The sequence below is a fragment of the Microterricola viridarii genome, from assembly GCF_900104895.1.
Classification (GTDB): domain Bacteria; phylum Actinomycetota; class Actinomycetes; order Actinomycetales; family Microbacteriaceae; genus Microterricola; species Microterricola viridarii.
Window position 1 is genome coordinate 1,761,356 of the sequence record NZ_LT629742.1, and the last position, 57,671, is coordinate 1,819,026.

A 57,671-nucleotide genomic window follows, 5' to 3' on the forward strand; every position below is an offset into this window, starting at 1 on the left:
GGCCTTGCGCACGGCGACCTGGTCGAACGGGGCGACCTTGTCGTTGAAGGCGAGCAGCTCCTTGGTGGTGGAGTTGCCGTCGTTCACGACGAAGTCGGGGTTGTCGGTGAACTGGCTGAGCTGGTCGGGGCTCTGCACGCTCGTGATGACGTCGATCTGGTTGGTGACCAGCGCGTTGCTGAGTGCCGTGGCATCCGTGAAGTAGTTGAAGACGACTTCCTTGTTGGATGCCTGCTCGCCCCAGTAGTCGCTCCAGCGGTCGAGGCTGAGCGAGCTGCCGCGCTTCCAGTCGCCGACCGTGTACGGGCCGGTGCCGTCCTCTGCGGTCTTCAGGTCGGTGGCGGCGTCGTTGACAACCCAGATGTAGCTGAGGTTGTAGATGAAGGAGATCGACGGCTCGGAGAGCGTGATCGTGACGGTCGCGTCATCCGGGGTCTGGATGTCGGCGATGGTCTTGAAGCTGCTCTTGCGCGCCGACTGCGAGTCCTCGGCGGTGACGCGCTCGATGCTCGACTTGACGTCGGCGGAGGTGAGCGGGTCGCCGGAGTGGAAGGTGACGCCGTCCTGCAAAGTGAACGTGTAGGTCAGGCCGTCGTCGCTCACCGTGTTGCTGGCGGCGAGCACGGGCTCGACCTCGCCGGCGTCGGTGAGGCGGAACAGGCCCTCGTAGACGTTGCCGGTCAGCGCCTCGGTGACGCCCTGGCCGCCGCCGCCGACGTTGCTGAGGTTCTGCGGCTCGTAGAGCGAGCCGACCTCGATGGTGGCGTCGGTGGCGGTCGCCGCGCCGGTGTCGCTGGTGCCGCCGCCCGCTGCGCAGCCCGACAGGGCCAGCGCTGCGGCGACGGACAGGGCAATGGCGCCCGTGGATCTCTTCACGTGTTACTCCTGGGGGATTGTGGTGCTGTGCGATGTGGTGCGGTGTGCGGGGGTGCTGTGTGCGGGGGTGCGCTTAGAGGGTGTAGATGTCGAAGCCGCCGGTGAACCGGGCCACGCGCTCGCCGGCCGTGACGGGCAGGGCGAACCGGTTCTGGGCCGGCGGCAGCGGACAGTTGTACTGCGCCGAGAAGCCGCAGGGCGGCACGAAGGCGCGGTTGAAGTCGAGGGTGACCGGCCCGGGCGTCCCACTGCGCCCATCGAAGCTGCCGCCGCCGTCCGTGCGCTGCACGAACAGGAAGCGGCCGGAGCCGTAGGTGCCGGTGTCGCCGTCGATGCCGTTCGTGGCATCGCCGAAGACGAGCAGCAGTGTGCCGCCGTCGTCGAAGGCGCTCATCGTGTACTCGGTGTCGCCGAGCGTGAAACGGATGTCGCCGGGCACGACGAGGTCGCGTGAGCCGCCATTGTCGCGGATGTGCTCGAACGGGATCGTGCGGCCCTCGGCGACCGGGGTGAACTCGGCCTGGATCAGCCAGGCGGGGTCGTAGTCGAAGACGGGAACGGTGTCGAAAGCGCGGATCGCGGGGGACGCCGCGTCCCAGAGGCGCACACCGTGCTCCGGTGCGCCCGTGTCGAGGTTCTTCCTGGCCAGCACGGTCGCGGTGACGGTCGGCGCCTGGCCGACGAGGGCCTCGCCGGCGCTCAGTTCGGTGCCGTCCGGCAGCCAGCGGGTCTCCACCAGCGCGAGGTTGCCCTGCGGGGCGACGAGGGCCGCGAGGCGCCCCTCGTGCCACTCGGAGTGCTCGGCGACCAGGGTGGCGAGGAGCTCGCTGCTGAGGTCGCTGCCGAGGGTGCTGCCGAGGTCTGTGGCGGTGGCGGTGCTGGCTGTCATGGTCTCGATTCTGAGCTGGTGCGGCATGGTGTGCGAATTCTGTTACCGCATGGGTCAAACGGCTGCGGGGCGCAAACAATTCCGGGATGGATGAACTTTCATCCGATTCGGGGAGGGCTCTCGTGCGGCATCCGCGATCATGATCGCCTGAGCAGCGCAGCAGGATACATATTACATGGCATTTTGGATTGCATAAGCACGCGGCATGTATGGCGATGGCCTCCGGAGCGCCGGCCCGGGCGCTACTCGGTGTCGAGCACCTTCTGCCAGGAGCCGATGTAGCCGAGCAGCTCGAAGCCGAGATCGGCGTTGATGCGCAGCATGTGCTCGTTCTCGTCGGCGTTCCAGGTGAAGACCCGCCGCCTGGCCGGAGCGACCTCGGCCAGGCTGAGCAGGTTCGCCGCCTTGAGCAGCATGCCGAGGCCATTCCCGCGGTGCTCCGCCAGCACGAGGGTGTCCGACTGGTGGGCGAGCGTCGGGTGCTCGGCCGGCAGTTCCAGCTCCGTGTATGCCGCGATGACGCCGGTGTTGCGGTCGAGGGCGGCGGCGCGCAGCAGGCCCATCCCGGCGATCGCCGCCTCGCTCTCGTACTCGCGCACTCGCTCGGCGTTCCACAGCTCCGGCTCCACCAGCAGGTCGGCCGCCGGGGCGTCGAGCGCCATCCGGCCGAGCGCGTCGGCGAAGGAGTCGATGTACTCCTCGGGCGTCTCGTCGCCCCAGCTGAGCAGCTCGTAGTCCTCGCCCGTGCGCTGGGCGGCCTCGGCGAGCGCCCGCTGCAGCGCGGGCAGGCCGTTCTCGCCGTGCGCCCGCTCGTACACGCTCACCCGCTCCATCTGGGCCAGGGCGTAGCCGTTTCGCATCGCGAAGCGTGCTCGCGGGTCGGTCTCCGGGATCACCGCGGCGCCCACGGATGCGGCGAGGCGTCGGGCGCTCGGGGCGGCGGCCGCAATGGTCTGCGCCGAGTGGTCGGTGTAGCTGGAGAGGGTGCTGCGGCCGGCATCCAGTGCCAGCTCCTCGACCAGGGCGAGCATCCGGTCGCCGAGCCCCTGCCCGCGCACCGACGGCGCGGTGGCCACCCAGACGAAGGCCGTGCGGTCGTTGGCGTCGAGCTCGTAGCGCACCCGCCCGCAGCCGACCACCTCGCCATCCCGCCACGCGGCCAGCAGGGTGCGGTGGGTGAACGAGCTGTGGCTGTACTCGGCGAGCGAGGACGCCGGCCCGAGCCACGCGTCGCGGTGCCCCCACGCCTCCTCTTCGATGATCCCGGTGAACTCGATGACCTGCTCGAACGGGCGGGCGTCCGGCGTGCCGAGGCGCGCGGGAATGGGCACCAGGCGGATCTCGATCGGTGTCTTGCCGGGTTCCGCGCCGCCGGGGGGTGCGGTGGCTGGCTCGCCCTGCGCATTCATGGTGCTCTCCGTCCGTCCCGCGTGCGCGGTGTGCACCCGCCACTGCCGATTCTGCAACGGCCGGGCCGATTCGGCTAGGGATCAACCAGAGAAGGAGAACTGAGCACCCCGGAACCGTCGCTGGCGGGCGGTCGGCACCGCGCAGCGGCCGGCGCTGCGTAGGCTGGCGCGATGACCTCACCACCACGGCCCGACCCCCGCCGCTGGCTGCTGCTCGGCGGGCTCGTGCTCGCGACGCTCGGGGCCGGGCTGGCGGTGCGGTACGGTCTCGACGGCCTTGCCGGTGACCTGCTCGGCGGTGCGCTCTACGCGGTGCTGGTGTTCCAGCTCGTGACGGCCGCCTGCTGGCTGATCCGGCCCCGAGCCGTGTCGCGCTGGTGGCGCATCGCGCTGCTGAGCGCCGCGCTCTGCTGGGGGGTCGAGGTGCTGCAACTGACCGGGCTGCCCGAACAGTGGGCCGCGGCGTTCCCGCCCGCCCGCCTCGTCTTCGGCACCACCTTCTCTGCCCCGGACCTGCTGGCCTACGTGATCGGTTCGGCGCTCGCCGCGGTCATGGCGGGTCGGGTTGTCCGCCCGCGCCAGTTCGTCGGGGTCCGCGCCACCTGAGCGGGCGCGGACCCCGACGAACTGGCGCAGGCGCGCGCGCACCCGACTCCACGCCCGGCGCACCCGGCTCCACGCCCGGCACGCCCGGCGCAGATCAGGCGCCCACCGGGTGATTCTGCGGGATTCTGCGCCGAAATGCCGGTACCGTAGACCCAGCATCCGCGCGGGATGCGCACCTCCGGCGGCGGATCCGCCGGGCACAGAGAAGACGAGGCACGCGTGTACCTGAAGAGCCTGACCCTCAAGGGGTTCAAGTCCTTCGCGCAGCCGACCGTGTTCGCCTTCGAGCCCGGCGTCACCTGCGTGGTCGGCCCGAACGGCTCCGGCAAGTCGAACGTCGTTGACGCCCTCGCCTGGGTGATGGGGGAGCAGGGGGCGAAGACGCTCCGCGGGGGCAAGATGGAGGACGTCATCTTCGCCGGCACCTCCTCTCGCGGGCCACTCGGCCGCGCCGAGGTCACGCTCACCATCGACAACTCCGACGGCGCGCTGCCGATCGAGTACTCCGAGGTCACCATCAGCCGCACCCTGTTCCGAAACGGGGCCAGCGAGTACGCCATCAATGGCCGCGGATGCCGGCTGCTCGACGTGCAGGAGCTGCTCAGCGATTCCGGCCTCGGCCGTGAGATGCACGTCATCGTCGGCCAGGGCCAGCTCGACTCCGTGCTGCGGGCCAGCCCAGAAGACCGCCGCGGCTTCATCGAGGAGGCGGCCGGCATCCTCAAGCACCGCCGCCGCAAAGAGAAGACGCTGCGCAAGCTCGACGCCATGCAGGCCAACCTCACCCGGCTGAGCGACCTCGCCGGCGAGATCCGGCGACAGCTGAAGCCGCTCGGCAAGCAGGCCGAGATCGCCCGGGAGGCGCAGTCGATCGCCGCCGTCGTGCGCGACGCCCGCGCCCGGCTGCTCGCCGACGAGGTCGTCGGCCTGCGCCGGGCCCTCGGCGACTACACGCGCACCGAGCACGAGCGGCACAGCGAGCGGATCGTGTTGCAGGAGCAGCTCGAGCAGAAGCAGCAGCGCGTGCAGCGCCTCGAGCAGGCGCAGCTCGGCGACGCCGTCGACGTGGCCCGCCGCACCAGCTTCGGCCTGGAATCGGTGCAGGAGCGCCTGCGCGGGCTGTTCACCCTCGCCAACCAGCGCATCGCGCTGCTCGGCAGCGAACCCGGAACGGACGAGCGCGGTTCCGGCATCAGCCAGGAGATGCTGCGGGAGGCCGAGGAGGAGGTCGAGCTGCTGCGCGGCAACGTCGCCGTCGCCGAGTCCGCCCTGCTGGCGGCCCAGGCCGCCACGGCCGCCGGTCGCACCCGGCTCGACGCCCTCGACGAGGAGATCGCCGCGCAGAGCGCCCTCGTCTCGCGGCACGACCTCGAGATCACCAAGCTCACCGGCACCGCGGATGCCGCAGCCTCCCGCCTCGCGGCCGTGCGCGGCGAGGTGCTCCGCCAGCAGAACGCGTCAGAGGCCGCCGCCGAGCGCCGGGCCAAGGCGGAGCGCGACCTCGCCGAGCTGGAGGCCGCCGCCGAACAGGACGAGGCCAGCGAGACCGACCTCGACGAGGCCTATGAGCTCGCCCAGGCCGAGGTGACCCGCGCCGAGGCGGAGATCGAGCGACTCCGCGACGAGCTGCACGGCGCCGAGCGCGAGAAGGACGCCCTCGCCGCCAAGGTCAGCGCCCTCTCCCGGGCCCTCGAGCACAGCGACGGCTCGGCCGACCTGATGGCGGCCGGCCTCGGTGGCGTGCGCGGCATCGTCGCCGAGAACGTGCACGTCGTGCCCGGATTCGAGGCCGCCATCGCCGCCGCCCTCGGCACCCTCGCCGACGCGATCCTGGTCGAGAGCAGCGCCGCCGCGCATGCCGCCGTCGACCACGCCGCGGCCCACGGGCTCGGCCGGGTCGAACTCGTGATCGCCGAACCGGATGCCGGCCAGGGGAGCGCGGGCGAAGGCCCGAGCTGGCCCAGTCTGCCCGGCATCACCGCCCCGGCCTCCGTCGTCACCGCCCCGCCCGGTGTGCAGGGCGTCCTCGCGCACGTCGTGATCGCCGACGACCTGGCCACCGCCCGTGCCGCGGCGCCGCAGCTGGCCGCCGCCTCCACCGGCGCCCCCGTCACCGTCGTCACCCGCGCCGGCGAGGTGCTCACCGAGTATGTGCTCCGCGGCGGATCCGGCGGGGAGCAGGGCCGCATCGAGCTCATCGCCGAGCGGGATGCCGCGGCGGAGCGGCTCGGCGAGCTGGGCTCGCTCATCGAGCGCGCCCGCTACACCCTCACCGAGCAGCGGGCAGCCCACCAGACCGCGAAGTCGCAGGCCCAGGCCGCCCTCGCCGCGCTGCGCGAGTTCGACTCCGCCCTCGCCGCGCAGACCGAGCGGCTGAACCGCGCCCGCGTGCAGGCGGAGGCGTCCGTCGCCGAGTTCGACCGGCTCGGCAAGGCGCTCGAGCTGGCCGCCGGCCGGGTCGGCGAGGCGGAGGCCGCAGCCGCGAAGGCCAAGGCCGAGCTGGACACCGCCCGTTCCCGGCCCCGACCGCTGTTGGACGCGAGCGCCCGCGCCGCGCTCCACACCGAGCTGGAACAGGCCAGGGAGGCCGAGATCGAGTCCAGGCTCGGCCTGGAGACGGCGCGCGAGCGGGTTCGAGCCGAGCAGGCCCGCGGCGAGGCCCTGGCCAGGCGGCGCGAGCAGGAGCGAGCGGCCGCAGAGGAGGCGGCGCGCCTGGCCGTCATCCGCCGCCGCCAGGTGGACGCGGCCAGCGCCGTCGTCACCGCCCTGCCCGTCATCCTCGCCTCCGTCGACGCCTCCGTCGCCGAGGCCCGGCTCGAGCTGACCACGGCCGAGTCCAAGCGGGCCACCGAGAACGAGGAGCTCGCGACGCTCCGGCGCGAGGAGCTGGCCCTCCGCGAACGGCTCAGCGTCATCACCGAGAACGTACACGGGCTCGAGCTGGCCATCTACGAGAAGAAGCTGCACCTCTCCAGCCTGCTGGAGCGCGCCTCCTCCGAGCTGGGGCTGGACGAGGAGGTGCTCGTCGACGAGTACGGGCCGGAGGTCGAGATCCCCGCCGAGACCGAGGATGGCGAACCCGGCCGCTTCGACCGGGCCGTGCAGCAGCGCCGGCTGGAGAAGGCCGAGCGCACCTTCGCGCAGCTCGGCCGGGTCAACCCACTCGCCCTCGAGGAGTTCGCCGCGCTCGAGCAGCGGCACCTCTTCCTCAGCGAGCAGCTCACCGACCTCACCAAGACCCGCGCCGACCTGCTGAGCATCATCGAGGAGATCGACGAGAAGATGCAGACCATCTTCGCCGCCGCCTTCGAGGACACCAAGGAGGCGTTCGGCCAGGTGTTCCCCGTGCTGTTCCCGGGCGGAACGGGCAGCATCTCGCTGACCAACCCGGACGACATGCTCACCACCGGCATCGAGGTCTCCGTCAAGCCGGCCGGCAAGAAGATCGAGCGGCTCTCCCTGCTCTCCGGTGGGGAGCGCTCGCTGGCCGCAGTCGCGCTGCTCATCGCGATCTTCAAGGCGCGGCCCAGCCCGTTCTACATCATGGACGAGGTGGAGGCGGCGCTCGACGACGCGAACCTCGGCCGCCTGCTGACGATCTTCCAGGACCTGCGCGAGACCAGCCAGCTCATCGTCATCACGCACCAGAAGCGCACCATGGAGATCGCCGACGCCCTCTACGGCGTCTCGATGCGGCAGGACGGCGTCTCCGCCGTCGTCGGCCAGCGCATCGGCACCGAGCCGGAGGAACGCGCCAGCTAGTCGTCGTCGGGCGGGGTGGTGCGCACCGGGTCTCGATACGGCCCTGGCGGGCCCACTCGACCAGCGGGGTGTCCGTTGGTCGAGTAGCGAGGAACGAGCGTATCGAGACCTCGCACCCGGCACGGTTTCGCGTTGGATGCCGGGTCTCGATACGGCCCTGGCGGGCCTACTCGACCGGCGGGTGCTCGCGACCGAGGCCACGCTCCGTCCCGTGTGCACCCGTTGGTCGAGTAGCGAGGAACGAGCGTATCGAGACCTCGCACTCGGCACGGTTTGCGGCGGGGTGCCGCCGAGCCGGAGGAACGCGCCAGCTAGCCGGCCGTCGTCGCCAACCGCACGGTGTTGCCCCACGGGTCCTGAGCGCTGAGCGCGCCGTCCTTCCGCTGGAACGGCACGCCGGCGCCGTCCAGGCGGGCCGCCGCGGCATCCAGCTCGGCGCCGTCGGCGAGGATGACGGTGAACTCCCGCAGCCCGAGGCTGGCCCCGCGCACTCCGGCCCCCGCGCTGTTCCAGGTGTTCGCGGCGAGGTGGTGGTGGTAGCCGCCGGCCGACATGAACAGGGCGCCGTCCGTCTCGCTCGTCACGTCGAAGCCCAGCACGTCGACGTAGAAGGCGCGCGCGGCGCCCAGCTCGCCGACCCGGAGGTGCACGTGCCCCATCGTCGGCTCGGCCGTGGAGAGGGCGGGGTCGAGGTTGTCGGCGATGAACTTGTTCGGGTCCAGGGCGGCGGAGCCCATCGTGACGCGGCCGTCGACCCACTCCCACTCCGCGCGCGGGCGGTCCATGTACAGCTCGACGCCGTTGCCGTCCGGGTCGCCGATGTAGAACGCCAGGCTCACCGCGTGGTCGGCGCTGCCCTGGTAGCTGGAGGGAGCCTGCTGCGCCACGCCGGCCAGCGCGCCGGCGAGGGACGCCGCATCCGGGTACAGGATCGCCGAGTGGTACAGGCCGGCGCCCGTCGGGGTGTCCGCGGGGGAGACCGGGTCGTTGACCAGTCGGATCAGCTCCTCGCCCGGCCGGCCGAGCGAGACTTCCCCCTCGCTCTCGGCGAGGACGGTGAGCCCGACGGCGTCCTCGTAGAACGCCCGCATCTCGGCCAGCCTGGCCGTGTTCAACAGCACGGCACCCATCCGGGTGTCCTCGTGCAGGATGCCGGAGCTCACCGGCCCGGACGGCTCCGCGCCGGCCGGCGCCGCGGGTTGCTGCCCCAGTGCGATCGCGGCCACCCCTCCGCCGAGGGCGAGCACGATGGCTCCCACGATGGCGATGAGCAGCGGGCGGGGCAGGCGGGCGCGGCGAAGCGGCGCGGAGGGGGCGGGCATACCCGGTCGCAACGACGCCCGCCCGCCGAATATTCCGCCGCGCGCACGCCCGGGTGTCGACGGCGGCACGGGGCGGAGCCCGCCACGCCTTAAGCTGGGCGTATGGCTGAACGCACCCCCTGGTCTCTCTCTGGCGCGCTCCGCGGCATGTTCGCGAAGAAGACGATCGACGACGACACCTGGGAAGACCTCGAGGATGCGCTGATCAAGGCCGACTTCGGCCCAGACGTGACGGACGCCCTCGTCACCGAGTTGCGCGGCAACGTCGCCAAGTACCGCACCACCGACCCGGCCGACCTGCAGCGCATGCTGCGGGAGACCATCGAGGAGCGCCTGGCGAAGCTGGACTCCACCCTCAAGCTCACCGAGCGGCCCGCCGTCGTGCTCGTCGTCGGCGTGAACGGCGTCGGCAAGACCACCACCATCGGCAAGTTCGCCAAGTTCCTGCGCAACTACGACCGCACCGTGCTGGTCGGCGCCGCGGACACCTTCCGCGCCGCCGCCGTCGAGCAGCTGGCCACCTGGGCTGACCGCGCCGGCGTCGGCATCGTGCGCCCGCAGATGCAGGGCCAGGACCCGGCCGCCGTCGCCTTCCAGACCATCGAGCGCGCCAAGGCCGAGGGCACGGAGATCGTCATCATCGACACCGCCGGCCGGCTGCAGACCAAGGGCGGCCTGATGGACGAGCTCGGCAAGATCCGCCGCGTCGTCGAGAAGCAGGCCCCCATCTCGGAGGTGCTGCTGGTGCTCGACGCCACCACCGGCCAGAACGGCCTCGCCCAGGCGGAGGCGTTCATCGAGCACGCCGGCGTGACCGGCCTCGTGCTGACCAAGCTCGACGGCTCCGCCAAGGGCGGCTTCGTCCTCGCGGTGCAGGAGAAGACCGGCATCCCGATCAAGCTCGTCGGCCAGGGCGAGGGAATCAACGACCTGACCGGCTTCACCCCGCACGTCTTCGCCCAGAAGCTCGTCGGCTAGCGCCGGCACCAAGGAGAAACACACGCATGGCCATCGAACACGACTACTTCGGCTACCTCGGCAGCGAGAACGACGACGAGCTGTACTGGTCCGAGACCGTCGAGGTGGGCGAGCGGGATGTCGACGTCTCGCTGAGCTCGCCGGAACAGGATGACGTCGCCGAGGAATCGCTCGACATCGCCGCCGGCCTGATCGGTCAGCTCGAGAGCCTCGACTCCGACGCCCGCGAGGCCTTCGTCGGCGAGCTGTCCACCGACACCTCCAACACCATCGCCTACTTCTACCAGAGCGTCGCCGAGCTCGGCGACGAGATCCTCGACGACGCCATGAGCCGCGAGTCCGGCGACCGGCAGATCGACTTCCTGCGCTCGATGGCGCTCGTGCGGGTCAGCATCCTGCCGCACCACACCGGCGACGACGAGCCGTTCGCCCTGTTCGAGTACTCCATCGCCCCGGGGGAGAGCGACGCCGTGCTCATCGCCCGCTTCAACATCAACGCCGACGTCATCGGCACCGAGACGGCCAGCTGAGCCGGTGGGCACCGCCTTCCAGCCCCTGCCAGACCCGCGCCCCGGCGACGCCGCCTGGCCGGAGATGAGCTGGCCCGTCCCGGCCGGCACGGTGCTCCGCGGCCGTGTCGTGGAGCTGGCCACCGGCGACCCGGAGCGGGATGATGCGCCCGGCCTGTTCGCCGCACTCGACCACGACGCCGTCTGGGCGCACGTCGCCGGCCGGCCGCGCTCGGAGGAGGACGCGCTGGCGCGCGCCCGCGCCGCCAGCCGGCCCACCCGCCAGCCGTGGACGATGCGCACGCTCCGCGCGCACCGGGGACTCCCGGCCGGCAGCGTCATCGGATCGACCAGCTTCATCGACGTGCAGCAGGAGAACGCGAGCCTGGAGATCGGCTCGACCACGTACACGCCGACCGTCTGGGCCGGCCCGGTCAATCCGGAGACCAAACTGCTGCTGCTCGGCTACGCCTTCGACGTCCTCGGGGCCGGCCGGGTGCAGCTGAAGACTGACATCCGCAACACCCGCTCGCAGCGCGCCATCGAGCGCCTGGGCGCCCGCTACGAAGGGGTTCTCCGCCGGCACATGCGGCGGGATGACGGCACAGTGCGCGACACGGTGATGTTCTCGATCATCGCGGAGGACTGGCCTGCGGTGCGCGAAGCACTCACGAAACGGGTCGCTGCCGCCGTGGCGGCAGAAGAGGGCTCCGCGCTCAACTAAACTGTCAGCACCATGGCTACATTTGGAACGCTCTCCGACCGGCTTGCCGAGACCTTTAAGAACCTGCGCACGAAGGGCAAGCTCTCCGCTGCCGACGTCGACGGCACGGTGCGCGAGATTCGCCGCGCCCTGCTCGACGCCGACGTCGCGCTCGAGGTTGTCAAGGACTTCACCGCCACCGTGCGCGAGCGCGCCCTCGGCGACGAGGTCAACAAGGCGCTGAACCCGGCCCAGCAGGTCGTGCAGATCGTCAACGAGGAGCTCATCCGCATCCTCGGCGGATCGCAGCGCCGCCTCGAGTTCGCCAAGAAGCCGCCGACAGTCATCATGCTGGCCGGTCTCCAGGGTGCCGGTAAGACCACCCTCGCCGGCAAGCTGGCCAAGTGGCTGGCCAAGGACGGGCACACCCCGCTGCTGGTCGCGAGCGACCTCCAGCGCCCCAACGCCGTCACCCAGCTGCAGGTCGTCGGCGAGCAGGCCGGCGTTCCGGTCTTCGCTCCCGAGCCCGGCAACGGTGTCGGCAACCCGGTCAAGGTCGCCAAGGACGGCGTCGCCTGGGCCAAGCAGAAGCAGCACGACGTCGTCATCGTCGACACCGCCGGCCGCCTCGGCGTCGACGCCGAGCTGATGAAGCAGGCCTCCGACATCCGCAAGGCCATCGACCCCGACGAGGTGCTCTTCGTCATCGACGCCATGATCGGTCAGGATGCCGTCGCAACCGCCAAGGCGTTCCAGGATGGCGTCGACTTCACCGGCGTCGTGCTCTCCAAGCTCGACGGTGACGCCCGCGGTGGCGCGGCCCTCTCCGTGGCCTCGATCACCGGCCGCCCGATCATCTTCGCCTCCACCGGTGAGGGCCTGGACGACTTCGAGCCGTTCCACCCCGACCGCATGGCCAGCCGCATCCTCGACCTCGGTGACATCCTCACCCTGATCGAGCAGGCGCAGTCGGCCTTCGATGAGGAGGAGGCCCGCGCGGTCGCCGAGAAGTTCGCGACCGACAGCTTCACGCTCGACGACTTCCTCAAGCAGATGCAGCAGCTGCGCAACATGGGCTCCATCAAGAAGATGATGGGCATGCTGCCGGGCGCCGGCGCCATGAAGCAGCAGCTGGAGAACTTCGACGAGCGCGAGATCGTGCGCACCGAGGCCATCATCCAGTCGATGACCAAGGCCGAGCGCGTCAACCCCAAGCTGCTCAACGGCTCGCGCCGCCTCCGCATCGCCAAGGGCTCCGGCATGAGCGTCACCGACGTGAACCAGCTGGTCAGCCGCTTCGAGCAGGCGGCCAAGATGATGAAGACCGTCGCCAAGGGTGGCATGCCGCAGGTTCCCGGCATGGGCCCGATCCCCGGCGGCGGCTTCGGTCGCGGCAAGGCGCAGCAGGCCAAGAAGAAGGGCTCCAAGTCCGGCAACCCGGCCAAGCGGGCCGCGGAGAACGCGGCCATCGCGACCGGCGTGAAGCCCGGCGTCGCGGCCCCGAGCGGCTCCGGCTTCGGCCTCGGCGGTGCCCCGGCGCCCAGCGAGGAAGACCTCGCAAACTTCCAGAAGCTGCTGGGCAAGGGCTAGGAGTGCAGGCGGCTGCGGCGCCCGCACGGCGGGTTCGACTCGGCGTGCAGCTGGCGCCGCAGCACGCCCAGTACGGCACGATCCGGGACACCTTGGCCGCGATCGAGGATCTCGGCGTCGACATCGCCTTCAACTGGGACCACTTCTTCCCGCTCTCCGGCGACAGGAACGGCGCGCACTTCGAGTCGTGGACGATGCTGGCCGCCTGGGCCGAGCAGACCAGCCGGATCCAGTTCGGGGCGCTGGTCAACTGCAACAGCTACCGCAACGCCGACCTGCAGGCCGACATGGCGCGCACGGTCGACCACATCAGCGCCAGGGGCGGCGACAGCGGCCGCTTCATCTTCGGAACCGGCTCCGGTTGGTTCGAGCGCGACTACGAGGAGTACGGCTACGAGTTCGGCACCGCTGGCAGCCGGTTGAACGCCCTCTCCGGCGCACTGCCGCGCATCCGCGCCCGGTGGGGCCGGCTGAACCCGCCGCCCACCCGCGACATCCCGGTGCTGATCGGCGGCGCAGGCGAGCAGAAGACGCTGCGCATCGTCGCAGAGCACGCCGACATCTGGCACTCCTTCAGTGCCCCGGCCGTGCTTGAGCACAAGCTCGGCGTGCTGGGGGACTGGTGCGGCCAGGTCGGCCGCGACCGGTCCGAGATCGAGGTCTCCGTCGAGGTCAAGGCGCGGAGCCACTCGGATGCCGACGAGCTGCACGCCCTCGGCGCGACGCTGTTCACCCTGGGCATCAGCGGGCCGGACTACGACCTCGCCCCGGTGCGCGACTGGCTCGCTTGGCGCGACGAGAAGAACTCCGCGCTCTGACGCGCGCCCTCCGACGAACGCCCTCTGACACACGCCCGCTGTCGAACCCGCTCTGGCTGAATGCCGCCTCCGCGACTTAGACTCCGAGCACGGCAACGTTGCACAGGGACGGGGACACAGTGGACGAGGTACCGGGGCGCGCCCCACAGGATCCGACACCTTCCGGGCAGCCAGCGGCGGCATCCGCCCCGCCACCCCCGCCATCGCCCCCTGGACCGGCCCCGGCCGCATCAGGCGGCACGCCGTTCTTCTCCCGGCCGGGCGCCCTGCTCGGCGGCGCCCTGGTGCTCGGGCTCCTCGGGGGACTCCTCGGCGGCTACCTCGGCCAGCTGGGCGGGTCCGCAACGGAGCCGGCCGGCGTGCAGACGTCTGAGCCCTCCGGGGCGCCCGTCGCATCCGGGGGCGCGGACGCCCAGGGCTTCTGCGACGCCGAGGCGGTGGCGAACGCCGTGCTGCCCTCCGTCGTCACGATCAACGTGGTCAGCGAGACCGGCGGCGGCGTCGGCACCGGCTCGATCATCCGCGATGACGGCCACATCCTGACCAACAACCACGTCGTCGCCGACGCCGTCAGCGGCGCGCGGATCGTCGTCACGTTCAGCAACGGCCAGCAGGCCTCCGCATCGCTCGTCGGGCGGTCCCAGCAGGCCGACATCGCCGTCATCAAGGTGGAGGCCGCCGAGACGCTGCCGACCATCACGACGGGCGACTCCGACGAGGTGGCGGTCGGCCAGCCCGTCGTCGCGCTCGGCGCCCCGCTCGGCCTGTCCGGCTCCGTCACGGCCGGCATCGTCAGCGCCCTCGGCCGCGACGTGCCCGTGCCGGCGGATGACGGCTCGACGGCCGTCCTGGCCGGCGCCATCCAGACGGATGCCGCCATCAACCCGGGCAACTCCGGCGGCGCCCTCGTCGACTGCGACGGCGAGCTGATCGGCGTGAACTCGGCGATCGCCACCGTCCCCAACGCGGCGGGGCAGACCGGCGGCGGCAGCGTCGGTATCGGTTTCGCCGTGCCGATCAACCTGGCCATCTCGCTGGCCGAACAACTGATCGAGACCGGAAACGTCAGCTACCCGTACCTCGGCATGCAGGTCGTCGTGATCCCGCAAGACGTGGCGGCGCAGTTCAACACCGCGCCGGGCCTCTACGTCGAGGGCGTCACCGCGGGCGGCCCGGCCGAGCAGGCCGGCCTCCAGTCGGGCGACATCATCACGGCGCTCGACGGGGAGCCGGCCACGAGCGCGGCCGTGCTGACCAAACTCAAGCTGACCAAGAAGGTGGGCGACACCGTCGAGGTCGACTACCTGCGCGGGACGGAGACCGGCAGCACGACGCTGACGCTCAGCGAGACGCCGTAGCGGCGCCCCGTGGCGCCCCGCGGCGCGGCGGTGCGGGCCGGGGGCTACGGGCCGCGGAGCTCGCGGGCGAGCGCGGCCACCACGGCCCGCAGGTCGCCGCCGGCCGCCTCGGCGGTGCGCAGCTGCCGCTGGTAGCTGGCGCCGTGCTCGAGGATCGCGACCACCGAGGCGAGCTCCTCCTGGCAGCCGAGGTCCGCCGCGATCGGGGCCAGCTCCAGGGCCAGGCGGCGCAGCTCGTCGGCGACGGGGGCCTCCCGCCCCGTCGTGTCGAGGATGATGATGGCGTCCAGCCCGTAGCGCGCCGCCCGCCACTTGTTCTCCCTGGCGTACCAGGGCTGCAGCCAGTCCAGGCTCTCGCCGGCGTCCAGCTGGCGCGACATCCGCTCGACCAGGCAGTGGATGAGCGCAGCCACCGCGCCGAGCTCCGCGGCGCTGGAGACGCCGTCGCAGGCGCGCATCTCCAGGGTGCCCCAGTGCGGCGACGGCCGGATGTCCCAGCGCACCTCGGTGTAGTCGTCGATGATGCCGGTCACGCTCATGTCCCGCACGTAGCGCTCGTAGGCCGCCCAGTCGGAGAGCTCGTAGGGCAGGCCGGCCGTCGGCAGCTGCTGGAACATGAGTGCGCGGTTGGAGGCGTAGCCCGTGTTCACGCCCGCCCAGAACGGGCTGGAGGCGGAGAGGGCCTGCAGGTGCGGCAGGTAGCTGCTCAGCCCGGCCAGCAGCGGGACCACCTTGTCGCGCGACTCGATGCCGACGTGCACGTGCACGCCCCAGATCATCATGTTGCGGCCCCACCACTGGGTGCGCTCGATGAGGCGCTGGTAGCGGGGCTTGTCCGTCACCTGCTGGTCGTACCACTGGCTGAACGGGTGCGATCCGCTGCAGATCAGCTCGACGCCGCGCGGGTCGGTCACCCGGCGCACCTCGGCCATCTGCCCCTGCAGCTCGCGCACCGCGCCGCCGACCGTGGAGTGCACCGAGGAGACCAGCTCCACCGTGTTGAGCAGCAGCTCGCCGGTGATGTGCGGATGCCGGGTGCCGTCGTCGCCGGCCAGCGCGTCCAGCACCTCCGCCGCCACGCCGACGAGCTCGCCGCTCGCCCGGTCGACGAGGGCCAGCTCCCACTCGATGCCGACGCTCGAACGCGCGGACTCGGCGAAACTGATCTGCACGGGCAACACCGTTCTGGAAAGTGGTCGGGGGAGCGCTGCAATTCTGCCACGCGCCGCCGTGTTGGCATCCGCTCGGAAACTCACAGCGAAACTTTTGCCGTTCGATTGGGGAAGCGGGCCGATATCTGCAAGAATGATCTGTCGAGCACTGTTTCGTCCGACCCTCTAATCAGACTTATAGTGCCCCTTTGAGCTTTTGCCGAGTGTGCACCCCACGCTCACGGCTGTCAGTTCGCCCATTTCACAAAACACACAGGAGAATTGTGGCTGTCAAGATTCGTCTCAAGCGCATGGGTAAGATCCGCGCACCGTACTACCGCATCGTCGTTGCCGACTCGCGCACCAAGCGCGACGGCCGCGTGATCGAGGAGATCGGCAAGTACCACCCGACCGAGAACCCCTCCTTCATCGAGGTTGACTCCGAGCGTGCGCAGTACTGGCTGAGCGTCGGCGCACAGCCGACCGAGCAGGTTGCCGCCCTCCTCAAGCTGACCGGCGACTGGGGTCGCTTCAAGGGCGACAAGAACGCCGTCAGCACCGTCCAGGTGAAGGAGCCCAAGGCTGCCTTCGTCGCCGACGAGAAGAAGAAGCCGGTTCTGAAGCCCAAGGCCGAGAAGCCTGCCGCCAAGGAAGAGGCTCCGGCTGAAGAGACCACCGAGGCTCCCGCAGCGGACGAGCAGGCCTAGTCTTGCTCGCTCCCGCTTTGCAGCACCTCGTCAAGGGGATCGTTGATCACCCGGACGACGTGCAGGTTGTGGCCAAGAGTTCTGCCCGCGGCGACGTCCTCGAGATTCGTGTGAATCCCGAGGACCTCGGCCGGGTGATCGGTCGCGCCGGACGCACCGCCAAGGCTCTGCGCACCCTCGTGGCCGCGCTGGCCGACGGCAAGCGCGTTCGCGTCGACGTTGTTGACACTGACTTCTAAAGTGAGTGACGACAGCGAAGCGCGCCGCACGCAACTGCGGGTCGGGCGCCTGACCAAGGCGCACGGCCTCAAGGGTGCAATCAAGCTGGAGCTTTTCACGGACGACCCGGGGCGACGTTTCGTCCCGGGCGCCGTGTTCTCCTTGCAGGTTCCCACGGAATCCCCGTGGCACGGCAAGACCATCGAGCTGGCCGAGCTGCGCTGGTACAACAGCCACCCCGTCGGCTTCTTCGTCGGCGTTCCCGACCGCTCTGCGGCCGAGAGCCTGGCGAAGGCGATCCTCTGGATCGACCAGGACGACACCGAATCGCCCGATGAGGAAGACGCCTGGTACGACCACCAGCTCGTCGGCCTGGCCGTCGTGCGCGATGGGGTCACCGTCGGCAAGGTTGCTCGCATCGAGCACTTCCCGGCCCAGGACCTGATCATCGTGAAGACGCCGAACGGCGAGGTCATGGTGCCCTTCGTGAAGGCCATAGTCTCGGCGGTCGACGTCGAGGCCGGCATCGTCACGGTGACGCCCCCGACTGGTCTCTTCGAAGAGATCCCGGAGAGCGAGATCCCGGAGAGCGAGACCCCGGAGAGCGAGACCCCGGATGACGAGGCGGCAGCGGCCGCGGAGTCGGACGAGGCTCAGGGCCCGACCGAGTAGCACCGCTCACCAGAGCCCCCAGAAACACGCTGAAACGGCGACGCGGTCCTCCGCGTCGCCGTTTCTGTTCCCGCACACCGCTGTCCCCGAACCCCCTGTCGGCAGACGCTCGTCGGCACGCCCCGTCTGCACACCCTCCTAGGATTGAACAATGCGCATCGACATCGTCACGATTTTCCCCGAGTTCTTCGATGTGCTCGACATCTCGCTGCTCGGCAAGGCCCGCGCCAACGGCATCATCGAACTCGGCGTGCACAACCTGCGCGACTTCACCCACGACCGCCACAACACCGTCGACGACACCCCCGCCGGCGGCGGGGCCGGCATGGTGATGAAGCCGGAGCCGTGGGGCGAGGCGCTGGACTCCGTGCTCGAGGGCGGCGCCGCCGATCCGATCATCATCTTCCCCTCGCCGGCCGGCGTGTCCTTCGACCAGAAGATGGCCCGCGAGCTCGCCCACGAGGAGCAGATCGTCTTCGGCTGCGGCCGCTACGAGGGCATCGACCAGCGCGTCTTCGACCACTACGCCGAGAACGGGCGCGTGCGCCTGGTCAGCCTGGGCGACTACGTGCTGAACGGCGGCGAGGTCGCCGTGATGGCCATGATCGAGGCCATCGGCCGGCTGATCCCCGGCGTCGTCGGCAACCCGGAGAGCCTCGTCGAGGAGTCCCACGAGGACGGCCTGCTCGAGTACCCGAGCTACACCAAGCCCGCGCTCTGGCGCGAGCGCGAGGTGCCCCCGGTGCTGCGCAGCGGCGACCACGGGGCGATCGCCCGCTGGCGCCGGGAGCAGCAGATCGAGCGCACGCGCCGGGTGCGCCCCGACCTGCTGCCGCCCGAGCTCTAGCGGAGGACCGCTCGTCGTCGCGGTCGCGCCGCGGTCGCGGACGCCGCACGCGCTCGCGGCCCTCGAAAAGTCTCGCGGCCCCCGACATGTCGAGGGCCGCGAGACGTTTCGAGGGCCGCGACGGCCGGGTGCTCAGCGAGGCGTGCTCAGCGAGGCGTGCTCAGCGAGGCGTGCTCGCCGGACCCGCCACCACTGGCCCGGCGGGGGTGTTAGTCGCGAGCGGTCAAGATCCGCGGGCCGTCCTCCGTGATGGCGACGGTGTGCTCCATGTGCGCGCCGCGGGACCCGTCGGCGCTCCGCAGCGTCCAGCCGTCGGCATCCGTCACGATGCGGTCGGTCGTGTGCAGGAACCACGGCTCGATCGCGATGACGAGGCCGGGGCGGAGCGGCAGGCCGCGGTTCGGGCGGCCGTTGTTGGGCACGTGCGGGTCGCCGTGCATCGTGCGGCCGACGCCGTGGCCGCCGAAGTCGGTGTTGATCGTGTAGCCGTCGCCGTGCCCGACGGCGGCGATCGCGGCGGAGATGTCGCCGATCTTGTTGCCGGGCTGGGCGGCGGCGATGCCGGCCGCCAGGGCGCGCGTCGTGGTGTCGATGAGGGCCAGGTCCTCCTCGCGCGGGGTGCCGACCACGATCGAGAGCGCGGAGTCGCTCACCCAGCCGTTGACGGATGCCGCGAAGTCCAGGCTGAGCAGGTCGCCGTCCCGCAGCGCGTAGTCGTGGGGGAGCCCGTGCAGCACCGCGTCGTTCACCGAGGTGCAGATGACCTTGCCGAACGGGCTCGCGCCGAAGCTCGGGTGGTAGTCGATGTAGCAGCTCTCGGCGCCGGCCTCGCGGATCATGTCGTGGGCGAGTCGGTCCAGCGCCAACAGGTTGACGCCCACCTTCGCGGCGGCGGCGGTCGCGGTGAGCACGCTCGCCACGAATTTGCCCGCCGGGGCCATCTGCTCGATCTCGGCCGGGGTGCGCAGCTCAATCATGGGCCGTCCTCTCTGTACTGCCTCCATTCTCCCTCAGCGAACGTGGGGTACGCGCCCAGCCTCGCGGCGTTACGCTGAGCACGTGAATACCGCTTCCACGCTCGTTCGCCGCGCGTTCTACTACTGGCAGTTCATCGCCGTGTTCGTCCTGCCCGCCTGGCTGTTCGTCGGCTGGGGCCTGTACGGCGGCAGCGGTTGGGGCTTCCTCGGCCTGCTGATCATGGCGCCCATCGTCTTCATCGGCCTGCTCGTGATCTCCCTCATCATCTTCGCCAGGCCCGCGGTGCGGCGCGCCCGTGCGGTGTCCTGGAAGGACGTCGCCCTCCTCGTCGTGCTGCACGGCGCGATCATAGGGCTCGGCTTCTTCGGCGATTCGGCCACCTGGTTCCTGGTGCTCGCGATCGCCGCCGCCATCGCCGGCTTCTGGCTCACCCTGTGGGAGCTGGTCACCGAGGGCGCGCGCAGCATGAAGGACACGATGGACGCCTTCGAGCAGGCGGCGCGGATGCCGGAGCAGCCGGCCCCGCACCTGCCCGGCCAGGGCGTCCCGGGGGCGAGCTCCGCCCCGAAGCCGAAGCCGGGGGATGACCCAGAGGTGATCGTGATCCATGAGGTGCGCGACTAGCCCGGCCGCGGCATCCGGCCCCCGTTTTGGCGTGCGTGCCCTGCGCGTGCCACAATTGACGATTGTGCTGCATCACGGCTCTGCCTCCGGGGAGCCAGCGACACGCCCTCGGGTGTGAGCGCAGGGCAGCACATTCATTGACCGAAACCTATTTTCAGTGTTCGACCGGATGCGGGCACAGAGAGCGAACATCATGCAGATCCTCGACGCAGTCGATGCAGCATCCCTCAAGTCGGACATCCCCGACTTCCGCGCCGGTGACACCGTCAAGGTGCACGTGAACATCATCGAAGGCACGCGCGCGCGTGTCCAGATCTTCCAGGGCGTCGTCATCGGCCGCTCCGGCGACGGTGTCCGCGAGACCTTCGCGGTTCGCAAGATCAGCTTCCAGGTCGGCGTCGAGCGTACCTTCCCGGTGCACTCCCCGGTCATCGAGAAGATCGAGGTTGTGACCCGCGGTGACGTGCGTCGCGCCAAGCTTTACTACCTGCGGGAGCTCCGCGGCAAGAAGGCGAAGATCAAGGAGAAGCGCGACTTCTCGTAAGTCACGCACATCTTGTCTTGAGCCTCCCGCCCTTACACTGGGTCGGGGGGCTCAAGCATTTAAATGACAGACACACTGCATTCACCTACACCTTCGATTACGGGCGGCAATGACTGACACGAGCCAGGAGCTGCGCCGCGACCGCAGGCCATCGCGAGGATCCCGGCGCAAGCGGGGCGTTCTGTTGTTCCTGCGAGATCTGCTGATCATCTTCGTCATCGCGATCATGGTCTCCTTCGTGGTCAAGACCTTCCTGATCCGCTCCTTCTTCATCCCGTCCGAGTCGATGCGGGAGACGCTGCAGGTGCACGACCGGATCATCGTGAACCAGCTGGTGCCCGATGTCGTCCCGGTCGAGCGCGGCGACGTCGTCGTGTTCCAGGATCCGGGCGGCTGGCTGGCGCCGTCGACGCCGATCGAGCAGAACCCGATCGTCGCCAGCGTCGACTGGCTGCTCTCGCTGGTCGGGCTCTCCGCACCGGACAGCAACGACCACCTGATCAAACGCGTCATCGGGCTGCCCGGCGACCACGTCGAGTGCTGCAACGCCCTCGGCCAGATGAGCGTGAACGGCGTGCCGCTGGACGAGTCGCCCTATGTCACGCTGCCCGTCGGCGACAGCCGCGTCTCCCGCGACGACTTCGAGGCGACGGTCCCGGCCGGGTCGCTCTGGGTGATGGGCGACAACCGCTACAACTCCAAGGACTCCCGCTACAACGGCGAGACGCCCGGCAAGGGCTTCGTCCCGATCGACAACGTCGTCGGCCGCGCGTTCGTGGTCAGCTGGCCGCTCTCGCACTGGGCCTGGCTGGACAACTATCCCGGCGTCTTCGCCGGTGTGCCGGATTCCACGCCCAGCACCGCGCCGAGCGGCGAGGGGCGCTAGGTGGCCGTGCAGCTGCCGACCCTGGAGCTGGAGAGCGAGCTCTTCGCCGGGGGCGTCCGATTCGTGATCGGCTGCGACGAGGTGGGCCGCGGCGCGATGGCCGGGCCGGTCTCCGTCGGCATGGCCGTCATCGACGCCCAGTCCGGCACGTTCCCCGACGGCCTGCGCGACTCCAAGCTGCTCAGCGAGAAGCGCCGTGAGGCGCTCGCCCCGCTGGCCGCAGCCTGGGTGCTGCACTCCGCCGTGGGCGAGGCGAGCGCCGCCGAGGTCGACCAGTTCGGCATCACCGCGTGCCTCGGCCTGGCCGGCAAGCGGGCCCTGCTCGCCCTGCACGAGTCTGGCGCCGATGTCGCGGCCAGCGTGGTGCTGCTGGACGGCTCGCAGGACTGGCTGAACCCCGCCCTCGCCTCGCCGCTGCGTGTGCAGACCCGGGTGAAGGCGGACCGCGACTGCGCGTCGGTGGCCGCGGCATCCGTCATCGCCAAGGTGCACCGCGACCGCCAGATGATCGCCGCCCACGCGGCGCACCCGGCGTACGGCTGGGAGGGCAACAAGGGCTATGGCAGCCCGGCGCACATGGCCGCGATTGTCGAGCACGGGGCGACGCCGCTGCACCGGGTGTCGTGGATCAAGAGTGAGGCGCACTGAGCGCTGCCGGAGGGCAGGCGCCGGCCCGGCAATGCCGGGCTAGGATTGAGGAACCATGGATGAAGATGAATTCGAGGACTACGACCGCGAGGTCGAGCTGGCGCTCTACCGCGAGTATCGCGACATCGTGGCGCAGTTTCAGTACGTCGTCGAGACGGAGCGCCGCTTCTATCTGGCCAACGAGGTCGACCTCGTGCGCCGCGACACGGAGCACGACTTCTACTTCGAGCTGACCATGAAGGACGTCTGGGTGTGGGACGTCTACCGCTCGGACCGCTTCGTGAAGTCGGTGCGCGTGCTGACATTCAAGGACGTCAACATCGAGGAGCTCGCCACCAAGGAGTTCGAGCTGCCCAAGGAGCTCGCGCTCGACGAGTAGCCCTGCTGCCCGTTCCTGAGGCTGTGCCCGTTCCTGAGGCTGTGCCTGTTCCTGAGGCTGTGCTTGTTACTGAGTCTGTGCCTGTTGTGCACAGGCTGGCGTTCCGGGCCCGTTCCGCACAGGGCTGACACGCGCTCGTTCCGCGCGCCCCCGCGCCGGCACTCTGGTGTCGGAGGTGCGCGATGGCTGAACGTGATGTCCCACTCGGCGGGCGCGGCAATCAACGCCGCGACAATCAACGGCTGGGCAATCAGTGGCTGGGCCGCTACGGCGAGCAACAGGCCGTGCGCTACCTGGAGTCCACCGGCTACCGGGTGCTCGAGCGCAACTGGCGCTGCCGGCAGGGCGAGATCGATGTCGTCGCCGAGCAGCGCGGCCAGCTTGTCTTCGTCGAGGTGAAGACCCGAACGAGCGACGCCTTCGGCCACCCCTTCGAGGCCATCACCGCCGCCAAACTGCGCCGGATGCACGTGCTGGCGCGGCTCTGGTGTGCGGCCCACCCCGGCATCACCGGCCCGGTGCGGCTGGACGTGATCGGCGTCCTCGCCCCCGGCGGGTCCCTCCCGCGCATCGAGCACCTCGAGGGCGTGCACGCGTGAGGGTCGTCGGCCGCACCCGCGCCATCGCCCTGCTCGGCCTGAGCGGCGCCATCGTCGAGGTCGAGGCGGACATCTCGGCCCAGCTGCCCAAGATCGTGCTGATCGGGCTGCCGGACACGGCGCTGCAGCAGGCCACGCACCGGGTGCGGGCGGCCGCGGCGAACGCAGGTATCCCGCTCTCGCCCATGGCGATCACCGTCAACCTCTCGCCGGCCTCGCTGCCCAAGCACGGCAGCGGCTTCGACCTGGCCATCGCGCTGGCCTGCCTGGCGGCGGCCGGCGACCTGGACGGGGCGTCGATCGGGCGGGTCGTGCACATCGGCGAGCTGGCCCTGGACGGGCGCCTCCGCCCGGTGCCCGGCATCCTGCCCGCGGTGATCGCCGCCCGCCGCGCCGGATGCGACACCGTGATGGTGCCGAGCGCGAACGTCGCGGAGGCCGCGCTGGTGCCCGGCATCCGGGTGCTCGGCATGCCCGGGCTGCGCGATGCGGCGATCTGGCACGGCGGCAACTTCGAGCCGATCCCGCTCGAGGCCATCGAGCTGGCGCACGCCGCGCCCCAACCGGCCGTGCTCGCCCAACAGCCGGACATCGCCGACATCGTCGGGCAGGATGCCGCCGTGCTCGCCCTGCAGGTGGCGGCCGCCGGCGGCCACCACGCCTTCCTGCTCGGGCCGCCCGGCGCCGGCAAGACGATGCTCGCCGAGCGGCTGCCCGGGCTGCTGCCAGACCTCGACGAGCAGGCGTCGCTGGAGGTCAGCAGCATCCGCTCGCTCAGCGGGCTCGGTGTCGGCGGTGCGCTCAGCGTCAGGCCGCCGATCGAGAGCCCGCACCACACCGCCACCGCGGCGGCGATGGTCGGCGGCGGCTCCGCCGTGATCCGGCCCGGTGCGGCCGTGCGCGCGGGGCACGGGGTGCTGTTCTTGGACGAGGCGCCCGAGTTTCAGACGACGGTGCTCGACGCGCTGCGGCAGCCGCTCGAATCCGGGGTGATCAGCATCCACCGCGCCAACGCGGTCGCTCACTTCCCGGCCCGTTTCCAACTGCTGCTGGCGGCCAACCCGTGCCCGTGCGGCCAGTTCGGAGTGGAGGGCGGGGACTGCACCTGCCCGCCGAACACGAGGCGGCGCTACCTCGCCCGGCTCTCCGGGCCGCTGCTGGATCGCATCGACATCCAGCTGCGGGTGCAGCGGGTGACCTCAACGCACCTGGCGCTGGCCGAGCAGCGCGCCGGCGAGCCGGGTGGCACCGTGCTGAACACCGCCACCGCCCGGCGGGCCGTCGAGCAGGCGCGGGCGAGCGCGGCGGCCCGGCTCGACGGGACGCCGTGGGCGCTCAACAACGAGGTGCCGGGGGAGTGGCTGCGCGCCAGGGCGCGCCGCCCCGGCGCACAGGCGCTGGCCGCGCTCGACCGGGCGCTGGAACGCGGCGGCGTGACGATGCGCGGCTACGACCGGGTGCTGCGCGTCGCCTGGTCGATCGCCGACATCGAGGGTGCGGCGGTGCCGGGAGCGGAGCACATCGCGCAGGCGCTCTACCTGAGACGAGGGATCTGACATGGCGAATCTGGGCATCACCGAACGGGAGATCGCGGGCCTGCTGCCGCCGCTCCGGGCCCGCGGCGACACCGCGGCATCCGCCGGGGAGCTCGCCGAGCTCTTCGCCCGGGCGACGTGGACGGGCATCGCAGAGCCGGGGGACCGGGCGGCCGGGCTGCTCGTGACCGCGCTCGGCGCGCACCGCGCGCTGGCGGCCCTGATTGAGCGGTGGCCGGTGGAGCGCCTCCTCGCCGAGGTCGACCCGGCGGAGCGCGCCGGGCGGGGCACGCTCGGCCGCGAGCTCACCGACGCACGGGAGCGCTGGAGCCCGCGGCTGAACTCGGCCGCCGCGGTGCGCGCGCTGCAGGGGGCCGTCCGCCTCGGCTGCCGGCTCGCCGTGCCGGGCGACGCCGAATGGCCGACCGGCGTCGACGATCTCGGCGTGCACGCGCCGCTCGCGCTCTGGTGGCGCGGCCAGCCGGAGTCGATGGCGGCCATGCGGCGCTCGTTCGCCCTGGTCGGAGCCCGGGCGGCGACCGGCTACGGGGAGCACATCACCATGGAGGCCTCGGCCGGCCTCGTCGACCGCGGCTTCGCCATCGTCTCCGGGGCGGCCTACGGCATCGACGGCACGGCGCACCGGGCCGCGCTGGCCAGCGGCGGCGTCACCGTGGCGTTCCTCGCCGGCGGGCTGGACCGCTTCTACCCGAGCGGGCACGACGCGCTGCTGCACAGCATCGTCGCGACCGGGGCGGTGATCTCCGAGCTGCCGTGCGGGGCCTCGCCGACCCGGTGGAGGTTCCTGCAACGCAACCGACTGATCGCAACGGCCAGCCAGGCCACGGTCGTGCTGGAGGCCGGGCACCGCTCCGGCTCCCTCAACACCGCCGGGCACGCGGCGGGTGTGTTCCATTAGGCCCGCCGCCTATGCACGATCTGGACAAGGGCTGGACCTTATCAACACCCTGCGTCTGGTAGGTGCTCGACAAACTTCTCGTCCTCTTGGCCGGGGTAGCGCCGAAGACAATCGCATGCAATGACCACGGCGCCGTGGAGCTGGTAGCTCCAGTGAGGCCTTGCGCTAGACGCAAGGGAGTGTCGATCACGACTACGAAGGCAACCATCTCATGCGGAGCGACGCAATGGTGCTGCACCTCCAAGAGGTGGGGATAAAGCGGCAGGAGGTGGGGATAAAGCGGAAGGTATCTCGTCCTGGGATAGCGATAGCCGCGCATTCGCCGCACGGCGAGTGGCGGCCCGGAGTGCGACGAAAGGTTGATCTGGGGCAGGCAGCAACGCGCTATCGGACGCTTCTACACCACAAGTGTACCTACACGTACCTACAGCGACTAGGTACGCACAAAAAGCATAGTAATCGCAGATCAGCGGCTGTTTCTTGCGCTATTCGGAATTTCAACGCCGAAATGTGGATTTATATGTTGGTCAGGGGAAACGGTGAATGTACCTGCTGTACCTGCACTTGGCGGCAAACCTTATATACGAACCAATTATGAGAACAACGACTTGATTTTTGTGTGGAGTTATCTATTTATTCAGGAGTGTAGTTACAGCAGGTACATAGAGGCCATTTCCTCTCAGATCGTTGATTTTCCGCTGAACTTTTGTACCTACAGGTGTACCTAGAAGTGGCATTTTGAGTCGGTACGTAGTAGGTACACCGGTTGACTAGCTCGGTACGCTCTCGGAGAGGTGCTGGCCGGCAGCTGGATTGAAACTGGTGCAGATGTTGATGACACGCATCCGCGAGGGCCTTTCAACAAGGTCAACAGGGCCCGATATGAAAAGGTGAGTCATGGCTGTTTTCTCTGAACATGATCGCCGACCAATCGACGAACTGTGCGCTCAGTGGCGCGAGAGTTCGCTGGTCGGTGACGCCTCATTGCTGCATTCCGATGAGTTTCCGGACTCCTGGTCAGAGAGCAGTCTCGAAGAGTTGAATACGAAGTTTTGGGGCAATCTTCTCGAAGGCGAAGAAGGTGGCGGCAGCTTCGAGAGCAAGTGGGAGCTGCAACTCAAGGATGCCAGCGCTGAGATCCGGGTGTTGGCTGCAGAGTGCCTGCTGGTCTACTACCTGGTCACTGTTTCGGTGGGGCCCGCCCGAAAGCTCGAGATGATCAACAAGACCATCGGGCCTGATTCTCCAGATTTGCATGTGAGTAGCGACAGTAAGGCTTACCAGGCGCTGCAGAGCTGGATTGCCAATCCTGGTCAGTATTACAACACCCGTCAGGACATTCATGTTGGCTACCTGATGGACCTCGCTTTGCGGCTAAAGCGGAAGTCACCCGAAGAAAGGTCCGCACTTCTGCACGATAACCCCTGGGGGTTCGCGGAGTTCGCCGAAGCTGGAGAGCGCCAGAGCGACGCGATGCGCCACATCGTGTGTCATCTGCTGTATCCCGATCATTTCGAGCGGATCGCCTCGAATCAGCACAAAGAACTTGTACTGAAGGCATTCGGAGAACTCGACACAAGCGGTCCAGACGCTAGCCCAGACGAGAAGCTGTATTCAATCAGGCAGGCGTTGATGCAGCGACTGCCTAAATGGGACGAGAGTCGCCGCGACTACTACAGCTCCGATCTCCAACCGATCTGGCGTCCAGCTACCAAGTCCGGGGACCACGAGGCGTTGAACCCTGCATTCGCACTGGAGTTCAAGAAGCAAATCGTCTTCTACGGGCCGCCCGGCACCGGCAAGACTTATCGTGCGGGGAAGCTGGCCGAGACCTTGATCCGGACCGCGGCCTTGCGACAGTGGGGTGTGGGTGACTACTTCAACGAACCCAAGGCGGTTGATCAGGCCGTCGCCGACCATGTCACGCGTTTACAGATGCACCCGTCCTACGGCTACCCGGAGTTCATGGTCGGGCTACGGCTGGACGCCGACGGCGGGACCACCCACCAGCTTGGCGCGCTGCCGCGGTTGGTGAATCGGATGCGTGACGAACGAGAACGGCTGGGGGACCGCGCGCTACCGCACGTGCTGATCCTCGATGAGATTAACCGCACCGACCTCAGTACGATGTTCGGCGAGGCGTTCAGCGCAATGGAGCGGGACAAGCGCGACACCGAGCTTGAGTTGTTCGCCGAGGATGACGACGGTGTTCCGATCCGCTTCATGATCCCTGCGGATCTCTACATCATCGGCACGATGAACGAGATTGACCAGTCGGTCGAGGCCCTGGACTTCGCGCTGCGTCGCCGATTCTTTTGGTTCGCGACTCCGTACGACGAAGAGGACCTGTTCTCGATCTGGGAGGCACAGTGGCACGAACAGTCCGTAGTGCTGGACTGGGGCAAAGCTGCGCCGCAGCTCGAGGAATTGGCCGGGTCCATCTCCAAGTTGAACGCACGTATCGGCGACTTGTCCGAGCTAGGGCCGGAGTACGAACTCGGAGCAGCTGTGTTCGGTGACTTGCCGTACTTCCTCGGGCGCCAGTGGAGCAACAAGCGCCACGGCCGCGCCAGTGGCAAGTACTTGTGGGATGCCAAGGACCAACCGCTCGCGCCGCTTCGTTCGTTGTGGGCTTTGTCGATCCAGCCTGTACTGGCACAGTACCTGGCTGGATCGGACCGACGGGCCGAGCAGCTTGGTGAGCTTGAACGGCTCCTGCTGACCCGCCCAACAAGCTGACCATGGCTGACGGTAGGGGCAGCACTGAGGCAGGGGAGTCGCCGGCGGATCGGTTGATAATCAACGACTTGACCCCAGAAGCCTATTGGGACCGCCGACCCAACGATGCGGAACAGTCTTGGCTATCGGAGATCGCTGAACTTTCGCCGGAGTCATTTGTTCTGAATGCGCAGCTGCAGGCGGACCATGAGCCAACGATCGAGCCGATCCTGAGCCGTGACTTCGACGGTTGGCGCGCCAATCGCTACATCGGCGAGGTCCGTCACAAGGGGAGGACCTTGGAGATCAGGCCTCGCCTGGGTGTCGAGACAATCACCGGCTGGATCAGCACGATCCTCAACGTTCAGGTGCTCCCACGCTCGGCCGCCCACTCCAATGACCAGAGCAGCGTGGTCACGCAACTCTTGGCAGCTCTGTGGCGGGCTTCTGTGCTCACGGCGGGCCAGCACGCACTGCCAAGGACGGGGCTAAAAGTCAGCTCGCACGGATTGTCCGTTAAAGGTCGGATCGATGTCGGGGCCACCGCGCATCGAAGGGCCGCAGGGCACCACGACTTGGCCTCCACCCGGGTGGTGCGCAGCTACGACAACGCGCCGGCCAGCGCTGTAGTCCTGGCGGATCGATACTTCGACCAACGACTGGCCGGGGATAGGTGGCGCGGTGCCCGGCTCCACGAACAGATGGCCGTGCTGCGCAGCGCCACTGGGGCGCGGCCGAAGTCACCGACGCTGCACGAGATCCGGACCGCCCGTTACAGCCCGATAACTGTCAAATGGCGGCGGGCAGCTGAGCTGTCGTGGCGGATACTGCACGAGGATCCATTGGGTGTCGCTGCCGACGACGAGTCGACCCATGGCGTGCTGATCGACGTCGCCGAGCTATGGGAGTTGTTCGTGCTGCACTGTGTCGGTCTAGCCGCCGACGAGCCAGTAAGGCACGGAACAAACGAGCAGGCGTCTGGGCACCTCGCACGCTCCACAGTCGAACCCCGACGTTCAATGGGCAGGCTTTACCCTGATGTTTTGGTGGGGGAGGACCCGATCACGGCGCTACTGGATGCGAAGTATAAGAGGCTCGGTGGCGTGCGTGGCGTCGACCGTGAGGACCTTTACCAGCTTCATGCCTACTCCTCGACGTTCGAGGCCCCGATCGCAGCGCTGGCCTACCCGGCAACCAGTGTCGACCTGCCAATGGATGAGCGAAACAGCCCCTGGCAGACCAGCAACGGCACGCTCTCGTTCCTGACTTTGCCGACAGAGAAGGACCGTTGCGTCGAAAAGCTGGCGCAATGGTTCGGACGGTCTGATAGCTCGCGCTGACCCACCCGGCTAACCAGACTCCACCGTTGCGGCGCTTCAACCCGTTGAAGGCCAGCCGAGCTATTTAGCGAGCAAGCCAGATCGATGCCAACTCTGTCCTGTAAACGACCCGCTGCGATCCGAACGGCAGTGCAAACAATCAACAAGAGCCCGGACCGAATAGCCCAAAACTGGCGGTTTGGCTACGCCGATCCACCCATAAAAGTAGGTATGTCTGGAGATTCAAGTGAAAAGGGAGGTGGATACATACGAGACGAGTAAGTTTTTGAATTTTACCCGGCCAGAAGAGGTTTCCGGATCGTAACCAAGCGCAAAGTTAGTGTCAGAATGCGCTTCCTTGATCGGCTCAGGCTCCTCGTGATCGACGGTGGGACGGCCGCCGAGTACGTCTGTTTCAATCGATGTGCTCAGGCATTGGAGTCGACCTTCTAGAGGGACGGGTGGAGGTCAACTGCGAAGACCGAAGACGTGACACTGTTGCCTTCCTTCGCTGAGCGTTCCCTAATGTCCGGCTGGGCTTGATCGCGGATGCCGATGAGCTCTGGCCCGAAGCCACACTCAATCAGGCGCTGCGTTCATCAGGCGACATGCGGCACGCTCCGTCTTTGTCACGCCATCCCTGAGTCAGATGCCTAGCTGTACTGCCCAGGGAGGTTGGTCAACCGGCTGATGGGCGGGCGGCCTCCGATCGCGGTGTGGGGCCTGTGGTGATTGTATTCGTGGAGCCAGGCCGGGAGCGCGTTGCGGCGGGCTGACTCGGAGGCGTAGAAGCGCTTGAAAGCCCAGCCCTCGCCCAGGGTGCGGTGGAAGCGCTCGATCTTGCCGTTGGTCTGCGGCCGGTAGGGGCGGGTCTTCTTCGCCTTGATGCCCAGGGCCTGGCAGGCGTCGCGCCAGAGGTGGGACTTGTAGGCGGACCCGTTGTCCGAGAGGACACGCTCGACGCTCACGCCGCGGGCGGAGAACCAGGACACCGCCCGGTGCAGCACGCCGACGGCCGTGGCGGCGGTCTCGTCGTCGTGGATCTCGGCGTAGGCGACCCGGGAGTGGTCATCGATGACGGTGTGCACGAAGGCTCTCCCGATGATCGGTTCGCGGTTCTTGCTGCGCGGGGCGCCGATCGTGGCGGCCCGGTTCCGGTTGCCCTGCTGGCGGCCGACGAAGCGGTGCCCGCCGCCGTCGGGGATGTTGCCGAACTTGGTCACATCGACGTGGATCATCGCCCCGGGCTTGTCGTGCTCGTAGCGGCGGACCACTTCCCCAGTGCGCTTGTCGACGTGGTGCAGCCGGTTCAGCCGGCAGCGCACCAGCACGGCGTGCACCGTCGACGCCGGCAGGCCGAGCTTGGCCGCGATCGCGATCGGCCCGAGACGCTGCTTCCAGCGCAGGTGCACGATCTTCCGCACCACGTCCGGCGGGGTCTTCGTCGGGGAGCGGTGCGGGCGGGAGGAGCGGTCCTGCATGCCGTCCCGGCCCAGCGCGGCGTACCGATCAGCCCAGCGCCTCGCGGTCGGCCAGGACACGTTGAAATGGGTGGCCGCGTGGGCGACCGGCCAGCCGTCGTCGACAATCAGACGCGCGAGGCGCAGACGGTGCCGCGGCGTCAAAGCAGCGTTAGCGTGGGACATGAGGACCTCCTGGTCTCGCAGAACTGGTTTCTAAGCAGCTCCACTCTGCAGCAGGAGGTCCTCGCCCATTCCAGAACGACTACAGCGAGTCGTCACACCGACTCAACCAACGTCCCTGGGCAGTACACCTAGCGCGGCAGCGAGACACTCGCATGCCCGAGGAAGCGTCATACGCTTGCCGTCCTTCAGGTTCGCGAACGGCCGGCTCTGGAAAGCCGCAACGTGGAGCGCGAGCAGCGCCTCCTCGACGTCACTGACGCCATCGACTTCGCGCCAACCGACCACGAGCTTCTCGCTCGCGGGTAACTGCCAAAGGAATCGACCGCCGGCGTGGCCCGCTGAGTGACCTCTGCCTTGACGCGCGTAAGCCCACAATCGGTCCTGCAAACCTCGTCTCCCTCCAGCCTTACCGATGTAGACGATTTCCGCGCCATCACGCCACGCTTTGCTGAGCACATCGACCCCAACGGTCAGCGGTTTGCGCTTGTGCGGCCCGCCGACGCTCTTGGTGAGAAACTCCGGCCTCCCGAGTGCCTCGCTGATGACCACGTACACCCCGTGCTTATCAGGTAGGTCGCTCCTCTCGATGAGCCCGAAGCGCTTCCACCCCACAAATCCGAGTCGCTCGAAGCCACTGCGCGTCCACTCAATTTCCACGCCGCCAGCGTACGGTCGCTCAATGCCTGGCGTCAAAGCTGATTTGGTCGGTGGGTTTCAGCGGGTGGCAGCTTTGAGACACGTCGTCGAGTATGGTGCCGATCGTCATGGTCGTTGAGAATGAAGCCATGTCACGATCAATACCATTGAACCCCGGTCAGCTGGAGATTCTGGCGTGGGTGCGCGAAGGCGCTCCTGACGATGTCTATGACGACTACCGCCCTCGTATCGTCGCCCGTGCCCTCCACAACAAGGGCCTGGTCACGGTCAGGGGGTCCGGCGGCGACTGGAGCGTGTCGTTGACCGAGGACGGGGCCTTCTACCTCGACAACGGTGAGTACCCGCGCGAGCCCGAGCCGCCGGCAACATCGGGATCGGTGGCACACACCAAAAAACCGGTGTCGTCAACGTCAGATCCGGCGCCGAAGCAGCGCGTGCCGAAGACACCAGGCGTGGGACCGACCGATGCGATGATGGCTGCCCTCGTCGCCGCACCGGACCATCGGATTGAGATTGAGTACAACGAGTCCGGGCGCTACGAGCAGCTAGCGCGGGCCGCTGAGCGATTCAAGAAGATCCCGGACGGCATGCAGATCACTGTCAGCCACGACTCCCGCACGCTAACGGCGCACGTCACCTTGCACCCGCTACCAGAATGGCGGACGCGGGTCCTCGCGCCGATCCCTGTCCTCGGAACCCTCCGCGGCGCGTCTGACGTCGTGCAAGGACTGCAGACTCGCGAAGACTTCGAAATTCGGACCAGTGAGAGGAACCGTGCGCTGCGCCTCGTTCAGGCGCTCGTGTCCGAAGCCTTGTCTCGTGGGTACGAGGTCTCCAAGACCAGGGGCCGGCGGAAGAACCAATGGGGGTACTTTGACCGCAACGAGGAGGACCCTGGGCATTTCAAGATCGCGCTTGGCCCAGACGAGTACAAGCTGAGCGTCTACCAGCTCACGGAGAAGCGGGAGCACATCGCGACCAAGAGTGAGCTTGCCCGCGCCGGCAGGGGGTACGCATTGCCGAAGTGGGACGTCGTCCCGACTGGAGGGCTCGGCATCCGCATCGACGCGCCTGGAGCTGGTTTCTGGGGTAGCACTTGGGCTGACCGCGACGACCGAGCTCTCGAGGACGCACTTGCCCAGATCCTGCAGGAGTTGGAGCTCCGGCATGATGCAGCGATCGAGCGCCGGCGGAAGGAAGAACTGCAGCGCATCGAGCGGAAGCGCCAGTGGGAGATCGCCCGGGACGAGGCCGTCCAAGCGCTCACTGACAGTCACCGCGCCGAGGTGCTGGCGCGTCAGGTTGCCAAGTGGCGTGAAGTTGCCGCCATTCGCGAGTACGCGGGGGAGATGGAGCAAAGAGTGCTGGTCGAGGCTGACGGGGGCAAACGCGCCGCAGTGCTCGAATGGGTGCAGTGGGCGCGGGAGTACGCCGACCGTGTCGATCCGCTCCGAGGACGTATCCGTCTCCCCGCTCCGCCTGAGGCAACCTACGCGGCATTGCAGCCGTTCATGGGTTCATGGAGCGCAAACGGCCCGGAGGTGGCTTCGCGATGGTGAACAGTGTCGACCGCTACTTGCCATCGCGCCTCGCCAGTTCCTCATTGCCGCAGTTCGCGGGTTGTCAGCTAGGGAATCACCAGAAAGCCTTCGAGTTAGCGTCGTCCACTATTGGGAGCTCTTACGGGGTAGCTGTAACTTCGTTTCCCTATGGAACACTGTGATCCAGCTATCAAGTCTTTGCAGGAGCTTCCGCCGAATTTACGGGGTAAATGCGGGGTCGATTTCAGTCACCCGGGGAAGCTGCGTGCTCGAATGAACTCGTCCAGTGCCGCCACGCTGATTCGGCGTTTTTGCTTGCCATCGCCGAGCTCCACAGTCGGCAGCTCGCCGGAAGCGATCCGTGCGTACACGTAGTCCCTCCCAACTCCGAGTAGTTGTGCAGCGTATGCGACCGACAGCAGCGTGCGCGGAGCCAACTCTTGAGTGCGACGGGCTGGCAGCGAGGGCACTCGCTCCGCCATCACCGCTTCGATTTCTTCGCGCGCTATGCGCCGGATGGCGGTCTCGAGCTCGTCCATGTCCGGAAACTAGGCGCGCGACCAGCCTGAGGTCTACGCTTCCCGCATGGACGAGTTCGACACGCCGAACTGCCCCAACTGCCTTCACCGAATGGAGCCGGCAGACCAAGGCAAGGCGGCCGTGTGGAGATGCCCAGAATGCAGGATGGTGAAGGTCTGACCCTCTCGTGTCGGTGACTCCAGATAGCGTGAGCAGCTACGTCATTGAAATGGAGAACCATGAGCACCAGAGTCGTTGCCGACCCGATCGAGTTCGCTGCGAAGCTGAACAAAGCACTGGCGTTTGAAAACCAGCAATGGTCTCATTTCCCACTCTGGGGCGACGTACTGATTGGACGGCCCGACTATCACCTGCACAGGATGCTCTCAGGCATCTCCGCTCTCGTTGCCGGCGAAGTGATCAGCTACGTGGCAAGCGACCTCCACCCCTCCGAGGATAGGGACAACTGCAACTACTCGGTGACCGTATTTACCGGTCGTCATGTTGTACTCGCTCAACGCGCGGCCGGCGAGGACTGGCCAACCATCACGCTCATGCGCCGTAGAGACTTGCTCTCGATCGCGCTCGAGAACGCACCTATCACCACCATCTCGGTGCTGGATCATGGGCCAGACCGAGGGAATCTCACTGTCAAACTCGGCTACCCATCCATCGGAATATCGCTCGCCCCGGACCGCCATTACGAGGGACATCTTGCGAACTTCCTGCCGTCTCTGATGGCCGACCTCGACGCATAGGGCGGGAGACCCCAAGCGGCCTTTATTGGTTCGCTCCTTCGGCGTAGCGACTTCCACACATGGAATGTGGCAGCTCTTGGGTGCTCAAGCCCTGAGCGGCCAATGGCTTCATGCCGAGAGTCCCTCACCGTACGCCTATTTGCGCACGAGCTGATCTGAGCGCTCGAACCAGAATGGTCTCCGCTATCCCCCGAACGGCCACGACGGCCGGAGCTGGAAGGCTCAGCCCTGCGGACGCTGAATTGTGGGGAACCGTACAGACATAAATCCACAGCAACACCTGGTTGGGCACGTGACGGTCGAAGAGCGTCAGCCGCGATAGCATGCTCGGATGTCAGCCGCTACTTCCGCTCGTGAGCGGAACATCGAAAGCGTCCAGTCGGACGAGGTCGAAGCCCGCGGGATGCAGCGACTCATGGAGGCAGAAGCTCGCCTCGAGCGATGGGAAACGACTCTCGAGCAGCTACCAGTCATGTCTGGTTCCGCTCTCGCTGGCGACGATATCGCCACGCCCTACGAGGCCCTATCGCAGCAAGCGATTTCTAGCTTCAAAGTCGCGCTCGATCACCTTCGAACTGTCACGCTCGTTATCGTCAAAACAGAGGCTATGCCGGTGCTGGCCTCGTTCACCCTCATCCGGGCTGCGCTGGAAGCGGCCGGCCAGGCGCTGTGGCTAATGGGGCCCACATCTCGAGATGAGAGAGTCTTACGCTCATTGCAGCTCTCACTTGAGGAGCGCCGAGATTTGTACGCTGCCGAAGCGGAGGGCACTGGCAGCGACACGAGGCTTCCGGCAGATGACAAAGTGCTTGCACGCCTTCAAGAGCTGCAGTCACGGCGTGTGGGCCTGAATGGGAGAAGTCTCAACGTACCGACGATCACCAAGCGGCTGAAGCAATCCGATGAGTACGCCGGCGATCAATCTATCTCCCTTCTGGTGGCCTGGAAGCTAGCCAGCGGGATGGCGCACGGCAGGCGCTCAACGATGTATCACCTGCTCGAGCGCCAGTTGGTTGAAAGCACGGACACTGGATTCTCGGTTCACATGACTTCCAGTATCGGGATAGTAGAGGCCTTCTACTCGATTGCCGAGCAGCACCTTATGAAGGCGGTCGCGCTCTTCTACATGAGAAATGGGCTGCCAATGCCCTTCGAGTAAGAGTATGGCTCTGTCAGGGGTTATTGCGGAGTGCTAACTTCTTCGATCTTCCCTGATCAGGGCTGCTTTCTGCTTTCATCCTCTTTCAGTGGTTCTCGCCAAATGTGCGGGATAGATGCGGGGTTCGATGGCAGTCTCAGGCACGCGCAGTCGGTCTCGCAGATTGTCCGACGGCCCGGCTCACTTGGTCTAGTCGACTAAGGCGAAACTCACATTCTGGCTTTCCAATATCAAACCACGACAGGTGGATATCATCTTCGTATAGCTAGCGCGCCCCATGCCACGAAGGAGTTGCTTTTGGATCTGCCTGGATTTCCCGGACTGCAGTTCGTGCCGAGCGAGCCTGCCGACAAGATCATTGACGACCATGAGGTGTTGACCCAGCTCCTGGTCAAGCGGCAGCAGGCGGATCCCGAGGAACACCTTTGGCTGCTGGTGAAATCCGACCGGGATCAGTACAGGGCGCAATCGGCCGAGAGTGTCCGCGATTGGATCGGTGACCCGCAATTCCCCATCTCGGGCCACGATGCCGTCGTGAAACTGTGTCAGGTCGGGCATCAGCTCGCCGGCAGCCACCAAGTAATGGCGTATGCGGTCGCAGCGCGTCGTTCAGAGAATCACTGGGACACCTTTGGCCTCCTCGAACACGACGGTCAAGGCGTCCTGACGAGCAAGACGATCAAGTGGGACGGCGACGCCTCCAGCGATCGAGTTAGCTTCCTTGAACTGATGCTCCCCGAGCTCCGCGCCACAGGCTCGATCACTGACGAGGAACGCTTGAATGGGGTCACGCAGCAGCAAGCGGCCGCCCGCCAGCAGCTGAGTGGGGTGCTGCGCGAACTCATTGACCACTACACCGAGGTCGGAAGCGACGCGAAGGTGGCGGAGCTCTGGGAGGAGCGTGGACCGCTGATCACCGAGTCGCTCAGGATCCGTTTGGGATAGAGGCGCGACGGGTCCCGCTTCGGTGCGCGACGGAAGTGGCGACTCCTACTGTGAATCCGTTGTCAACACGGCATCGTGAGCACCCGCCCATCAAGCTGCGAGCCCCCCACGGTGGAAGGAGGCATGCATTAGGGGATTGGGCTCTTTCCGCGGCGTCGGCGCCAATATCGGTGCCACCGAGCTCTAGGTGATGCCTTTGGTTCGGGGCTCGCCTCAACACCCATCGCGCGCGCATTACGGGCCCAAGCTGCCCGCTCGCTGGGGGTGGACGCCACATTCTCTGGGTCGTCGTGCACGCGTTCGACGGGCTCAGCGCGGTGGCGTCGCCACCACTGGCCGCTAGCGTCGCGGAAAAGCACGGTGGTCGCTAGGGCTGGCTGGCCGGGGTGGAACTCGTTGTGCCATGTGAACTCGAAGTATTTGTCGGACTCCGGCTCAATGGCGTCGACCTGGATTGAAAACGTGTCCCAAATCGCGTCATTGCCGCCGTTGACCATCTGCACCTTGATAGGGCCGATTAGCTCTTTGCTCCCGTTGTGGACGACAACGATTGCCTGGATGGCTGGTGCAACCGCGAGCCATCGACCGTGCCCAGGCGTGCTTGTAGGGGAAATTGCGACCCCGCCCCCGCTGGTGCCAATTCCCGCCTTGTCATTCATCGGAAAGTCAGCGCCAGTGTCGTGAAACGTCAGGTCGTCGAGGCGCGAGTACACCAGCCGGGCCTGCTCTTCCCGCTTGATGCGCACGTTGCGGCTGTAGGTATTAGCTGCGATGAGCAACGCAACGAGTCCGCCAATCGTCGCCAGCCAATTGCGCAGCGCATCCCACTCGTTGGACGTAAGTAGTCCCAGAAACCAATCAACCATAGTGATCAAACGCTACCTAGTGGATTCAACTGATCGTCGCAACACCTTGACCCTGGAGGTGTTCCGCAGTGGCGAGGAAAGATTGGATCGCGAAGACGAGCGAGGTGCCCGAGGGTGCGCGACGCCAGTGGCGTGCGGACCGGGCGTTGCGCCCCCCGCTGCGCTCGCCCGGGCGGCCTGAGCCCTCGCGGGCGGTGCAGCGGCAGTTCTGGCGTCTGATCGCGACGGGTATCAACTCAGCCGAGGCCGCACTGAAGGTCGGCGTGTCGGTGCCGGTCGGCGCCCGCTGGTTTCGCCACGCTGGCGGCATGCCGCCGATCTCACTGGCCGAGCCCACCGGCCGTTACCTGTCCTTCGAAGAGCGCGAGGAGATCGCACTGCTGCGCGCCAAGCAGGTGGGCGTGCGGGAGATCGCGCGCAGGATCGGGCGCAACCCCGGGACGGTCTCCCGCGAGCTGCGCCGCAACGCCGCCACCCGGGGCGGGACGCAGGAGTACCGGGCACTGGCGGCGCAGTGGAAGGCGCAGCAGGCGGCGAAGCGCCCGAAGGCCGCGAAGCTCGCGACCAACGACAGGTTGCGGGAGTACGTCCAGGAACACCTCGCCGGAAACGTCCGCCGACCCGACGGGACCATCGTCCTCGGGCCGGAGCCGCCGGCCTGGAAGGGGCTGAACAAGCCGCACCGGCAGGACCGGCGGTGGGCGACCGCGTGGAGTCCGGAGCAGATCTCGCACCGGCTGACGGTCGACTTCCCCGATGATGAGTCCATGCGCATCAGCCACGAGGCGATCTACCAGTCCCTGTTCATCGAGGGGCGTGGCGGGCTCAAACGGGAGCTCGTCACCTGCCTGCGAACCGGCCGTGCGCTCCGGCAACCGCGGGCCCGGGCGCAGAACCGGCCGCACGGGCACGTCACCGCCGACGTCGTGTTCTCCGAGCGCCCCGCGGAGGCCGCGGACCGCGCCGTCCCGGGGCATTGGGAGGGTGACCTGATCATCGGCACCGGCCGGTCCGCGATCGGCACGATCGTCGAACGAAAGAGCCGCTCGACGCTGCTGGTGCACCTGCCGCGGTTGCAGGGCTGGGGTGAGACCCCGCCGGTCAAGAACGGTCCCGCGCTGGGCGGCTACGGCGCGGTCGCGATGAATGCGGCCCTCATCGCGTCGCTGGCGAGGCTGCCCGAGCAGCTCCGCGAAACGCTGACCTGGGATCGCGGCAAGGAGCTCTCCGGGCACGCCCAGTTCGCGCTTGAGACGGGCACGAAGGTGTTCTTCGCGGATCCCCACTCGCCCTGGCAGCGGCCGACGAACGAGAACACGAACGGGTTGCTGCGCCAGTACTTCCCGAAAGGCACAGACCTCTCGCGGTGGTCCGCGGAGGATCTCGAAGCCGTCGCTCTCGCGCTCAACAACCGACCCCGCAAGAGCCTCGGCTGGCGCACTCCCGCCGAGGTGTTTGCCGAGCAGCTACGCTCGTTGCAACAACCCGGTGTTGCAACGACCGATTGAACTCGCCCCTGTCTCTAGGCACGTGAACCGAGGCAAGACGTGAAGTGAACGGATGTATCGGAATGCCTACCCTTTCAGCTAAAGCTCGATGACGCGTCCGCTCTGAAGGAACTCCTGAACGACTAGCGTCGGGCTCTTCAAATCCTTGAATGGGCTCGTCTTCGCGAGGTCCGTGATTGCCTCGAGGAGATCAGCGACCTGCACCGCCGAGTCTTCGCGGTCTGAAATGAGGGCGGCGTCGAGATTGTCGAAGAGCCTGCGGAAGCTCTCGCGGCGCTCATCAAAGGTCTTGTCGAGGGCCGAGAGGAGAAAATCTCGCTGCACATGAATGATCTCAAGCTGGCTCATCTCCCAGGCTTTGATCTCGTCGCGCTTCGTTCGTTCCTGCGCCACGACTGTGACCCACTCGTTTGCGGACGCGACGACAAGTCGGAATGTGTCGACGACCATCGCCGGACTCGGCTTCGGGAGCATTGATGCAATTGCGCTCGGTGTGCTCATGCGTACTTCCTCAGGATCTCGATTGATGCCTCGGTCAGTTCCCCGGATTTGGGGTCGAGGACGGGGGTGTTCAGGACTTCCTTGACCGCGGTGACAAGCTGGTACGCGCGAAGGAACTCCCTTGCGTGTACCGCAGGGTCGAAGTTGAGCGCCTCCAACACGTTGAGGGCGCGCGTCGCCCTGTCGCTCAACTGAGTGAGAACCTCTCGGAGTTCTTCGACGCGCCGCTCGACAGCGCCGAGCATGTCGCGCGCGATTCCGAGACGCTCGATTTCCACCTCCACGTTGGAGACGAACTTCCGCGACCGCGTCTTTGTTCGTGCCCCAACGGCGCCCATCGTCAGGCCGCCGACGAGCAGGGCAGGAACTACAGCCACGAGCCCGAGAACAGCGCCTCCCGCGGCGACACCCCCGCCGCCAGCGGCGAGTGAGCCCCCGCCAAGCCACGCGAGTGTCGCGTTCTGGGCGGCGGCACCCGTAAGCGTGGAGATTGCAGTACCGGTGCTCGCGGAAGCGAATGTGGACACGCCCCATAGTGCCGCCGCAGGCGCGGAAGCTCCTGCGCCAACTGCGCTTGCCAGGCCCCCGATCCCCGCGCTCACATTTTCGACGTTGGCGGCGTACTTCGGAATGTTCGGGACGCGAATGCGTACGCCGTCGACCTTTTTGAAGTTGAGTCGTTTGACAAGGTGTTCGTGCCGTTCGAGCCAGTCGGCAAGGCGCCCGACGTTCTCCTGATGGACGCTGATCATGTACTCGCCGTATCCTCGAACGGTGCGATCCGTTTCCGTGCGCACCGACTCGCAGCCGGCGAGTGCGTCGTCAAGACGCTTGAGCGCGTCCTGTCGCGACTTACGGCCGCCGGAGACGTCAAAGATGCCCTTGGCGCCCACTCCGACAGCGGCAGCAGTTGCCACACCGACGGGAACTAGGACCTTCCATCCCACTTGGCCGATCTTGGGTATGGCCGCAATGGCTGCCTGGAGGATCACGCGCGACTGAACCCCCTCGACTTGCCGTGCATTCCGTTTCTGATCATAGTGCGGAGCACTATCGGCCAGCCCCGAACGGGTTCACGATGGCGTGCGCGCCGTGTTCGGGGCAGGTGAACGCAATCCTGATGCCTTAGTCCTACTCGAACGTCTCGGGCGGCAATCGGCGCCGCAAGCCGGAAATATTCTGTGCTGCGCGTCGGAGTCGGGCTCAAACACTGGCGTACTTCCCAGAGCCATCCAGCGCCGCACAGAGCGTTTGCCGCGACACTCCGAGGTCTCTGGCTGCATTCGCCTTGGGCGCGTCGCAAAAAGGAGGCTCGTGTGCCGCGCCACAGGGATGCAGGGCTACGCCATGATTGGAGCATGCCGAATACGCTCTGGGATCTGCTCGACGACATGTACATTTCGGCGACGAGTGAACGTGACAAAGGCACCAAGTTTGAGCGCTTCCTGAAGAGCTACCTGCAGACCGAGCCGAAGTACGCCGACCTGTTCTCGGATGTGTGGATGTGGCAGGAATGGCCAGGTCGCGAGGGCCGGCCAGACACCGGGATCGATCTTGTCGCGCAGGATCGGTACACGGGGGAGTACACCGCGGTCCAGGCGAAGTTCTACGATCCGGCACGCTCACTCCCGAAGCAGGAGATTGACTCGTTCTTCACAGAGCTCGGCAAAGAGCCATTTAAGAGCGGCATGATCGTCACGACGGCCCGCACCTGGTCTAGGCACGCTGAGGCGGCGTTGAACGACCAGACGAAACCAATCCAACGTGTTGATCTGAACGACTTGGCAGCTTCCCGCATCGATTGGTCCTTGTTTGACCCGCAGAAGCCCGAGATTCTTTTCAGAGGACCGGGGAAGGAGCCGCGTAAGTATCAGCGCGAAGCGATTGACGATGTCATCGCTGGCTTCGCGACTCAGAACCGCGGCAAGCTCATCATGGCATGCGGTACCGGCAAGACGTTTACCTCGCTGAAGCTGGCCGAAGAGCTCGTGCCGATCGGAGGATCGGTGCTGTTTCTTGTGCCGTCGATCGCATTGCTGCAGCAGACGCTCAACGAGTGGACGGCCCAGTCCGACGTACCGCTGCGACCGTTCGCCGTTTGTTCTGACGTATCCGTAGGCCGTCGCGAGAACGAGGACGTTTCCGCTCACGACCTCGGATTCCCTGCGACTACTGATGCGGCGAAGCTGTTCCATCGTTTCCAGATCTCCAACGGCGAAGAAGCGCTCTCGGTTGTCTTCTCGACGTACCAATCGATTGATGTGATCCACCGTGCACAGGAACTCGGCCTGCCTGAGTTCGACCTCGTGATCTGCGATGAGGCTCACCGCACTACTGGGATCTCGCAGCCGGATAACGATGACTCTGCGTTCGTGCGCGTGCATGACGAGGCGTTCTTGAAAGCCAAGAAGCGGCTCTACATGACTGCGACGCCTCGCATCTATGTTGAGGATTCAAAGCAGAAGGCCGCCAAGGATGGCGTCGCAGTGTTCTCCATGGATGACGAGCAGAGCTACGGCCCCGAGTTTCACCACCTTGGCTTTGGTCGCGCCGTCGAGATGGGTCACCTCTCCGACTACAAGGTGCTGATTCTTGCCGTCGACGAGGAATCAGTTGCTACGTCGTTCCAGTCGCTGCTTGCCCGTGAGGGCGATATGAACCTCGACGACGTCGCACGCATCGTGGGGTGTTGGAACGGCCTGTCCAAGCGCGGCGTAAATGGTGAGCGACTATCGATCACTGACACGGCCCCCATGCAGCGCGCCGTTGCGTTCGCACGGAACATCAAAGAATCCAAGGCGATCGCGAACCAGATGAATGTCATCGGTCGCGAACTCCTCATGAACGCAAAGGACGGAGCGTCCGCGCTCAAGCTCGAAGCGAGGCACGTCGACGGAACTTTCAACGTGCTCGAGCGCTCTGCACGTCTGGACTGGCTGCAGGCCGGCGAAGCCACCGACGAGTGCCGCATCCTGACCAACGCGAAGTGCCTGACTGAGGGCGTCGATGTGCCTTCGCTTGATGCCGTGCTGTTCCTGAACCCGCGCAACTCGCAGGTCGATGTTGTCCAGGCTGTCGGCCGTGTCATGCGCCGGGCCGAGGGCAAGGAGTACGGCTACATCATCCTTCCGATCGCAGTCCCGGCATCCCAGGATCCCGAGACTGCTCTCAACGACAACAAGAAGTACAAGGTCGTCTGGGACGTGCTGCAGGCGCTGCGTGCACACGACGATCGTTTCGAAGCGATGGTCAACAAGCTTGATCTCGACAAGAAGGCCAACAACCGTATCGACGTCATCGGCATCGGCGGCGGAGGCGACCAAGAGCGCGGCGCTGCAAAGTCCAGCGACGTCGCCAACGAGGCACTGTTCTCAATGGTTAACGCTGCCGAATGGCAGGATGCCATCTTCGCTCGCATGGTGAAGAAGGTCGGAGATCGTCGCTACTGGGAAGACTGGGCGACCGATGTCAAGGACATTGCTGATCGCCAGGTCACCCGAATCAAGAGCATCCTTGACACTGTCCCTGAGGCATCGACCGAGTTCGACGGCTTCCACGAAGCACTGCAGGCAAACCTCAACGACGGCATCACCCGCAATGACGCAGTCGACATGCTCGTGCAGCACCTCATCACGAAGCCCGTGTTCGATGCGCTCTTCGAGGACTACGCGTTCTCAGAGAACAACCCGGTCTCGATAGTGATGGATGGCATGCTCAGCGTGTTGGACGGCTACCACCTCGAATCCGAGACATCCCAGCTCGAGGACTTCTACCGTTCGGTCCGCATCCGTGCTGAAGGTGTGACCAGCGCCACGGGCAAACAGAAGATCATCACCGAGCTCTACGAGCGCTTCTTCAAGCTGGCGTTCCCTCGAGTGGCTGCATCACTGGGTATCGTCTATACACCGATCGAAGTTGTGGACTTCATCCTGCGTGCTGTCAACGATGCCCTGAAGGAACACTTCAACGTGAGCATCAGCGACGAAGGCGTGCACGTTCTGGATCCATTTACCGGAACCGGCACGTTCATCGTGCGTCTTCTGCAATCGGGGCTGATCAATACGCAGGATCTCCTGCGCAAGTTCACCCAGGAGCTCCACGCCAACGAGATCTTGCTGATGGCCTATTACATCGCCGCGATCAACATCGAGGCCACGTTCCACGCGCTACAGCAAGACGCTGCACGTGAGCAGGGTCAAGGTCCTGATGCAGTTGGCTACGAGCCTTTCGGTGGCATCGTGCTGACCGATACCTTCCAGATGAGCGAAGATGGTGACACGCTTGATGAGCTGATGTTCACTCACAACAACGACCGCGTCGTCGAGCAGAACGCCCTCGATATCCGCGTCATCGTAGGCAACCCGCCGTGGTCTGTGGGCCAGGCGAGTGAGAACGATGACAATGCCAACCAGAGCTACCCGACACTCGACGCGTCAATTCGTGCGTCATACGCGCGACGAACCATAGCGAAGAGCTCACGGACAACCTACGACTCCTACATTCGTGCAATTCGTTGGGCATCAGATCGAGTCTTGAGGTCTGACCAAGGCGGCGTCGTTGGCTACGTCTCGAACGGTGGGTACATCGACTCAAACTCGGCCGACGGTCTCCGCAAGACGCTGTCGCACGAGTTTCACCACGTGTACGTATACAACTTGCGAGGAAACCAGCGGACAGCGGGCGAACAGAGTCGCAAAGAGGGTGGCAAGGTGTTCGACTCCGGGTCTCGAAACACCGTCGCGATTCTGTTGCTCATAAAGCTTCCCGGCGCTGTTAATGACAGTGTGCTTCATTACAAGGACATCGGCGACTATCTCACACGCGATGAGAAGCTCCGTTGTGTAAACGAGGGCTCGCTGAACGCGATCCACTGGCAGACGATCACCCCGAATGCTGAGGGCGATTGGATCAACCAGCGCGATCCTAACTACGAGGCATACCCCTTGATCGCATCACGTACCGAACCGAAGGTACTGTTTCGGGAATCGTCGTTGGGGTTGACCTCTAGCCGGGATGCATGGGTTTATGGCAGTGATTCTGCAAAGCTGCAGGATCGATTGAAGAGTCTTGTTCTTCGTTTCAACGATCTCGTGGATTCAGGAAGCACCAACTTCAAAGTTCTCGGTGAAACCGAGATGAGCTGGTCCGTCAACCTCAAAAATAGGCTGGCCAAAGGTCAGAGGATCACTTCGCAACCCGATATTCGACCGGCCATGTATAGGCCGTTCAGCCCTCAATGGGTCAGCGTGCAGCCGGAGCTGATCGAGCGAATTCGCAGCATGCCGAAGCTGTTTCCGACGCGCACCCTCGGTACCGAAGGGTTTTATATCTTGGGCGCAGGTGCAGTCAAAGACTTCTCCGTGCACGCGGTCGATCAGATCCCAGATCTCAACTATTACGGCTCGGAGGGCGGCCAGTTCTTCGCCCGCTACTCGTACACGCAACTGACAGCTGACTCGCTGTTCGATGAGTCCGAGCGTCTCGACAACATCACTGACTGGGCGCTCGGTGAATACCAGCGCGAGTACGGCGCACAGGTCACCAAGGACGACATCTTCTTCTATGTCTACGGACTCCTGCACTCGCCCGAGTACCGTGAGCGCTACGCGTCCGATCTGAAGAAGCAGCTGCCACGTATCCCGATGGCCTCTGGTCACGATCGCTTTGATGCGTATGCTGATGCCGGCCGCAAGCTCTCTGAGCTGCACATCGGATACGAGGACGTTACGCCGTACCCGCTGACGGAAGTGAGCCCTTCGTTCACTCCCAGTGATCCCTTCGACAAATTCGAAGTGAAGAAGATGAAGTACGGCGGCAAAGCTGGCGCGTGGGACAAGACCCGCATCCAGTACAACAGCCACATCGACATCGAGGGGATCCCCGAGGATATCCAGCGCTACACGCTGGGTAGCCGGTCAGCTCTCGACTGGATCGTCGAGCGATACCAGGTCAAGACCGACTCAGCTTCAGGGATCGTGAACGACCCAAATGACTGGTCGCGCGAGCACAATCAGCCTCGGTACATCATCGACCTAATCGGCCGCATCGTCACTGTGTCCACTGAGACGCTGAAGATCGTGGACAGCCTGCCGACATTGGGAATCAAGTAACTGCCCGACCATCGATGCTGTCGGTGGTCGAATTTATGCTTACGGAAATATCAGACAAACACGAGGAGCAGCGTTGCGACTTACCAAGTTTCAAGTCCGGAAATTCCGGAACATTATCGATAGCGGCGAAGTCTTAGTTGACGAGCTGGTTACCTGTCTTGTCGGTATGAATGAATCCGGCAAGACAACGGTGCTTTCGGCGCTGCACCGGCTAAACCCGGTCGGCGATGACACGTTTGAGGTTCAGCGTGATTATCCGCGCTGGCTCCTGTCGAAAGATCGCCGTGAAGGCACGATCGGTGACACCACCCCCATCGAGGCGACATTTGCGCTTGAAGGAGATGACCTCCGTGCGATCGAGGAGATTCTCGGTGCAGGTGTATATGACGCGGGTGGAGGCTTGAAGCTCTCGCGTAAATACGAATCGACCACAACGATGTGGACGGTTCCGCGTGACACTCGCCGTGCTGTTGAAAACTTCTTAGGCCGCGTAGATGTTCGAAAGAAGACACTCGAGCGGTTTAAGAACGTGAAGGATCTCGACGGCATCGAAGCCGTTTGTGTGGAGCTTGAAAGTGAAACGACAGACGCCCAGGCCGAACGCACGGCTGAAGAGATTGCTCTGATTCGGTCGGAACTCGGACGTGTTCCCGGCGAGACCACTTGGGATGTTCTCGTAGGAATTCTCAAGTCACGGGTACCGCGCTTCTTCTACTTCGCGGACTATTCCCAACTCGATGGACGCATCGACATCGACGCGCTCGCCACTACTGACGATGAAGTTGGATCCTCAGCTGATCAGACAGCGCGGGCACTATTGAGGCTGGCAAGCACGACGCCCAAAGCCCTTGCCGGCAATGATTATGAAGATCGCAAAGCAGAGCTTGAAGCCGTGGGCCACGAGCTCACACGGCAGGTGTTTGAATACTGGAAGCAGAACGAAAACCTGCGGGTGCAATTCGATATTGATCGCCAGATCGAGCAGGTTAACTCGAATATGCACACTGTTGTAAAGACGTTCCTCGATATTCGAGTAGAGGACACGAGGCACTCCTACACAAACAACTTTGCCCAGCGCTCCTCGGGCTTCCGGTGGTTCTTCTCCTTCTTGGCTGCTTTCACTGAGTTTGAGAGCCGGAAGCAGCCGGTCGTGGTGCTGCTTGATGAGCCTGGTTTGACGTTACATGCACGAGCACAGGGCGACTTCTTGCGCTTTATCAACGAGCGTCTGGCAACAGCAGTTCAGGTGCTCTATACGACGCATAGCCCGTTCATGGTGGAGACCGACAAGATCGGGAGGGTCCGAATCGTTGAAGACGGAGGTCCAACCACCGGTGCCACCGTTACGCAAGAAGCACTCGCCGTGGGCGAAGGCAGCATCTTCCCGCTCCAGGCGGCGCTGGGCTATGACGTCGCGCAGCATCTGTTCATTGGTTCGATGAACTTGCTGGTTGAAGGCCCAAGCGATTTCGTCTTTCTTGACGCGATGAGTCGAGTATTGGCTGACCAAGGTCGTCAATGCTTGGACGAACGTTGGCGCGTGATTCCGACAGGTGGAGCATCAAACATCCCGGCTTTTGTCGCGCTGATGGGGCAGAACCTGGATGTGACTGTACTGATCGATTCTGGTACAGAAGGGGCTGATCGGCTGGAAAAAGCCGTTGCTGCCGCTCGTCTTCAACGCGAACGCATCATCCAGGTCAATGAGATCACAAACCGCCGGCATTCTGACATTGAGGACATGTTTGAAGTCGACGAGTATCTCAAGCTCTTCAACAAGGCGTTCGGGACGAGCTATGTAGAGAGCGATCTGGGCCATGGTGATCGAATCGTCAAACGACTGACGGGCGTGCATGGGGCGTATGACCATTACAAGCCTGCTGACGTGATGCTGCGTCATCCTGAGCTGCGTGACCAAATTGGAGATGAGACGCTCGCTAGATTCGAAGGGCTTACCACTCGAATCAACGCCACCATAGGCTGATCGACATTTGCTACTTGCGGCCGTCAGTACCCAGGATCAACGGCGTGGAAGCCGCCAGCGCCTCAGGCGACGCGCACGCTATGCAGATTGCCAACCCATGCGCCAAGCACAGCGATAACGCATCCCGGTCGTGACCGGTGTGCCAGCTACCTGTCAGCTTGGCGAGTAGCGGTTGGGGGAAGCGCCAGTCCGGACAGTCGGTGTGCAATCTCGTCACTTCGTGGACACTGGATCTCATGACATCGTGGACGCCGGATCTCATGGCTTCGTGTGTCCTATGTGGACTGGCGCTACCATCAAGCCCTACTCGCCATCAGCTGGTCGCGACCTGGGATACCCCACAATAGGGGATCAAATCTAGCGCCGGCGCGCTGGTATAAGTGGTGGACAACTTCTTTGGTGTCAGTGCTCATGTTGAGCACTCTGGCATCCACCACCGACACCCCGACTACTTGGCGCTCAGCGCCGGGCCTCAAATGGGTCGATGACACTGTCTATCCCGTGCTCTGGGCAGATACACGATACGCGCGCCGAAGCTGTCAGAACCGAAGCTGACATCTGGCTCGCAGTCACCGCCACACGCGGGGCATATTCGGTAACCCTCGTCCCTGGGCACGCGGATTGCTGAGCCATCGGGGCCCTCGAGCTCGCGGTACTCCATACCCTGAGCCTACCCAGGGGTCACTCTGGCCTATCAAGCGTTCCCGGGACTACCAGCGCCAGCTTGCCTCGTAAGGCAGCAGCGGTCACTACGGATCAGCTCAGAGAAACCTTTGGGCCGAGCATCGGCAGTGGCCTTCCGGGAGGGCTTGGATGCCGCGGATTGCCGTCGTTGGTTAGAGGATCCCAGGTGAATACTCGGACGCCTATTCGGTCTAGCATCGCCTGAACGTCGACCTTTGCTCGTTTGAGGGTTGCATGGGGCATGTTGCCCCATGCGCCGAGCACCTCGGTCGCACCGTGGTGCACGAGAACCTGCTCGATCGCAGCGCAGTTGAGTGCCGACAGCGCTGGATCAAACTCGGAGAGCTTGCTGGGCTTCGGTGACCTCTCCGGGTAGAGGTTGAGCATGACCCAGCCGGTGTAGCCATGACGCGCGCTGGCTTCGATGATCCGATTGACCGTCTTATCGGCTTATAACTCTTGTGCGTGCGATGGGTTCATGCCGATCACGATGAGCGGTTGATTACTGGCTGCTACTTTCGCAACATTTCCCAAAGCAAGGCGGTGTGACGACATGCCTGGTTTCGGCTCCCAGAAGTCGGGCTCCTGACCCATCGGATATTTGATCATGATGTCGATTACCCTATGTGTATTGCTCGGATCACATCGCTGCCTCGGACGTGTCGAGCGCTCGAACCTGCATTGCATACGCCTGAATCTGGGCAATGCAACCTGACGATGTCAGCTCGGCCGAGTGCGCGGTCTCTGTCCACCCGCTGGTCCGTACCATGTCCTCCGGACCCAACCACATTGGTAGCCCCAGATCGACCCGCCACCAGCGTTTCATCGCGCCTTCAACTGCGAGAGCGTGGGCCCCGTCGTCAAGTAGCTCGAGGTGGAGGACATTCCAACCATCGGACCTGAAATGGTCGAGGCGGTTCGTACCCACGTTGGTGATTCCGACCTTGAACGCTCGAAAGTGGCGGTGCTCGAGAAAATAGACATAACCCGGATTGCCTCGCTTGAAGCCGCCGCCCTCTGAACACATTGGGCAGCCCTGGCCATGGGTACGGTTGCTCAAAGTCGACGGCCACTCGTGCCCTCGTCGCATTGCCACCAGCGGATACTGTTCGAGAATTGGGTCAGGTCGGACGGACACATGTCGCCATTCTTCGTGGGGTGCCAGCTGGCCGCGACTGCCGGCTGCAACGTCGCAAGGTCGTTGAAGCCCAGCATGGTCTGCCGCCCAGAGCAAACAGGACAGCCGACACCCTGTCCGGTTCAGCTCGCAATTACTGCCTTCCACTCATGGCCGCATGCTCCGAGCCACCATGCCTTCTTGCCGTTACTCACAGTCGTGTCGCTCGGGCGAATATGGTTCTTCGTTGGATGCCACTCGGCAGCGATGTCCGGGCGTACCGTTTGTTGAACGGTCGGACGTCATCCAAGGAGGAGATCTGAGTGGCGACAACTCCGATCCAATAATTGCCCGATCGAGGCATGAGCTTACTCAGCGCGTGCTGGTGTCGTCGCGAAATCGTGGCGGTTGATCAGCAGAACTATCGACGTTTGAAGTAGGCGTGCCTTGTCTCGTCACACTGGCGCATTCGTTTCGCTAAGCTTCGCGAAGATGTTTGCATTGGGCGGCAGGGATGGGGACGACAGGCTTTGATACCGGCTATAGATCCCACATCGCTGTTGCTGCCGGCCAATGCTGACAAGTCGCCCCACCCCGCGACAATCGATGAGATCGAACAGCGCTTCGTGCATGAGGCACCGCACAGCGAGCGACGTGCGCTCATTTTTTCGGCGTTCCAGCTGTACGCAGGGTTGGTCTGGAGTTATTTCCCGACCGCTCGGCTCTGGGTCAATGGCGGCTTTGTAACGCACAAGGAGGTGGCTCCGCACGACATAGATGTCGCGATGCTCGCCCCTTCGTCAGACGCTGGCATCTTCGCGCGTGATCCAGATGCACTTGCGCTGCTGACTCTGCAGGGCGTTCGAAGTTCTGAATTCGACGGCGTACTAAGGAGGCTTCAGCCCTTCGGAGGTCTGGTGGACAGCTTTTTCGTTCCTGAAGACAATCCGCTTGCCGTGCAAACTTGGAAGGACCGATGGAGTCTTGCACCCCTTTCGGATGGATCTGGATTCCGCGATGATCTATCTAAGGGCTTCTTGGAGGTGGCACCGTGAAGTCACCACATGAACCGACTGTCTTCGTCAGCCATCGCGACGACGACGATGTCGAGGAGAGTTTCCGCGCAGCCGTGCGGTCCCTTTTGGGTGCAGATTTTTCTAGCCGGCTCGCCCTCGGATCTCTGGTTGCCTCGGTCCAAGGTGACGCTAAGTACGAGCTAATAGCTCGCGAAGAGACTGCCCCGCGCGCGGGGGAAATGGATTTACATCTGACGGGCGACCAGATCGAAGGTCATTCAGCGAACGCAGCGGCGTTCGGGAATTTCGTCCGGCAGATCGCCGAGAGCGTGAAGATAATTACGCGTGAACGGATGGGCAAGACGCGGTTCATCAACGACCTACTGATCGAGCCTGGACCGGGATCGGTGCGAGCAATCTTCCGCAGCCCTGATCCGGTGCCACCCGGCGCCATCGCAGGCGCGAAGGACGACCCATTCTGGTCGGACCCGAATCAACAATCCCTAGCGCTTCACCACGTGGCACTACTACTCGCGAATGCAGAGCCAACCGCAGAGGACACGGGAGTCGTCGACGCACTGGTTGAGTCTTTGCCACCGAAGGCACGACCGAAGCTGATTGGCGCCGTAAAGAGCATTGTGAAGCAGGACTGGCTCATCGACGGGGAGTTTCGTCAGCGAGGATTGGGGATCGAACCGATAAGCCTGAGCGGCGCCGGTGCAAAGCGCCTCCGTTCTGCCCTGGAGGTTCGGGAGCGGACGAAGCAGGAATGGATAACGACTGGGCACTTTGACGGGCATCACCGATCCAGAGGGCTGAGTTGGTTCGTCCCCGATGGCGGCGAACGGGAAATGACTGTTGTGGTCCCAACGGCCGAGTTGACTGCTGCGGTGGCGAATCTCTCAACGGAGTCCGCACCGCGGGTGAAGGCGACTTTCTCCGTGATATCCACGCATGGTCCCGGCGAAGGGGACGCGGGAACGAGAAGTTTCATTCTGGAAGCAGTCACGGAGGAACCGGAAGGTACCGTGCCCCTGGATCTGGGCTAGTAGCATCTAAAAATCGGATGAGATGGACGCCCATCCCGCGACGGCGTGGTCGAAGGACGGGGCAAGATCGGAACTTGCGAATTGCGAGATGCGCTGGCCGACGCACAACCGCACAAAGGGCAATAAGTAGCCACGGCCAGAACTCTGGGCGGAGCACATCCAGCTGGCTATCGCAATCGAGCCAGGGGCTTGCGCCGATGAACCAGACCTGCGCGGCGTGTCCTCGGTTCCCGTTGGCCAACCTGCGGATGTCACTGCTGATTTGGGGCTTCGTAACCACAGCTTCTACGGCGGATGCAGGCCCGATGAGCTGTGCGACGTGCAGACCCGGAAAAAGGGGCTCTCGCCGAATAGTGCTGATAAGTGCGATTATCGGGTACTGAATACCAGCCCCTTGAAGTGAGATGTGGCCGAGTTGAAACGAGCTGGAGTCCGCGTTTTCTCGGCCAACGAAAGCTGCCGCAGCGGAATGTCCCTAGCGTGGAGCCCATGGCCCTCACCCCGGAGCAGCGCGCAGCGCAGCGGAAGATCGTCGGTACGTTATCGCGTCGACGAGGACCCGACGATGGGTGGTTGTAACAGGCCGAGAGCGGGCTCGATGTCCCAACACCCTGCTGTCGCGCGGCGACAAAGCGCGAGCCTGGTTCCAGCGGCGGCCTAAGAGCCCTAGCCATGCAGCCAGCTCAGGAATTGCGCAGCTCGTTGCTGCGCCGCAAATCAGGGCGCTCTCGCACACTCGAAGCGCCGCAGCTCGGGCAGCGTCAGCGTTGAGTTCCGGCGGCGGTCTTGCCGTTCTTCACCAGCTTGCGGCGCATCTCAGACAACGGGTCGAATTGGGTCGATGATGTGATCCGCCGCCACGGAGCGTATCTCGGGATGAACGACGTGGTTCTGCGAAGCAACTAGTCAGCGGACTGTCGTTTGAGCTGACGATCCATGACTTTGCACCCCACGTGCTGTGCTCGTCGCGGAGCAGCGGAGGGGCCCGCGCCTCAGGATTCGAAATGAAGCACTTTCAGAAGCGTTTCAGCGTCTGCTTTGATGGCCGCACGACCCGCCGCTAGGTACCTGCGCGGATCGGTCACAGCGGGGTGGGTGGCGAGATGCAAGCGGATCGCGTCGGTCATCACTACGTTGAAGCGCGTACCGAAATTGACTTTGGAAATACCCGCCCGCACGGCTTCCGCGATGAGCGGTTCTGCGATCCCGGATGAGCCATGCAATACCAGCGGAACCGGAACGGCTGCGTGGATCGCCTCGATGAGACGCACGTCCAGACGCGCCGTTTTGTCGGTCATGGCATGGGAACTGCCAACTGCCACTGCGAGTCCGTCGACCCCCGTCGACGACACGAAGTCGGCTGCCTCTCGCGGCTCTGTCCGGGCAGTCGCTATGTGAACTCCGTCTTTGCCGCCTATTTCACCCAATTCGGCTTCAACCCAGATGTCGAGATCGTGCAACTCATTCGCGAGTGAGCGGGTCGTCTTGACGTTGTCCTGGTAGCTCAACGTGGAGCCGTCGTACATGATGGACGTGAAACCCATACGCGCAGACGCGCGAATGAGAGTGATGTCGCTGGCATGATCGAGTTGCACTGCGAAAGGCACGGAAGACTCGCGAACACGTTCCAAGATCGCCCCCGCCACCGGTTCCAGACCCCCATGATATTTGACGGCATTTTGCGAAAGCTGGAGGATCACGCCGGTCTGGTGACCCTCCGCCGCTGTGACGAATGCTTCCAGGTGTTCGAGAGTGATGATGTTGAACGCGGCGACTCCCGCGCCGTTCCGGGATGCGATGAGAGCGGCAGGGCTGACCAGCGTCATGCGGTCGTGCTCCGGCGGCTCGCGCGGGCGGGCGGGCGGGCCGGTCCTGAACCGACCCCGGCCGCGGTCACTGCGGCGGCAATTGAATCGAGTTCGGCATCCGTCAGTTCGATAGATGCCGCGTCGATCCAGTCGTCGATCTGCTGCGGCTTGCGAGCACCGACGATGGCGCCGGTCAGTCCATCGAATGCGAGTGTCCAGGCCACGGCGATAGCACTAGTTGGAACTCCCCGAGCCGCCCCGATCGCCGAGAGAGCGTTGACGACCCGCAGATTTCGCTCAAGTCCCTCGCCAGTGAAATCCGCATGGTCTCTTCGCCAGTCGGTGCCGGGGAGCGTAGCGGCGCGCGTTGCGGTGAAAGTGCCAGTGAGAAGCCCCGACTCCATCGGAGCGTATGCAAGTACTGCGGTGCGTTGCCGGCGGGACACTGGAATGACGTCGCTGGCCGCATCCCGGTTAATCACCGAGAACGGCGGTTGCATGGAGTCGACGTGCGCGATCTCTTCAGCTGCTCGCAGCTCTTCTACGGTGTGGTTGGAAAGTCCGATGGCACGCACCTTACCCTGTTCGCGAAGCTTCGCAAACACCGGCCAGTAGTCTGCGACGCGGTACGCGTCGAGTGGGGGCCAGTGCATCTGGAAGAGATCGATGCGGTCAACTCCGAGCCGGCGAAGGGAATCTTCGACCTCCGTGATGATTCGCTCGGGAGACCCGGTTCGCACCGGCGCACCGCGAGGATCGTCGTCACTCCAAGACAATCCGGCCTTTGTGAAGATGTAGGGGCGATCTGCTTCCGCAAAATCGCGGGCAACCGAACCGACGAGCTCTTCGGCCAGGCCGCGGCCGTACACCGGTGCGGTGTCGATCCAGTTAATGCCGGCCTCGATGGCCGCACGCGCCGTCGAGCGGGAATCGTCCTCGTGCTGCTCGCCTCGTCCGGAGATCCATTGTGCTCCTCCCATGGCAAGCGAGCCGAAGCCCAGCGGCGTGACGAGCATGTCCGTTGTGCCGAGCCTGCGGCGGTCGAGGGCAGTCATTCTTCATTCCTCCATGGTTTGTTATCGGATGACACGGTTGGAGGGAGTGGCTGTTCTTGCCAGCTCACGCTCGAATCGTGAAAAGAGCTTGTCGTAGTCGGCCTCAAGCGAGGCGTCGGTTGTCGTGGCATGTGATGAGGTGATGCAGTCGGTGCCGATCGTCGCGGCTCCGGCGGTAGCCCTTTGGCAGAGGAGGGCCGCGCCGAGAGCAGGAGCTTCCTCCTCGTCGGTGATGTAAAGCGGGGCAGCCGTGACGTGTCCACGCAGGTGCTGCCAGAACGGGCTCTGACAGGGGATTCCAGAAGCGATGATCCGCTCGATGGGACGATTGGTGAAGGTGACGAGCTCGCGATCGATGTGCAGCGCGGCGCAGGCGAGGCCCTCGAGGAGAGCGCGGAGAACCGTGTGTGGCGAGGATCCTGCTTTCACATTGAGTACTGAACTACTTGTGTCTCCGTCGAAACCGGGGATGATCGTCGTCCCTCGGGATCCAATCGGTTCAGCGAACAGCTTTTGATCCTCCTGTGACCGCGAGTCCTCGTCATCGATGCCGAGCAGGCCGGTCCACTGTCTGTAGAGATGACCCGAGGCAAGCTGTCGGTGGAGATAGAAATGCGTGCCATCGACGAAGCGTCCGACGCCCACCGTGGGTGGAAGCGGAAATTTCGGGAGCTCGCTCACAATCAAACAGTGTGCCTCTGACGTGCCAGCAGAGATGTAGAGCTGTCCGTCCTCGCGAACACCGTTTCCGAAGGCTCCGCAGAAGTGATCGTGGCCCGCAAGCACCACTCTCGCTGCGGGCGGCAACCCCCACTGCGCTGCCAGACCCGGATCGACGGTAGAGACCACTGAACCGGGTACCACGAGTTCAGGAAGAAGTTCGGCTTTCCATCCAGTCTGCTCGAATATCGCCCGCTGCCACTGTCCAGAGCGCACGTCGAAGAATCCGCTCCGGGAGGCGTGTGATTCATCGACGGGGTACCGGTCAATCCCTGCCAGGCGGCCGGCAACGTAGCTGTTCAGTGTCGTCACCTGCTTTATTGCGGCAACGGCGTGTTCTGTGAAAGAAGGGGACCGCGCGGAACTCAGCTGCTCAAACGCCCACGACAGTTTTGTCCAGGAGAAGGAGGGGTCGATGCCGGCGTCGAGCGCTTGTGCTTTCGCCACCGATGTGTACCACGCCGGCATCGGTCCGGCTGTAATTCCGGACGATGTGACGAGGACGACCTCTTCGCTGAGCGATGTCAGGCCGATTCCCTCGATCTCGGCTCGTTCCGCCGGGCGCAGATCGGCCAAGAGCATGCTGATGCAGTCGACGACCGTGGCGAAGACTGCCTCCGCGTCGCGGAAATCGCCCAAGTGTGTCGAGACGGTGGGCGTCGCGCTCGCGACGATACGTCGACTCGGTGAACCCGGCCGGTACAGTAATGCTTTCGTTCGGGTGGTGCCGATATCGATGCCGATGAAGGTCATCGGTCGGTTCCGGCCACACCGGAGTCCGCGAAGTCCGGCTCGTGGCGGATGACGGTGGTCCCTGCGACGAGGGTGTCCAGTTGCGGCGATGGGCCGATGTCTGGCACGAGTACCGCGGCGTTGGCGCTCGCAGCGGCCGCACCGAACTTCAGGGCGTACTCCAGTGAAGATGCGTTCGAGTAGGCGGCCACGAATGCGGCAAGGAAGGTGTCGCCCGATCCCGTCGGATTCTTCGCGACAACCGACGGCGCCGAAACCTCAAGTGCTTCGGTGCGAGATACAGCGAGGAGACCATTGGCACCGAGGGTCACGATGACTAGCTGCACTCCCGCGGCGACGATGACCCGCATGCAGTCAAACAATTGCTGGCGTGCCGCTTCCGTTGTCACTTCCTCGGGTGCATCCGGCGCGATCGCCCGGAACTCCTGCAGGTTGCATTTCACAGCCCACGGCCCGACCGACACAGCACTCACGAGTACTTCCCCCTCGGCGTCAACGATGGCGCGAGCGCCACGCTGGCGAGCAGAAGTGATGAGTCCGGCATACGTGTCGAGTGGGATCCCGCGCGGCAGACTTCCGGAGAGGACGAGGATGTCTCCGGCCTCGATATGTTCATCCAGTGCCCGACGCAGGCTTTCCGCCTCGGTTTTCGAAATTTCCGGGCCGGGCTCATTGATGACAGTCGCGAGACCGGCATGCCGGTCGACGAGCACGGTGTTAATGCGCGTCTCGCCTTCGATGGTTGTGTGGCGGTCCCGGATGCCGAGCTTTGCGCACTCGGCTCGGAGGTACTGCCCCGTCGGGCCTCCGAGGAAGCCATACAGGGTCACGTCCTGGCCGAGCCGGCGTAGAGCGCGAGCAACGATGAAGCTCTTGCCTCCAGCGCGCGGAGTGCTGACGAGGGCGCGGTTCACCTGGTGTGGACGAAAGTACTCGATCTCTTCCGTTCGATCCATTGCGGGATTCGGACCGACGACGGCAATGCGCGCCCGTGCACCGTCTGCAGAAGGCCACTCTGATACCGAACCAGTCTGATCGGATTCAGTCATTTCACCGTCCTCATGCCAACGGATGGACCGCGGCGTTGTCGAATAAGTAGCGCAAAGCAAAGCCAAGCAAACAAAGCAAAGCACAGAGATGGATAACGAGTCAAGCCAAACCGTAGACTTATCAAAAGGGGACCGCGTTGCGGCAGAACCTTTGTTAGGCCACACCGAGAAAGTAGGACACGCAGATGGAATGGAAAGAAGACGAGCGCCTTTCTGGCCCTGAGCGCCAGCGCCTGCTCCTTGAGATGGCGCGGCGGGACGGGCGCGTCGGTGTCAACTCAGCGGCCAAGGCATTGTCGGTCACTCCGGAGACGGTTCGGAAAGACCTTGACGCGCTCCAGGACGACGGCCTGATCATGCGGGTTCATGGAGGCGGATTGCCCGTTGAAACGCTTGCATACGAACCCGGTGTGACAGTGCGTACGGAGAAGTCGGCTGAAAAGGAACGGATCGGGCGCGCAGCCTTGGAGGAGATCCCCACGGGCGGCGTGATCTTCATTGAAGCCGGCTCCACGACAGCTCGCTTCGCCGAGCTCATTCCCGCCGAACTGCCAGTGACCGTGGTAACGAACTCCCTGCCGATCGCCCTCCAATTGGCGACCCGGTCCACGGCGGCGACGGTGGTCATTCTGGGTGGGCGCATCCGCCCCCTCACGCTAGG

At 65.2% G+C, this 57,671-nt stretch carries 51 protein-coding genes and 2 pseudogenes (2 of these 53 running past the window's edge); 34 read left to right on the forward strand and 19 right to left on the reverse strand.

Annotated elements, in window-relative coordinates:
• The 3 genes from BLT62_RS07995 to BLT62_RS08005 form a co-directional block, all read right to left on the reverse strand.
• Window positions 1-876, reverse strand: partial view of an ABC transporter substrate-binding protein gene (locus BLT62_RS07995; RefSeq protein ID WP_083363577.1) — the 5' portion only. Its footprint begins 630 nt before the window's first position; only the first 876 of its 1,506 coding nucleotides appear in the window; it begins with the start codon at window positions 874-876; its stop codon lies beyond the left edge, outside the window.
• Between the two features lie 73 nt (window positions 877-949).
• Window positions 950-1,765 carry a DUF1684 domain-containing protein gene (locus tag BLT62_RS08000; RefSeq protein ID WP_083365378.1) on the reverse strand — a complete coding sequence of 272 codons (816 nt, stop codon included), beginning with the start codon at window positions 1,763-1,765 and terminating at the stop codon, window positions 950-952.
• Between the two features lie 242 nt (window positions 1,766-2,007).
• The gene (locus BLT62_RS08005; protein WP_083363578.1) at window positions 2,008-3,174 is read right to left on the reverse strand and encodes a GNAT family N-acetyltransferase; all 1,167 of its coding nucleotides are present in this window, start codon (window positions 3,172-3,174) and stop codon (window positions 2,008-2,010) included.
• Between the two features lie 171 nt (window positions 3,175-3,345).
• Between BLT62_RS08005 and BLT62_RS08010 the strand changes: the two genes are divergently transcribed.
• Window positions 3,346-3,780, forward strand: a complete 435-nt coding sequence (locus tag BLT62_RS08010; RefSeq protein ID WP_083363579.1) for a ribosomal maturation YjgA family protein — start codon at window positions 3,346-3,348, stop codon at window positions 3,778-3,780.
• A 219-nt stretch (window positions 3,781-3,999) separates the two neighbouring features.
• Window positions 4,000-7,542: a chromosome segregation protein SMC gene (gene smc, locus BLT62_RS08015; protein WP_083365379.1), complete on the forward strand. Its 3,543-nt coding sequence runs from the start codon at window positions 4,000-4,002 to the stop codon at window positions 7,540-7,542.
• A gap of 311 nt (window positions 7,543-7,853) precedes the next feature.
• Here smc and BLT62_RS08020 read toward each other — a convergent pair whose 3' ends face one another.
• On the reverse strand, window positions 7,854-8,864 hold the full coding sequence (locus BLT62_RS08020; protein ID WP_197675183.1) for a VOC family protein: 1,011 nt from the start codon (window positions 8,862-8,864) through the stop codon (window positions 7,854-7,856).
• Window positions 8,865-8,966: 102 nt separating this feature from the next.
• Here BLT62_RS08020 and ftsY point away from each other — a divergent pair, with 102 nt between their 5' ends.
• The 6 genes from ftsY (at window position 8,967) to BLT62_RS08050 (ending at window position 14,820) form a co-directional block, all read left to right on the forward strand.
• Window positions 8,967-9,842, forward strand: a complete 876-nt coding sequence (gene ftsY, locus BLT62_RS08025) for a signal recognition particle-docking protein FtsY (protein ID WP_083363580.1) — start codon at window positions 8,967-8,969, stop codon at window positions 9,840-9,842.
• 26 nt (window positions 9,843-9,868) lie between these two features.
• Window positions 9,869-10,372 (forward strand): DUF2004 domain-containing protein, encoded by a 504-nt coding sequence (locus BLT62_RS08030; protein WP_083363581.1) that lies wholly within the window; start codon window positions 9,869-9,871, stop codon window positions 10,370-10,372.
• Between the two features lie 4 nt (window positions 10,373-10,376).
• Window positions 10,377-11,075: a GNAT family N-acetyltransferase gene (locus BLT62_RS08035; protein ID WP_231919399.1), complete on the forward strand. Its 699-nt coding sequence runs from the start codon at window positions 10,377-10,379 to the stop codon at window positions 11,073-11,075.
• A 12-nt stretch (window positions 11,076-11,087) separates the two neighbouring features.
• On the forward strand, window positions 11,088-12,644 hold the full coding sequence (gene ffh, locus BLT62_RS08040; RefSeq protein ID WP_083363582.1) for a signal recognition particle protein: 1,557 nt from the start codon (window positions 11,088-11,090) through the stop codon (window positions 12,642-12,644).
• 2 nt (window positions 12,645-12,646) lie between these two features.
• Entirely contained in the window at window positions 12,647-13,462 is an 816-nt protein-coding gene (locus BLT62_RS08045; protein WP_083363583.1) for an LLM class F420-dependent oxidoreductase, read from the forward strand.
• Window positions 13,463-13,581: 119 nt separating this feature from the next.
• Entirely contained in the window at window positions 13,582-14,820 is a 1,239-nt protein-coding gene (locus BLT62_RS08050) for a S1C family serine protease (protein WP_197675184.1), read from the forward strand.
• A 44-nt stretch (window positions 14,821-14,864) separates the two neighbouring features.
• Here BLT62_RS08050 and BLT62_RS08055 read toward each other — a convergent pair whose 3' ends face one another.
• On the reverse strand, window positions 14,865-15,992 hold the full coding sequence (locus BLT62_RS08055) for a glutamate--cysteine ligase (RefSeq protein WP_083365383.1): 1,128 nt from the start codon (window positions 15,990-15,992) through the stop codon (window positions 14,865-14,867).
• Window positions 15,993-16,255: 263 nt separating this feature from the next.
• On the opposite strand from BLT62_RS08055, the gene rpsP reads away from it, so the two are divergent.
• The 4 genes from rpsP to trmD all read left to right on the forward strand — a co-directional run bounded on the left by rpsP (window position 16,256) and on the right by trmD (window position 18,416).
• On the forward strand, window positions 16,256-16,678 hold the full coding sequence (gene rpsP, locus BLT62_RS08060) for a 30S ribosomal protein S16 (RefSeq protein ID WP_083363584.1): 423 nt from the start codon (window positions 16,256-16,258) through the stop codon (window positions 16,676-16,678).
• A 2-nt stretch (window positions 16,679-16,680) separates the two neighbouring features.
• Window positions 16,681-16,917, forward strand: coding sequence for an RNA-binding protein (locus BLT62_RS08065; protein WP_083363585.1), 237 nt, complete (start codon window positions 16,681-16,683; stop codon window positions 16,915-16,917).
• A gap of 1 nt (window position 16,918) precedes the next feature.
• A complete protein-coding gene (gene rimM / locus BLT62_RS08070) occupies window positions 16,919-17,569 on the forward strand; it encodes a ribosome maturation factor RimM (protein ID WP_083363586.1) in 651 nt (216 codons plus the stop codon).
• 151 nt (window positions 17,570-17,720) lie between these two features.
• Window positions 17,721-18,416 (forward strand): tRNA (guanosine(37)-N1)-methyltransferase TrmD, encoded by a 696-nt coding sequence (gene trmD / locus BLT62_RS08075; RefSeq protein ID WP_083363587.1) that lies wholly within the window; start codon window positions 17,721-17,723, stop codon window positions 18,414-18,416.
• A gap of 209 nt (window positions 18,417-18,625) precedes the next feature.
• On the opposite strand, the gene map is transcribed toward trmD, so the two are convergent.
• Complete coding sequence (map, locus tag BLT62_RS08080) at window positions 18,626-19,393, reverse strand: type I methionyl aminopeptidase (RefSeq protein ID WP_083363588.1); 768 nt, start codon at window positions 19,391-19,393, stop codon at window positions 18,626-18,628.
• 82 nt (window positions 19,394-19,475) lie between these two features.
• Here map and BLT62_RS08085 point away from each other — a divergent pair, with 82 nt between their 5' ends.
• The 10 genes from BLT62_RS08085 (at window position 19,476) to BLT62_RS08130 (ending at window position 29,586) form a co-directional block, all read left to right on the forward strand.
• The gene (locus BLT62_RS08085; protein ID WP_197675185.1) at window positions 19,476-20,018 is read left to right on the forward strand and encodes a hypothetical protein; all 543 of its coding nucleotides are present in this window, start codon (window positions 19,476-19,478) and stop codon (window positions 20,016-20,018) included.
• 193 nt (window positions 20,019-20,211) lie between these two features.
• Window positions 20,212-20,562: a 50S ribosomal protein L19 gene (gene rplS / locus BLT62_RS08090; RefSeq protein WP_067232134.1), complete on the forward strand. Its 351-nt coding sequence runs from the start codon at window positions 20,212-20,214 to the stop codon at window positions 20,560-20,562.
• A 109-nt stretch (window positions 20,563-20,671) separates the two neighbouring features.
• Window positions 20,672-21,448, forward strand: coding sequence for a signal peptidase I (gene lepB / locus BLT62_RS08095; RefSeq protein ID WP_083363589.1), 777 nt, complete (start codon window positions 20,672-20,674; stop codon window positions 21,446-21,448).
• Window positions 21,449-22,096, forward strand: a complete 648-nt coding sequence (locus BLT62_RS08100) for a ribonuclease HII (RefSeq protein WP_083363590.1) — start codon at window positions 21,449-21,451, stop codon at window positions 22,094-22,096.
• A gap of 55 nt (window positions 22,097-22,151) precedes the next feature.
• The gene (locus BLT62_RS08105; protein WP_055833087.1) at window positions 22,152-22,475 is read left to right on the forward strand and encodes a DUF2469 family protein; all 324 of its coding nucleotides are present in this window, start codon (window positions 22,152-22,154) and stop codon (window positions 22,473-22,475) included.
• A gap of 182 nt (window positions 22,476-22,657) precedes the next feature.
• On the forward strand, window positions 22,658-23,074 hold the full coding sequence (locus BLT62_RS08110) for a YraN family protein (RefSeq protein ID WP_083363591.1): 417 nt from the start codon (window positions 22,658-22,660) through the stop codon (window positions 23,072-23,074).
• Window positions 23,071-24,630, forward strand: a complete 1,560-nt coding sequence (locus BLT62_RS08115; protein WP_083363592.1) for a YifB family Mg chelatase-like AAA ATPase — start codon at window positions 23,071-23,073, stop codon at window positions 24,628-24,630. The genes BLT62_RS08110 and BLT62_RS08115 overlap by 4 nt, the downstream gene beginning before the upstream one ends.
• Before the next feature lies 1 nt (window position 24,631).
• The gene (locus tag BLT62_RS08120; RefSeq protein WP_083363593.1) at window positions 24,632-25,528 is read left to right on the forward strand and encodes a DNA-processing protein DprA; all 897 of its coding nucleotides are present in this window, start codon (window positions 24,632-24,634) and stop codon (window positions 25,526-25,528) included.
• An 897-nt stretch (window positions 25,529-26,425) separates the two neighbouring features.
• Window positions 26,426-28,267 (forward strand): AAA family ATPase, encoded by a 1,842-nt coding sequence (locus BLT62_RS08125; protein ID WP_083363594.1) that lies wholly within the window; start codon window positions 26,426-26,428, stop codon window positions 28,265-28,267.
• Window positions 28,268-28,335: 68 nt separating this feature from the next.
• Complete coding sequence (locus BLT62_RS08130) at window positions 28,336-29,586, forward strand: 5-methylcytosine restriction system specificity protein McrC (protein ID WP_172829663.1); 1,251 nt, start codon at window positions 28,336-28,338, stop codon at window positions 29,584-29,586.
• A gap of 632 nt (window positions 29,587-30,218) precedes the next feature.
• Here the strand turns inward: BLT62_RS08130 and BLT62_RS08135 are convergent.
• Window positions 30,219-31,211: an IS481 family transposase gene (locus BLT62_RS08135; RefSeq protein WP_083363596.1), complete on the reverse strand. Its 993-nt coding sequence runs from the start codon at window positions 31,209-31,211 to the stop codon at window positions 30,219-30,221.
• 102 nt (window positions 31,212-31,313) lie between these two features.
• Entirely contained in the window at window positions 31,314-31,868 is a 555-nt protein-coding gene (locus BLT62_RS17610) for a hypothetical protein (RefSeq protein WP_156786275.1), read from the reverse strand.
• Window positions 31,869-31,960: 92 nt separating this feature from the next.
• On the opposite strand from BLT62_RS17610, the gene BLT62_RS08140 reads away from it, so the two are divergent.
• On the forward strand, window positions 31,961-33,427 hold the full coding sequence (locus BLT62_RS08140) for a hypothetical protein (protein WP_156786276.1): 1,467 nt from the start codon (window positions 31,961-31,963) through the stop codon (window positions 33,425-33,427).
• Window positions 33,428-33,657: 230 nt separating this feature from the next.
• Here the strand turns inward: BLT62_RS08140 and BLT62_RS08145 are convergent, their stop codons facing one another.
• On the reverse strand, window positions 33,658-33,948 hold the full coding sequence (locus BLT62_RS08145; protein ID WP_083363598.1) for a helix-turn-helix domain-containing protein: 291 nt from the start codon (window positions 33,946-33,948) through the stop codon (window positions 33,658-33,660).
• Between the two features lie 46 nt (window positions 33,949-33,994).
• Here BLT62_RS08145 and BLT62_RS18400 point away from each other — a divergent pair, with 46 nt between their 5' ends.
• The 4 genes from BLT62_RS18400 to BLT62_RS08165 all read left to right on the forward strand — a co-directional run bounded on the left by BLT62_RS18400 (window position 33,995) and on the right by BLT62_RS08165 (window position 36,790).
• The gene (locus BLT62_RS18400) at window positions 33,995-34,108 is read left to right on the forward strand and encodes a zf-TFIIB domain-containing protein (protein WP_083363599.1); all 114 of its coding nucleotides are present in this window, start codon (window positions 33,995-33,997) and stop codon (window positions 34,106-34,108) included.
• Window positions 34,109-34,167: 59 nt separating this feature from the next.
• Complete coding sequence (locus tag BLT62_RS08155) at window positions 34,168-34,686, forward strand: hypothetical protein (RefSeq protein WP_083363600.1); 519 nt, start codon at window positions 34,168-34,170, stop codon at window positions 34,684-34,686.
• Between the two features lie 331 nt (window positions 34,687-35,017).
• A complete protein-coding gene (locus tag BLT62_RS08160) occupies window positions 35,018-35,845 on the forward strand; it encodes a hypothetical protein (protein ID WP_083363601.1) in 828 nt (275 codons plus the stop codon).
• 297 nt (window positions 35,846-36,142) lie between these two features.
• Entirely contained in the window at window positions 36,143-36,790 is a 648-nt protein-coding gene (locus tag BLT62_RS08165; protein WP_083363602.1) for a hypothetical protein, read from the forward strand.
• A gap of 128 nt (window positions 36,791-36,918) precedes the next feature.
• On the opposite strand, the gene BLT62_RS17615 is transcribed toward BLT62_RS08165, so the two are convergent.
• Window positions 36,919-37,656: a hypothetical protein gene (locus tag BLT62_RS17615; protein WP_156786277.1), complete on the reverse strand. Its 738-nt coding sequence runs from the start codon at window positions 37,654-37,656 to the stop codon at window positions 36,919-36,921.
• A gap of 104 nt (window positions 37,657-37,760) precedes the next feature.
• On the opposite strand from BLT62_RS17615, the gene BLT62_RS08170 reads away from it, so the two are divergent.
• Window positions 37,761-39,164, forward strand: a complete 1,404-nt coding sequence (locus BLT62_RS08170; RefSeq protein ID WP_456238022.1) for an IS30 family transposase — start codon at window positions 37,761-37,763, stop codon at window positions 39,162-39,164.
• Window positions 39,165-39,242: 78 nt separating this feature from the next.
• Here the strand turns inward: BLT62_RS08170 and BLT62_RS08175 are convergent, their stop codons facing one another.
• The gene (locus BLT62_RS08175; protein ID WP_156786278.1) at window positions 39,243-39,665 is read right to left on the reverse strand and encodes a hypothetical protein; all 423 of its coding nucleotides are present in this window, start codon (window positions 39,663-39,665) and stop codon (window positions 39,243-39,245) included.
• A complete protein-coding gene (locus tag BLT62_RS17620; protein WP_156786279.1) occupies window positions 39,662-40,657 on the reverse strand; it encodes a hypothetical protein in 996 nt (331 codons plus the stop codon). The genes BLT62_RS08175 and BLT62_RS17620 overlap by 4 nt, the downstream gene beginning before the upstream one ends.
• A gap of 366 nt (window positions 40,658-41,023) precedes the next feature.
• Here BLT62_RS17620 and BLT62_RS08185 point away from each other — a divergent pair, with 366 nt between their 5' ends.
• Both BLT62_RS08185 and BLT62_RS08190 read left to right on the forward strand, forming a co-directional pair.
• A complete protein-coding gene (locus BLT62_RS08185) occupies window positions 41,024-45,775 on the forward strand; it encodes a DEAD/DEAH box helicase (protein ID WP_083363606.1) in 4,752 nt (1,583 codons plus the stop codon).
• 166 nt (window positions 45,776-45,941) lie between these two features.
• Window positions 45,942-47,759: an ATP-dependent nuclease gene (locus BLT62_RS08190; protein ID WP_197675186.1), complete on the forward strand. Its 1,818-nt coding sequence runs from the start codon at window positions 45,942-45,944 to the stop codon at window positions 47,757-47,759.
• Between the two features lie 756 nt (window positions 47,760-48,515).
• Here the strand turns inward: BLT62_RS08190 and BLT62_RS08195 are convergent.
• A pseudogene (locus BLT62_RS08195) lies at window positions 48,516-48,878 on the reverse strand (DUF1643 domain-containing protein); the annotation flags it as partial.
• 439 nt (window positions 48,879-49,317) lie between these two features.
• On the opposite strand from BLT62_RS08195, the gene BLT62_RS17625 reads away from it, so the two are divergent.
• Window positions 49,318-49,464: a hypothetical protein gene (locus tag BLT62_RS17625; RefSeq protein WP_156786280.1), complete on the forward strand. Its 147-nt coding sequence runs from the start codon at window positions 49,318-49,320 to the stop codon at window positions 49,462-49,464.
• A 54-nt stretch (window positions 49,465-49,518) separates the two neighbouring features.
• Here the strand turns inward: BLT62_RS17625 and BLT62_RS18405 are convergent.
• Window positions 49,519-49,658, reverse strand: a pseudogene (locus BLT62_RS18405) (zinc-ribbon domain-containing protein); the annotation flags it as partial.
• 45 nt (window positions 49,659-49,703) lie between these two features.
• The gene (locus BLT62_RS18410) at window positions 49,704-49,829 is read right to left on the reverse strand and encodes a zinc-ribbon domain-containing protein (RefSeq protein WP_083365384.1); all 126 of its coding nucleotides are present in this window, start codon (window positions 49,827-49,829) and stop codon (window positions 49,704-49,706) included.
• Between the two features lie 291 nt (window positions 49,830-50,120).
• Between BLT62_RS18410 and BLT62_RS17630 the strand changes: the two genes are divergently transcribed.
• Window positions 50,121-50,615, forward strand: coding sequence for a DUF6932 family protein (locus BLT62_RS17630; protein ID WP_156786281.1), 495 nt, complete (start codon window positions 50,121-50,123; stop codon window positions 50,613-50,615).
• Window positions 50,612-51,625 carry a hypothetical protein gene (locus BLT62_RS17635; RefSeq protein ID WP_156786282.1) on the forward strand — a complete coding sequence of 338 codons (1,014 nt, stop codon included), beginning with the start codon at window positions 50,612-50,614 and terminating at the stop codon, window positions 51,623-51,625. Before BLT62_RS17630 ends, BLT62_RS17635 begins: the two co-directional genes overlap by 4 nt.
• Window positions 51,626-52,617: 992 nt before the next feature.
• Here BLT62_RS17635 and BLT62_RS08210 read toward each other — a convergent pair.
• From BLT62_RS08210 to BLT62_RS08225, 4 genes are read right to left on the reverse strand one after another with little or no spacing between them, the layout of a single operon-like run.
• Window positions 52,618-53,451, reverse strand: a complete 834-nt coding sequence (locus BLT62_RS08210; RefSeq protein ID WP_083363610.1) for a class II fructose-bisphosphate aldolase — start codon at window positions 53,449-53,451, stop codon at window positions 52,618-52,620.
• Entirely contained in the window at window positions 53,448-54,488 is a 1,041-nt protein-coding gene (locus BLT62_RS08215) for an aldo/keto reductase (protein WP_172829664.1), read from the reverse strand. Before BLT62_RS08215 ends, BLT62_RS08210 begins: the two co-directional genes overlap by 4 nt.
• Window positions 54,489-54,509: 21 nt before the next feature.
• Window positions 54,510-55,961: an FGGY-family carbohydrate kinase gene (locus BLT62_RS08220; RefSeq protein ID WP_083363611.1), complete on the reverse strand. Its 1,452-nt coding sequence runs from the start codon at window positions 55,959-55,961 to the stop codon at window positions 54,510-54,512.
• Entirely contained in the window at window positions 55,958-57,010 is a 1,053-nt protein-coding gene (locus tag BLT62_RS08225) for a 1-phosphofructokinase family hexose kinase (protein ID WP_083363612.1), read from the reverse strand. Before BLT62_RS08225 ends, BLT62_RS08220 begins: the two co-directional genes overlap by 4 nt.
• A 185-nt stretch (window positions 57,011-57,195) precedes the next feature.
• Between BLT62_RS08225 and BLT62_RS08230 the strand changes: the two genes are divergently transcribed.
• A protein-coding gene (locus BLT62_RS08230) for a DeoR/GlpR family DNA-binding transcription regulator (protein ID WP_083363613.1) crosses the window boundary here: on the forward strand, window positions 57,196-57,671 show its 5' portion. 310 nt of this gene lie beyond the right edge of the window; only the first 476 of its 786 coding nucleotides appear in the window; it begins with the start codon at window positions 57,196-57,198; its stop codon lies beyond the right edge, outside the window.

What these genes read in the sequence shown, in the direction of transcription:
- BLT62_RS08000 (WP_083365378.1), bottom strand. Translation starts at nt 1,765, where the DNA reads ATGACAGCCAGCACCGCCACCGCCACAGACCTCGGCAGCACCCTCGGC.
- BLT62_RS08005 (WP_083363578.1), bottom strand. Translation starts at nt 3,174, where the DNA reads ATGAATGCGCAGGGCGAGCCAGCCACCGCACCCCCCGGCGGCGCGGAA.
- BLT62_RS08010 (WP_083363579.1), top strand. Translation starts at nt 3,346, where the DNA reads ATGACCTCACCACCACGGCCCGACCCCCGCCGCTGGCTGCTGCTCGGC.
- BLT62_RS08020 (WP_197675183.1), bottom strand. Translation starts at nt 8,864, where the DNA reads ATGCCCGCCCCCTCCGCGCCGCTTCGCCGCGCCCGCCTGCCCCGCCCG.
- ftsY (WP_083363580.1), top strand. Translation starts at nt 8,967, where the DNA reads ATGGCTGAACGCACCCCCTGGTCTCTCTCTGGCGCGCTCCGCGGCATG.
- BLT62_RS08030 (WP_083363581.1), top strand. Translation starts at nt 9,869, where the DNA reads ATGGCCATCGAACACGACTACTTCGGCTACCTCGGCAGCGAGAACGAC.
- ffh (WP_083363582.1), top strand. Translation starts at nt 11,088, where the DNA reads ATGGCTACATTTGGAACGCTCTCCGACCGGCTTGCCGAGACCTTTAAG.
- trmD (WP_083363587.1), top strand. Translation starts at nt 17,721, where the DNA reads ATGCGCATCGACATCGTCACGATTTTCCCCGAGTTCTTCGATGTGCTC.
- map (WP_083363588.1), bottom strand. Translation starts at nt 19,393, where the DNA reads ATGATTGAGCTGCGCACCCCGGCCGAGATCGAGCAGATGGCCCCGGCG.
- rplS (WP_067232134.1), top strand. Translation starts at nt 20,212, where the DNA reads ATGCAGATCCTCGACGCAGTCGATGCAGCATCCCTCAAGTCGGACATC.
- lepB (WP_083363589.1), top strand. Translation starts at nt 20,672, where the DNA reads ATGACTGACACGAGCCAGGAGCTGCGCCGCGACCGCAGGCCATCGCGA.
- BLT62_RS08105 (WP_055833087.1), top strand. Translation starts at nt 22,152, where the DNA reads ATGGATGAAGATGAATTCGAGGACTACGACCGCGAGGTCGAGCTGGCG.
- BLT62_RS08110 (WP_083363591.1), top strand. Translation starts at nt 22,658, where the DNA reads ATGGCTGAACGTGATGTCCCACTCGGCGGGCGCGGCAATCAACGCCGC.
- BLT62_RS08120 (WP_083363593.1), top strand. Translation starts at nt 24,632, where the DNA reads ATGGCGAATCTGGGCATCACCGAACGGGAGATCGCGGGCCTGCTGCCG.
- BLT62_RS08125 (WP_083363594.1), top strand. Translation starts at nt 26,426, where the DNA reads ATGGCTGTTTTCTCTGAACATGATCGCCGACCAATCGACGAACTGTGC.
- BLT62_RS08135 (WP_083363596.1), bottom strand. Translation starts at nt 31,211, where the DNA reads ATGTCCCACGCTAACGCTGCTTTGACGCCGCGGCACCGTCTGCGCCTC.
- BLT62_RS08140 (WP_156786276.1), top strand. Translation starts at nt 31,961, where the DNA reads ATGGTGCCGATCGTCATGGTCGTTGAGAATGAAGCCATGTCACGATCA.
- BLT62_RS08145 (WP_083363598.1), bottom strand. Translation starts at nt 33,948, where the DNA reads ATGGACGAGCTCGAGACCGCCATCCGGCGCATAGCGCGCGAAGAAATC.
- BLT62_RS18400 (WP_083363599.1), top strand. Translation starts at nt 33,995, where the DNA reads ATGGACGAGTTCGACACGCCGAACTGCCCCAACTGCCTTCACCGAATG.
- BLT62_RS08155 (WP_083363600.1), top strand. Translation starts at nt 34,168, where the DNA reads ATGAGCACCAGAGTCGTTGCCGACCCGATCGAGTTCGCTGCGAAGCTG.
- BLT62_RS08160 (WP_083363601.1), top strand. Translation starts at nt 35,018, where the DNA reads ATGTCAGCCGCTACTTCCGCTCGTGAGCGGAACATCGAAAGCGTCCAG.
- BLT62_RS17615 (WP_156786277.1), bottom strand. Translation starts at nt 37,656, where the DNA reads ATGGTTGATTGGTTTCTGGGACTACTTACGTCCAACGAGTGGGATGCG.
- BLT62_RS08175 (WP_156786278.1), bottom strand. Translation starts at nt 39,665, where the DNA reads ATGAGCACACCGAGCGCAATTGCATCAATGCTCCCGAAGCCGAGTCCG.
- BLT62_RS08185 (WP_083363606.1), top strand. Translation starts at nt 41,024, where the DNA reads ATGCCGAATACGCTCTGGGATCTGCTCGACGACATGTACATTTCGGCG.
- BLT62_RS08190 (WP_197675186.1), top strand. Translation starts at nt 45,942, where the DNA reads ATGAATGAATCCGGCAAGACAACGGTGCTTTCGGCGCTGCACCGGCTA.
- BLT62_RS08210 (WP_083363610.1), bottom strand. Translation starts at nt 53,451, where the DNA reads ATGACGCTGGTCAGCCCTGCCGCTCTCATCGCATCCCGGAACGGCGCG.
- BLT62_RS08215 (WP_172829664.1), bottom strand. Translation starts at nt 54,488, where the DNA reads ATGACTGCCCTCGACCGCCGCAGGCTCGGCACAACGGACATGCTCGTC.
- BLT62_RS08220 (WP_083363611.1), bottom strand. Translation starts at nt 55,961, where the DNA reads ATGACCTTCATCGGCATCGATATCGGCACCACCCGAACGAAAGCATTA.
- BLT62_RS08225 (WP_083363612.1), bottom strand. Translation starts at nt 57,010, where the DNA reads ATGACTGAATCCGATCAGACTGGTTCGGTATCAGAGTGGCCTTCTGCA.